A 57,156-nucleotide genomic window follows, 5' to 3' on the forward strand; every position below is an offset into this window, starting at 1 on the left:
CAAAGCTCGAACGATCTCGACAATGCTTTCTACGTTCTGGGTGTCGAGGCAGACCGGCCAGGCGTCGACGCCGGCGAACTGCTTGAACAGCGCCGCCTTGCCCTCCATGACGGGGAGCGCGGCGGCCGGGCCGATGTTGCCCAGCCCGAGCACGGCCGACCCGTCGGTGACAACGGCGACGGTGTTGCGCTTGATGGTGAGCCGGCGGGCGTCCTCGGGGTTCTCGGCGATCGCCAGGCACACCCGGGCGACGCCGGGCGTGTAGGCGCGGGAGAGGTCGTCGCGGTGCTTGAGCGGGACCTTCGGGTTGACCTCCAGCTTGCCGCCGAGGTGGATGAGGAACGTCCGGTCGCTCACCTTCCGGACGGTGACGCCGGCGACCTGCGTCAGCGCCTTGGTGATCGACTCGGCATGGTCGGAGTCGACGGCGTCGCAGGTGACGTCGACGACCAGGCGGTCGGCGAAGGACTCGACGACGTCGAGGGCGGTCAGCGCGCCCCCGGCCGTGCTGACGGCGGCGGCCAGGCCGCTGGTGGCCGTCGACGAGGACGGCGCCTCGACTCGGACGGTGATCGCGTATCCCGGGCTGGGCGTTGCCATGCTCTGATCTCCGTATTCGTATGGCGGACGTTAGTATCTGCTTTGTGGAAAACGACGCGTCGAGGGCTCGCTCGGGTGGCGTGCAGTCGGTCGAGCGCGCGTTCGGCCTGCTCGAGACCATGGCCGACCACGGCGGCAGCATGGGGTTGTCCCAGCTGGCCACGGCCTCGCAACTGCCACTGCCGACCATCCACCGCATCGTCCGTACCCTCGTCGACCTCGGCTACCTGCGTCAGGAGCCGTCGCGTCGCTACGCCCTCGGCCCGCGCCTGATCAGGCTCGGCGAGAGCTCCTCGACCATGCTCAGCACCTGGGCACGGCCGCAGCTCACCCATCTGGTCGACGAGCTGGGCGAGTCGGCGAACCTCGCGATGCTCGACGGTGACCAGATCGTATACGTGGCGCAGGTGCCCTCGCGCCATTCCATGCGGATGTTCACCGAGGTCGGCCGCCGGGTCTGGCCGCACTGCACCGCCGTCGGCAAGGCCGTGCTGGCCACCCTGCCGGCGCGGACGGTGCACGAGATGCTGCAGCGCACCGGCATGCCGCAGCAGACCGAGCACACCATCACCGACCCGGCCGAGTTCGGCCGCGAGCTCGCCCGCACGGCGGACCGCGGCTACGCCGTCGACGACGGCGAGCAGGAGATCGGCGTGCGGTGCGTCGCCGTCGCGGTGCCGGACGCGCCGTCGAAGCTGGGGCTGTCCATCTCCGGGCCGACGTCGCGGGTCACCGACGACCTCGTCGCCCGCGCCGTCCCGTTGCTGACCCGCGCCGCCCGCGACCTCTCCGAAGAGCTGAGCGGGCAGGCCCGGGCCTGACGCCGTCATCGTCGCGCCTTCTCCAGCGGGACACCGCGGATGGAGGCGTCGAGGATCTCGATCGGGTGCACGAGCGGGATGTCCGCGCTCAGGAACCGGCGCACCTGCAGCAGGCAGCCGGCGTTGGCGGTGGCGATGACGTCGGGCGTGGTGGACTCGATGTTCGCGGCCTTGCGCCGGCCGAGCTCCTCGGCGGTGCCGGGCTGGACCAGGTTGTAGATGCCGGCCGACCCGCAGCAGATGTCGGCCTCCGGGATGTCGGTGAGCTCGACGCCGGGGACGGAGCGCAGCAGGTCGCGCGGCTGCCGGCGGATCCGCTGGGCGTTCGCCAGGTGGCAGGCGTCGTGGTACGCGACCTTGGCCGCGATGAGGTGCCGGGGCGCCCGGGGTTCCAGCTCGGCGAGCAGCTCGTTGACGTCGCGGACGGACGCGGCGAACCGGGCGGCCCGCTCGGCGTACGCGGGGTCGTCGCGCAGGAGTAGCCCATACTCCTTCATGGACGAGCCGCAGCCCGCGACGTTGACGACGACGGCGTCGGCGTTCGCCTGCTCGAACGTGTCGATGAGCTTCCGTGCGCGGGCGGCGGCGTCGTCCTCCAGACCGGCGTGCAGGTTCAGCGCGCCGCAACACTGCTGGCCCTGCGGCACGACGACCTCGCAGCCCTCGGCCGCCAGCACCCGCATCGTCGCGGCGTTGACGTCGCCGAACAGCACCCGCTGCGCGCACCCCTCGAGCATCGCCACCCGCAGCCGCCGCTCTCCGACCGCCGCCGCGCCACGGTCCAGCCGGCGGAACAGCGACCGCACCGGCACCGGCGGCAGCAGGTCCTCGGCGGCGCGCAGCTGGGCCGGCATCCGGTTCATGATGCCGAGCCGGTGCGTCAGCCAGCGCAGCCCGAGCCGCCGGTAGAGCACGCCGAGCGCCGCGGCGGCCCGCATGCGCGCCGGGTACGGGAACACCGCGAAGATCGCCTTGCGGACCAGCCGGTCCAGGCGCGTGCGCGGGACGTGCCGCTCCAGTTGCGGGCGGGTCGCCTCGAGCAGCAGGTCGTACTGCACGCCCGATGGGCACGCCGTCACGCAGGCCAGGCATCCCAGGCACGAGTCGATGTGCCCGGCCATCGTGCGGTCGAGCGGGATCTCGCCGCGCTGGGCCAGGTCCATGAGGTAGATGCGGCCGCGCGGGGAGTCCATCTCCTCGCCGTCGACGAGGTACGTGGGGCAGGTCGGCAGGCAGAACCCGCAGTGCACGCAGTCGTCCAGCAGGTCACGCCGCGGCGGGTGGTGCGCGTCGAACGAGCCGGTGTCGCCCGGGGTCAGAACCATGGCGCGAATCTCCCCTTGCCGAGCCGATCGTTGGGATCGAAGGCGCGTTTGACCGCACGCAGGACGGCGACCGCCGGCGGCGGCTCGCCCCATGCGGGCAGCTGGTCGCGCAGGCCGGGTGTCCAGCGGCAGACGGTGGCCGCCGGCGCCGCGGCACGCAGGGCGGTCACGACGGCGGCATGCTGACTCGCTGTGCCACCGCGGAGCCGGACGGTGTGCGCGCCGGCGAACGGGCTGCTGGTCATCGCGGCGTCGACGTCGTGCGCGGCGGCCTCGCGGGCGACCAGGGCGGCCAGCGACGGGGTGCGGTCCGGCGCGGTGCCGAGGCGGACGACGGTGTCGCCCTCGGCGCCGCGGACGAGGTCGGCGACGGCCGCCCAGTGCGCGGCCGCCCGCTCGTCGTCGCCGGGCAGCCACTCCGCGCCGTCGCCGGCCAGCGCCATCGCGCGGCGGCCGCGGTCCTCGACGCCACCCGCGGTGCCGTCGAACCGGGCGAGCAGGACTCGCCCGCACCACTCCACCGCCACCGGCTCCAGCGAGCCGTGGATCAGCCGGCCGCCGAGGTCGAACGCCGCGGCCGCGTGGCACGGCACCGCCAGCGTCGCCGTCGCCGACGGACGTGGGTGCAGCCGGAGTACCACCTCGGCCAGCACGCCCAACGTGCCGAGCGAGCCGTGGAACAGCTTCGCGAGGTCGTAGCCGGCGACGTTCTTGATGACGTGGCCGCCCGAGCGTGCCACGGTCGCGTCGGCCAGCACCACCGTCACGCCGATGACGCTGTCGCGCGACGCGCCGAACGTGTGCCGCACCGGGCCGGCGTCGGCCGTGGCCACGAGCCCGCCAACGGTGGCGCCGGCGGCCGCGAGGGCCGGGTCGAGCGCCACCCACTGAGCGTTCCCGGCCAGCGTCTCCTGCAACGAACGCAACGGCATGCCGGCCTGCACGGCCACCGTCATGTCGGTGGGGTTGTAGCTGATCAGGCCGCTCATCGCGGTGGTGTCGAGGACGGCGTCGTGCTCGGGCGCGCCGCCCCACTCCACGGCGGTCCCGGCGCCGGCGACGGCCAGCCGCTCGCCGGCCCGGGCGCTCTCGGCCATCGCGTCGCGCAGGTCGGCGAGGGTGCTCGGCCGGTACGTGGTCACGGTGCTCATAGCCGCTCGATCACCCCGGCCTCCTCCAGCGGGTGCGGCCGGTAAGGGCCGGGCCGCTCGCCGCACAGCCGCGGCGTCGGGAACACCTTGCCGGGGTTGCACAGGCCGTCGGGGTCGAACGCCGAGCGCAGCCGGAGCATCGTCGCGAGGTCGTCCTGGCCGAACATCCGTGGCATCGAGCAGGCCTTGTCCGCACCGATGCCGTGCTCGCCCGACAGCGACCCGCCGAGCTCGACGCACAGCTCGGCGATCTGGGTCGACAGGTGCTCGGCACGGTCGTGCTGGCCCTCGCCCTCGCTGTAGAGGACCAGCGGGTGCAGGTTGCCGTCGCCGGCGTGGAAGACGTTCGCGACCCGGATGCCGGCGTCGTCGGCCATGGCGGCGATGCGGCCGAGCACCTCGGCCAGCCGGCCGCGCGGCACCACGCCGTCCTGCACGAAGTAGTTCGGGCTGATCCGCCCGACCGCGGCGAACGCCGCCTTGCGGCCCCTCCAGATCAGCGCGCGGTGCTCGGCGTCGGCGGCCACCATGATCTTCGTGCTGCCGTTCCGGCGGCAGATCTCCTGGACCTCGTCGAACTGCTCGGCGACGTCGTCGGGCGGGCCGTCCAGCTCGACGACCAGCGCGGCGGCGGTGTCCGGGGTGTAGACGCTCTCGGTGGACGCGGCGACCGCCTGGATCGCCAGGTTGTCGAGCATCTCGACGGCCGCCGGCACGATGCCCGCCGCGATGATCCCGGTGACCGCGTCGCCGGCGCCGGCCACAGTCGCGAAGTCGGCCACCATGGTGCGTATGGCGGCCGGCTTGGCCAGCAGCCGCACGGTGACCTGGGTGACGATGCCGAGCGTGCCCTCGGAGCCGATGAACGCGCCGAGCAGGTCGTAACCGGGCAGCTGCGGCGACTCGCCGCCCAGCCGGGTGACCGTGCCGTCGGCCAGCACGACCTCCGCGGCCAGCACGTGGTTGACCGTGAAGCCGTACTTCAGGCAGTGCGCGCCCCCGGAGTTCTCCGCGACGTTGCCGCCGATGGTGCAGACCTGCTGGCTGGATGGGTCCGGCGCGTAGTAGAGCCCGTACGGCGCGGCGGCCTTGCTGATGTCGAGGTTCGTGACGCCAGGCTCGACGACGGCACGCAGGTTGACCGGATCGACCTCCATGATGCGGCGCAGCCGCTGCAGCGAGATGACGATGCCGTCGGCCACCGGCAGCGCGCCGCCGGACAGCCCGGTGCCGGCGCCGCGGGCGACGAACGGGACACCGTGCCGAGCGCAGACCCGCACGGCGGCGGCGACCTCCCCGGCGGACCGGGGCAGCACCACCATCGCCGGCTGGACGCGATAGCCGGTGAGGCCGTCGCACTCATAGGTACGCAACCGGGCCGGATCGGTGATGACGTTCTCGCGACCCAGCGCCTCTACCAGCTCGGCAGACCAGCTCATATTCCACGATCCGGAATACAACACCTCGCCATACGGATACCTTAGGACCGCCCGATGGGCCGGTCAACCGGATCCATCGGGGCATCGTTCCGCCGCCGCCGCCGCTCGTGGCACAACCTATAGGATCACCGCCGCGTTTCTGTTGTGTTGCCTCGCCGTAAATCCGCTGGAACGGCACCTGATCTGCGTTGTTGTCCGTGCACGCGACTCGGAGTAGAGCGGTTGATCAGATAGGATCTCGCTGTTCGCGCGGAGGGAGTTGCATCGTGTCCACGGGCGCCGTGACCACCGGCATCGCCGGCCTCGCACCGCTGAATCGCATGCAACGCGCCGGACGCACCGCGCCGCACGTCCGCGACCTCCTGGAAGAGGCGATTCTGCAGGGTGTGCTGCTGCCCGGCGCCCACCTCAACGCCGACGGCCTGGCCAAGCAGCTCGGTATCAGCCACATCCCGGTCCGTGAGGCGCTGCGCGCCCTCGGCGTCGACGGGTGGATCGAGTTCCGGCCGCACCAGGGCGCGTTCGTCCGCGGCCGCAGCGAGCAGGAGCTGGCCGACCTGTTCGAGAGCCGAACCTTCCTCGAGGCGCAGGCCGCCGCCCTGGCCGCTGAGCGGCGCACCGGCGAGCAACTCGCCATCCTCGACGACATCCTCGCCCGGCAGCGGCAGTCCACCGACCCGATCGAGCTGGCCCGCATCAACGCGGAGTTCCACAGCGCCATGGCCGACTGCTCGCAGAACAACCTCCTGGCCGGGTTCGTGCGCATGCTGAGCATGCGGGCGCGGTTCTACTTCTCGACGGTCCCGCCGCAACGGCAGGACACCTCTCGGCGCCAGCACGAGGCTTTGGTCGACGCGATCCGGCGGCGCGACAGCGCGGCGGCCGGCCAGCTGGCCCGCGACCACGTCGCCGCCACCCGCCGCGACGTGCGGGCGGAGCTGCTCGCTCCCTGAGCCCGGGCCCGACTGCGTCCCCCGGTGTGAACACGGCCAGAATGGGTCGCACCAGCACCGAGGAGAATCCACGATGGCCAAGTACCTGCTGCTCAAGCACTACCGCGGCGCACCGGCGGCGGTCAACGACGTGCCGATGGACCAGTGGACGCCGGAGGAGATCTCCGCCCACGTGCAGTACATGCGCGACTTCGCCGCCCGGCTCGAGGAGACCGGTGAGTTCGTCGACCACCTGGCGCTTTCGCCGGAGGGCACCTTCGTCCGCTACGACGGCGAGGGCCGCCCGCCGGTCACCGATGGCCCGTTCGCCGAGACCAAGGACCTCATCGCCGGCTGGACGGTCATCGACGTCGACAGCTACGAGCGGGCGCTCGAGCTGGCCGGCGAGCTGTCGGCCGCCCCCGGCGCGGGCGGGAAGCCGATCCACGAGTGGCTGGAGGTGCGTCCGTTCCTGGCCGTGCCGCCCACCATCGCCGAGTGACCACGCCGGTGGACGAGGTCCTGCTGCGCAGCCTCACGCCGAACGTGCTGGCGATCCTCGTTCGCCGCGGAGCCGACTTCGCGACGGCCGAGGACGCCGTACAGGAGGCGCTGGTCGAGGCTGTGCGCGTCTGGCCGGACGGCCCGCCGCGGGACCCGAAGGGCTGGCTGGTCACCGTCGCCTGGCGCAAGTTCCTCGACGCGACCAGGGCGGCGGCGGCCCGCCGCCGGCGCGAGGACCTCGTCCAGGAGGAGCCGGCTCCCGGGCCCGCGCCCGCGGTGGACGACACCCTCCAGCTCTACTTCCTGTGCGCCCACCCCTCGCTGACGCCGTCGTCCGCGGTCGCGCTCACGCTGCGCGCCGTCGGCGGGCTGACCACCCGCCAGATCGCCGCTGCCTACCTGGTGCCCGAGGCGACCATGGCGCAGCGCATCAGCCGGGCCAAACGCACAGTGTCGGGCGTGCGGTTCGACCAGCCCGGCGACGTCGCCACCGTCCTGCGCGTCCTGTACCTGGTCTTCAACGAGGGCTACTCCGGCGACGTCGACCTCGCCGCCGAGGCCATCCGGCTCACCCGTCAGCTGGCGGCGGCGATCGACCATCCCGAGGTGTCCGGGCTGCTCGCCCTCATGCTGCTGCACCACGCCCGGCGTGCCGCCCGGACCGCGCCGGACGGCAGCCTGGTCCCGCTCGCCGAACAGGACCGCGGCCGGTGGGACACCGAGTCGATCGCCGAGGGCGTCCAGATCCTGCAGGCGGCCCTCGCGCGCGACCGGCTGGGCGAGTTCCAGGCCCAGGCCGCCATCGCGGCACTCCACGCCGACGCGCCCACCGCCGAGGAGACCGACTGGGTGCAGATCGTCGAGTGGTACGACGAGCTCGCGCGCCTGACCGACAGCCCGGTCGTCCGGCTCAACCGCGCGGTGGCCGTCGGCGAGGCGGACGGACCGCGCGCCGGCCTCGCGGCGCTCGCGGAGCTGGACGACTCGCTCCCCCGGCACGCCGCGGTGGCGGCGTACCTCCACGAGCGCGACGGGGACCTGGCGACGGCGGCACGGCTGTACGCCGAGGCGGCGCAGAAGGCGCCCAACCTCGCCGAGCGCGCCCACCTGACCCGTCAGGCCGCCCGGCTCAACGCCCGCCCGAGTTCTTGACGGCCCGGAGACGACGACGCGCCGCCGCGAACCCGGCGGGGGTCGCGGCGGCGCGCCTCGTGTCTGGTGCGGGCCGTCAGTCGCGGCGGCGGTAACCCGACGGGCGGCCGCGTCCGGCGCCGCCGCCCTTGTACGGACGACCGGAGCGGTTCGGGCGGCTGCCGTTGCCCGACGACCGCGGCCGCTCGCGCTCCTGCGCCATCGCCGGAGCGTCGGCGAGCGCCGTCGGCGTGATGGGTCCCTCGACGGCGCGGGCGTCGACGTTCTTGGCGGTGACGCCCGCGCGGCGGAGCAGGTCGCCCAGCCCGCGCACCTGCCGCGGGGTCGCGACGGTGACGACGGCGCCCGTGGCGCCCGCGCGGGCCGTACGGCCCGAACGGTGCAGGTATGACTTGGGCTCGCCGGCCGGGTCGAAGTGCACGACCATGCCGACGCCGTCGACGTGGATGCCGCGGGCGGCGACGTCGGTGGCGACGACCACCTTCGCCCGGCCGGACTTGAACCGGTCGAGGTTGCGCTCGCGGACCCGCTGCGACAGGTCGCCGTGCAGGTCGACCGCCGCGACGCCGGCGTCCTCGAGGTCCTCGGCCAGCCGGGTGGCGCCGTCCTTGGTGCGGGTGAAGACGATGCTGCGCGGGTTCGCCCGCATCAGCTCGGTCATGACGTCGAGCTTGTTGTGCGGGCCGACCACGAGCACGTGGTGGTCCATCGTCGTGACGGAGTTGGCGTCGGGGTCGATCTCGTGCTTGGCCGGGGCGTTGAGGTGCCGCCGGACCAGCTTGTCGACGTCGCCGTCGAGCGTGGCCGACAGCAGCATCCGCTGGCCGCCTGCGGGCGTGGCGGCGAGCAGCTCGTCGACGACCGGGAAGAACCCGAGGTCGCACAGGTGGTCGGCCTCGTCGAGCGCGACGACCTCGACGTCGTCGAGCTTGCACACGCCCTTCTCGATGAGGTCGCTGAGCCGGCCCGGGGTGGCGACGACGACGTCCGCGCCGCGGTCGAGCCGGCGGATCTGCCGGTCGTACGGCGCGCCGCCGTAGACGGTGACCATGCGCAGCCGCAGCGCCTCGGCCAGCGGCTCGAGCGCCGTGGTGACCTGGCCGGCCAGCTCGCGGGTCGGCACGACGATGAGCGCCCGCGGGCGGTTGGGCTCGCTGCGCGCGCCGTCGAGCCGGGCGAGGATCGGCAGGCCGAATGCCAGCGTCTTGCCGGAGCCCGTGCGGGCCCGGCCGAGCACGTCGCGGCCGGCGATGGCGTCGGGCATGACCGCCGCCTGGACGGGGGTCGGCTCGACGATGCCGTCGACGCCGAGGATCTTCACGACGCGGTCGGGCACCCCCATGCCGGAGAACGCCGAGCCGGCCGGGTCGAACGCCTCGATGGCGGCCCGGCGGGCGGGGTCGAAGGAGCGGCGGTCGTTGGGGCGGCCGCCCTGGCGGCGGTCGCCGCGGAACGGCCGGCGGCCGTCGCCGTCGCGGCGGAAGCCACCCTCACGGCGGAACCCGCCGTCGCGGCGGAAGCCACCCTCACGCCGGTGGCCGCCGTCTTCGCGCGGACCACCGCTGCGGTCGGATCGCGGGCGGTAGCCGGAGGAGGAACGGGAATCGGTGCCGGTAGAACTGCCGGCAGGGTCGTACGAAGTCACTGTGCTCCGAATCGGTAGAGCGCGGGGCGCGCACCCCAGCGCGTCCGCAAGCGGGCGGACGCACGGTGGGCCTTCGAGGGGCGCGGGGTACCCGACTTTCCCTCGACGTTCCACCGTCACAGAATTCGGGCACGAATCAGGCCCCGTAGATACACGAGGCCTTGGCTTGGTGTCAGTCTACCGGTTCGCGACCCGTCAGACACCTCGGACGACGGAGATGCTCATCACTCGCCGCAGGAATGCGACCGGCGGTGAGGTGCGTTGGTCGCGGACATGAGCGACGACTCCCTCCGCAAGCTCCTCGCCGCGCACCGCCTGGGCGTGCTGGCGACCGTGAAGCGCGACGGCCGGCCGCAGGTGTCGGTGGTGACCTACGTGTACGACCTCGGCCCGGACCTGATCCGCGTCTCGATCCGCGACCCGCTGGCCAAGACCCGCAACCTGCGTCGCGACTCGCGGGCGACGCTGCAGGTGACGGCGCCGGGCGGCGGCTCGTGGGTGGCGGCGGAAGGGCTGGCGGAGCTCACGCCGGTGGCCCGCGATCCGCACGACGACACCGTCGAGGCGCTGGTGGAGCACTACCGCGACGCTCGCGGCGAGCACCCGGACTGGGACGACTTCCGCGCCGCGATGGTTCGCGACGAGCGGGTGCTGCTGCGGCTGCCGGTCGATCATGTCTACGGCCGGGCCTGAGCCTCCACCGGCGCCGGGTCCGCGGCCGGAGCCGCCGCCGGCGCCGTCGACCGAAAGGCCGTGAGCAGCCCTGGCACCGCGCGGTCGGCGAGGTCGACCGCCTCGGCGGAGTCGACGTCGATGGCCTCGTAGGCGCCGTATCCGGCCGCCGTCGTCACCTGGACGGTGGCCAGGCCGAGCCGTCGCTGCAGCAGCGACTGCCTGAACGTGACGCCGACGACGGCGCGGCTCTGCAGCGCCGCGGTGCTGCGGCTCCAGGCGCCGGACCGCGTGACCAGGTAGCCGTCGGCGACGGTGTGCCCGAGCGACCGGTACGCCACCACGGCCAGCGCCAGCGTGATCGGCAGCAGCCCGAGCCCGGCCAGCCAGACGCCGTCCGGCATGGCGTCGATCAGCGTGGTGAGCCAGGCCAGCAGACCGGTGACGATCGCCGTCGCGATGAGCGCCCAGCCGACGCGGCGGCGCAGCGCCCGGCGCGGGTGCGGCCGCAGCGAGCGGTCGAGCGGGCTCTGGCCGGTCTCGAGCACCCGGGCGGCCACCCGGCGGGCGACGGAGACCGGCCCGCGCGGCAGAATCTGTGCCGACGGCGTCAGGCTCCAGATGCTGAGGCCGGTGGAGATCACCGTGGTGTCGGCCATGCCCATCCACCGCCAGAGCAGTGGCTCGTCGATCTGCACGCCGCGCAGGCGGTTGTCGTCGCGGTTGACCTCGCGCGTCTTGAACAGGCCCTGGGTCGTGCGCAGGACGGTGCCACGGTCGCCGGGGACCCGGGCCAGCACGAACCGCCAGTTCTCGGTGAAGAAGTTGATCGCCAGTCCGACGACCCCGATGACGCCCACCGTCGCCACCGCGACGACCACCGTCGACGCCGTGCCGATGGCGTCCCAGTCGGCCAGGCCGCGGACGAACCCGGCCGGGTCCAGGCCGAACAGCTGCAGCGCCCAGTAGGTGCCCCATAGCAGGCCGGCCGCCATGAGGAACGCCCAGAAGCTGAACATGTTGTAGACGACCCAGGACCGCTCCAGCCGGGCGAACACCTGCTCGTCGCGCGGCACCGGCGCCGCCTCGGCGACCACCTCGGGTTCCGCCGACCGCTCCGCCGGCCCGCCGGGGAGCAGCTCCTGCCGCAGCCTCTGCGCCGTCTCGACCCGGACTGCGTCGAGGGTAAGCGCCGCCTCGCCGGCGGCACTGTGCTGGCCGGCGCCGACCGTGATGACGCGCAGCCCGGTCAGCCGATGCCGGAACTTCGCCGACGTGTCGACGCTGCGGATGCGGTCGCGCCGGATCGATCGGTGCTGCCGGACCAGCAGCCCGGTGCGCCGTTCGACGTACTCGTCGGTGATGCGGTAGCGCGTCTTGACCCAGCGCAGCAGGTCGGCCAGCCCACCGAGCACGCCGACGCCCGTCGCGACGAGGATCGGGCCCATGGTGCCCCAGCTGATCTCGGCGTCGAAGAACGCGATGGCGACGCCGGCCGGGACCATCGACAGCACCGTCTTGGCGGAGTCGACCCAGACGACCCGGGTGTCCAGGCGCTGCCACGGCACCTCGTCGAGGGGCTCGGTGCTCATGTCGCGTCGCCTGGGGTGCGCTGGGTGATCCTGGCCAGCTCCGCGGCCACCTGAGCGGCGACCCTCGCGTCCATGCCGGGCACCTTGATCGGCCCGCGCGACGACGCCGTGGTCACCTCGAGCGTGGCAAGCTTCAGTGCCTGCTCGAGCGGGCCGCGGATGGTGTCGACGGTCTGGATGCGGGAGATCGGCGCCACCCGCCACTCGCGGACGACCCAGCCGGTGACGGCGTAGACGGCGTCCTCGGTGACCTCCCACCGGTGGACGGCGTAGCGCCACAGCGGCATGACCAGGGTGACGACGGCGCCCCAGATCGCGCCGACGAGGAGGATCGGGCCCAGCCACGACCGGGCCGAGTCGAAGATCAGGTACGCCCCCGCGAGCAGGCCGGCGAGGATGCCGAAGCCGAGTGCCGACTGCAGCGCCCACAGGCCGACGGCCCGGCGCTCGACCCGGTGCTCGGGCGGCCGCAGGGCGATCGGCTGCTCAGCCACGGCCGATCCGGCTCAGCCGGGACCGGCGCACGGCCAGGTCGTACGTCATGGACAGCTCCTTCGCGTACGCGTCGACGTCGGTCTCAGGATGGGCGAACAGCTCGCTCGGGATCGCCTCCAGGCTGCCGAGCAGCGTGACCGCCATGAACCGCGGCGAGAAGTCGCGGAACTCGCCGTGCTCCTGGCCCTCGCGCAGCAGCTGCTCGATCTGGCCGACGGAGGTCTCGCGCTGCGACCGGACCAGCTCGCGGTTCTCCTGCCCGCCCACGCCGGCGAGCACCTGGCCCAGCGCGAGCACGTGCCGGCGGTGCGTGTCGCAGAACGTCACGAACCCCTCGATCAGCCGCCGCAACGCCTCGCGGTAACTGGCGGCGTCACCGATGCGCTCGGTGAGCCAGGCGTCCATCAGCGCGTTGATGTCGGCCACGACCTGCTGGAAGAGCTCGGCCTTGTGGTCGAAGTGGTACGAGATGAGCCCAGCGCTGATGCCGGCCTGCTCGGCGATGCGTGCGAACGACGTCTTGGCATAACCGACGTCGGCCAGTGTCTCGATGGCCGCGGCGACGATCTGGTCGCGGCGGGCGGCCTCGATGAAGGACCGGCTCCTCTGGTCGGTCGCCTCATTTCTTGGTCGCATGACCAAAATTCTAGCGACACCTTCAGAAGTCGGCTAAGCGGCGAGCCACAGATGAGGCTCTTCGCCGGGGACGCAAGCGTTGGCGGGAGTCCACGTGGTGAGATCTGCCGGTGATTCGGGGGCCATCACCAGGACTTCTCCCGCATCACGAGGCCTGCATGCCTGGTGAAGCGGGAGAAGTCCTAGTGAGGTACGCGATCGCCCCGTCCCCTTGAACCGACGCGACCGGCCCACGGATCGGATCGAAGAGCCGAAAATGAGCACGTGAAGTAGGGGTGCACCCGCTCCACCAGGCATGCATTCCTCGGGAAGCGGGAGCACGCCTTTCCCGCGACGCTCGGAGACACGCTCGTCTCAGCCGGACAACACGAGCTCGATACGGCTGGTGCCGCCCTCGGCCAGGCGGACCGGGATGCCCCAGTCCTGCTGGTGGATGTGGCAGGCGGCGTTCTCGCCACCGTCGTCGCAGGACGCGGCCATGGCTGCGACGTGTAGCACGCCGGCGCCGGCGACGTCCGCCGCGATCGTCAGCCGGCGGGTGAGGGCTGTGTCCCGGCCCGCGCCGTCGGCCAGCAGCGGCGCCGGCGTCGACGACACCGTCAGCCGGGTGGCCGGGCCGTACCGCTCGTCCAGCTTCTGCCCCGGCGGCGGCTCGAACACGACGACCAGTTCGACCTCGCCCGGCGCGATGTCGAGGGCCGGCCGCTGGGTCCGGTGCGCCGAGCCGGACGCCGTCGCCGCCGCTCCCAGTGGGATGCGGGTGAGCCGGTGCGCGCCGGACTCGACCACCACCAGGTGCTGACCGTCGACGACCGCGCCGCTGGGCTCGCGCAGGCCGGTGGCGAGCGTGCTCACCGCGCCGGTCGCGGGGTCGTAGCGGCGGACGGCGTTGTTGTAGGTGTCGCTGATCGCGACCGAGCCGTCGGGCAGCGCCGTCACGCCGAGCGGGTGCTGCAGCAGTGCCTGCCCGGCCGGGCCATCGCGGAAGCCGAAGTCGAACAGCCCGGTGCCGACGGCCGTCTCGACGACGCCGTCGCGGATCGCCCGCAGGGCCGACGTCTCGGAGTCGGCCAGCCAGAGCGTGCGGTCCGCCGTCACCGTCAGCCCGGAGGTCTGCGCGAACCAGGCGTCCCGCAGCTTGCCGTCGACCAGCCCCTCGTTCGTGGTGCCGGCGAGCAGCCGGATGGACGGCTCGTTCGGGTCGAACGCCCAGAGCTGGTGGATGCCCGCCATCGCGACGACGACGGTCAGCAGCTCGGGCGACCAGACGACGTCCCATGGCGACGACATCGGGATCGCGCGCGGGTCGCCGCTGACGTCGTCGCCGTTGGGGTCGCCCTGCATCCACGGCGTGCCGGTGCCGGCGACGGTGGTGACGTGGCCGTCGGCCAGGCGGACCCCCCGCAGCACGTGGTTGACGCTGTCGGCGACCACCACGTCGTAGCCGACGTGCGGGCGCAGCTCCAGCGGCAGCAGCGTCAGGCCCTGCGGCTCGTTGAAGCGAGCCTCGCCCGGGCCGCCGTCGGCCAGACCGCGCTCGCCGGTGCCGATGCGTCGCACCACCGTCTCGAGGTCGTCGGCCAGCTCGACCAGGCTGTGGTTGCCGCTGTCGCTGACCAGGAACGTGCCGCCGGGCAGCGCGATCGCCTTGCCGGGGAATCGCAGCGTGGTGGGCTCCGGCTCCGGCGGGACGTAAGGCCCGTCGCCGCGGCGCAGCGTGCCCTTGGCCTCGTGCACCGGTATCAGCTCGTCGAGGATCGCGGTGAGTGCGTGCGCGTGCCCCTCGCCGGAGAACTGCGCCGCGATGTACCCCTCCGGATCCACCAGCGTCAGCGTCGGCCAGGCTCGGACGGCGTAGTTCTGCCACGTCGTCAGCTCGGGGTCGTCGAGGACCGGGTGGTGCACGCCGTAGCGCTCCACCGCCGCGACGACCGCCTCGTGGTCGGCCTCGTGCACGAACTTCGGCGAGTGCACCCCGACCACCGTCAGCACATCGCCGTAGCGCTCTTCGAGCGGCCGCAGCTCGTCGAGGACGTGCAGGCAGTTGATGCAGCAGAAGGTCCAGAAGTCGAGCAGCACGAAGCGGCCACGCAGCTCGGCGAGCGTCGGCGAGTTGTCGCCGGTGTTGAGCCAGCCGCCGCGTCCCACCAGCTCGGGGGCGCGGACCCGGGCCCGTCCAGTCGATGCCATGGGTCAATTCTGCGCGCTGAGGGTTGCGGGCCGGGTGAGAGCCTTGGCACACAACAGAGCCCCGGCCCCGTCGTGCGTCGCGGACGTCTTCACAGGAGCGTCGGGCGGGCGTCACCGGACGGCCCCTTGCCGCACACCTTGCCTCCCGAGAGTGGGTGGTTCACCCCCACCCATCAGGGAGCACCCCATGCCCAGCACCTGGAGGACGACGGCGGTCACAACGGCCGCCGTCGCGCTGACGGTGGCCGGCTTCGTCCGCACGGACGACCAAGCACCGCCGCCGAGCACTCCCGAGCAGACCGCCGCCCAGCCGCGCGACCCCGTCCGCGGGATCGACGCGATCCACGAGATGTACCTCGACCACGGGCCGGACGCCGGCGTCATGGTCATCGCGCACCGCGGCTACTGGCGCGGCGCGCCGGAGAACTCGATCGCCGCCATCGAGCAGGGCATCGAGCGCGGCGCGCACGTCGTCGAGATCGACGTGCAGCGGACGGCGGACGGCCACCTCGTGCTCATGCACGACACCACCGTGGACCGCACCACGAACGGCACCGGCGCGGTGTCGTCGCTCACCCTCGACCAGATCAAGGCGCTGCGGCTGAAGGAGCACCTCGGCGGCGCGCAGGCAGCCCTCACCGACCACCAGGTGCCGACCCTGGAGGAAGCGCTCGCGGTCGTGAAGGACCGGGCGATGGTGAACCTCGACAAGGGCTGGCCGTTCCGTGACCAGGAGTACGAGCTGCTGGTCGAGACCGGCACGCTGCGCAACGCGATCTTCAAGAGCAGCGCCCCGGTCGCCGAGGTCGAGCAGTTCCTGGCCCGTGACCCGGAGATCCTGTACACGCATGTCGTCAACGACGGCAACGCGTCATCGATCGGCGCGTTCACGGACGACGACGACCGGCCGCAGGCCTACGAGCTGGTCTTCGACCGGCTGACCGATCCGCAGATCCAGCCGGCCACGGTCGCGAACATCCGCGAGGACGCCCGGGTGTGGGTCAACACCATGTGGTACGGCCTGGCCGCCGGGTACACCGACGAGCGGTCGCTGCTCGACCCGGCCGGCGGCTGGCAGTCGGTCGTCGACCGGCACGGCGCCTCGATGATCCAGACCGACGACCAGGACGAGCTGGTCGACTGGCTGGCCGCGCGCGACGCCGGGCGCGACTGGCCGGTGTTTCCCCGCGACGTGCTGCGCGTCGAGGCCGAGGACTACTCGATCGACGGGCTCGGCGTCGGCTACTCCGACCAGGACGTCGAGAACCGCGGCGGCGCCGACCGCGAGTACGAGGGCGTCGACGTCTGCGACAACGGCGGCGCGATCGTCGTCTGCTGGATCCGCGGCGGCGAGTGGATCCGCTACTCCGTCGACGTGCGGGTGCCGGGCCGGTACGCCGTCACCGCGCGGGTGTCGTCGCCGTACCGCCCGGCCGGCCGGTTCACGCTCGAGTTCGGCGACGGCGACCGCCTGGGCCCGGTGGACGTGCGGACGACGACCGGCCACAACATCTTCATGACCCAGCCGGTCGGCGAGGTCGTGCTCGACCGAGGCACGCACCACTTCACGTTCCGGGTCGACCCGAACGCCTACCAGAACTTCAACCTCGACCGGATCGACGTCGAGCGAATCGGGAGCCGCTGATGCGCCGTCACACCGTCCTCACCGCGGCCGCCGCCGCCCTCGTCCTGGCGGGGTCGGCCGCGCCGGCCGCGACCGCGGACCATGCCGCTGCGGACACCGTCCCCGTCCAGTTGCTGTCGATCACCGACCTGCACGGCTACTTCGGCGAGTACACCGCGACCATCAGCGGCGCGCACGCCGGCGACCCGGCCCAGCGGGTCGGCGGCGGTGCATACCTCGCGACGCACCTGAAGCAGCTGGCCGCGGGCCAGCCGAACTCGATCCTGTTCTCCGCCGGCGACGACTTCTCCGGCTGGCCGGACGAGACCGAGTTCTTCTGGAACGAGCCGACCATCGAGTACCTCGACGCCATCGGGCTGGAGTTCAGCACCGTCGGCAACCACGAGATGGACCGCGGGTTCGCGTTCCTCGACCACATGATGAACGGCACCTGCGAGGGCCGCCCGGACGACGACCTGTGCTTCACCGACTCGACCGGGCGGGTCTTCGACGGCGCGGAGTTCGACTACTACTCGGCGAACCTCGTCGATCTCGCCACCGGCGAGCCCGCGCTGTCGCCGTCGCACATCGAGTACGTCGACGACGGCGCCGGCGGCACGCTGCCGATCGGGTTCGTGCACGCGACGACCTCGCTGACGTCGAGCGAGCAGATGTCGTACACCCCGGCGGGCTACGACTACGCGCCTGAGGTCGCCGCGATCAACGCCGCGACGGCGGAGCTGCGGGATCATGGCGTCGAGGCGATCGTCGTCGTGCTGCACGAGGGGTTCTCGCAGCAGGCGGGCACCGGCTACAACGACTGCGTCGCGCCGTTCGGCCCGGCCGTCGACTTCAACCGGGAGATCGACGGAGAGGTCGACGCGATCGTGACCGGGCACTGGCACGGCATGGTCAACTGCTTCCTGCCCGGTCCCGACGGCGTGCCGCGGCCGATCGTCCAGGGCGGCAACCACGGCCACCTGATCAGCGAGATCGGCCTCCAGCTGGACCCGGCCACCGGCGACGTCGTCCGCGACCGCACCACCTCGGTCCTGCACCCGAACACGCAGGACGTCGCGCCGGACCCGGAGGCGGCCCGGATCGCCGCCTACTGGCGGGCCGAGGTGGCCGAGCGCAACGCCACCGAGGTCGCCACCGTCTCTGGCGACATCCGGCGGGCGCCCGGCGACGCCGCCGAGTCGCCGGCCTACAACCTCGCCGCCGACGCGTTCCTGTGGGCGGCCAACCGGGACGGTCAGGCCGACCTCGCGGTGGCGATGCCCGGCATCCTGCGGGCCGACCTGAGCTACGCGCCGAACGCCGCGTTGACGGGTGACGCGCCCGGCCGGGTGCTGTTCCCGGAGCTCGCGGTCGGCCTCGTCTACGACTCCGGCATCGGCATCGGGCTCGTCCGCGGCACGGTCACTGGGCAGGACGTGCTCGACCTGCTGGAGAGCCAGTGGCAGGCGGGCCCGAACGGGACGGTCACGTTCCGGTCGATGGCGGTGTCGGGCAACGTGACGTACGCCTACGACACGGACCGGCCGGTCGGCCGGCGGATCGTGCCGGGCAGCGTCCGGATCGACGGCAGGCCGCTGCGGCCCGGCAGGGACTATCGGGTGGCGACGCTGGCGAACAACTTCTTCGCCAAGAACGCCACCCCCGGCTTCACCGCCCTGTTCGACGCCCGCGACCAGGACCGCAGCCTCTACAACGGCGGCGACGCGCTCTGGCGGTACGTCGAAGCGCACTCGCCGCTCGCCCCGCCCGCGGTAGGCAGGGCGAGCGCACGATGACGAACGGGGACGCCGGCGGTCAGACCAGGATCGCCGGCGTCTCCCAGTCCTTGCCGAGCACGTTGTGCGCCAGGAACGCGAACACCGTCTGGTACCAGACCTTCGCGTGCTGCGGGGTGAGGATCCAGTGGTTCTCGTCAGGGAAGTAGAGGAACTTGTGCGGGATCTCGCCGTCCTCGGCCTCGGCCCGGGAGGCGATCTCGAACCAGAGCCGCAGCGCCTCGCCGATGGGCACCCGGTAGTCGCGGTCGCCGTGGATGACCAGCATCGGCGTGGTGATGGAGTCGACGTGGTTGTGCGGCGAGTTGGCCGCCGCCATCTCGGCCGACATCTCCTTGACCCAGTAGAACGCGGCGTCGGTGGTCGGGCCGAACTGGTCCAGTGCCCAGAGGCTGGCGTGGGTGACGATGGCGCCGAAGCGGTCGGTGTTGCCGGCCACCCAGTTCGCCATGTAGCCGCCGAACGAGCCGCCCATGGCCGCGGTGCGGGTCTCGTCGATGTCGTCGCGGGCGACGGCGGCGTCGGTGATCGCCATGAGGTCGGTGAACGGCGCCTTGCCCCACGCGCCCCAGCCGCGGCGGATGAAGTCGAGGCCGTAGCCGGTCGACAGCGCCGGGTCGGGCAGCAGGACGGCGTAGCCCTGCGCGACCGCGAGCCACGGGTTCCACCGCCACGACCACGCGTTCCAGGAGCCGAGCGGGCCGCCGTGGATCCACAGCAGCAGCGGCGCCGGGCTGGTGGCCGACGCGCCGTCCGGCAGCGCGAGCCAGGCCCGCACGCGGACGCCGTCGGCCGCCGTCGTGTCGAGCTCGGTGAGGGTGCCGGGCAGGTTGGGCACCGGCGCCGGCGCCGGCAGCGGCTGCGACTCCTGCCGGGCGGTGATCGCGGACAGCCGGACCGGCCGAGGCGGCTCGAGGTACGACGTGCGCAGTGCGTAGACGGTCTGGCCGTCGGGCGAGACGACGAGGTCGGAGTAGGCGTAGTCGTCGGCGGTGAGCCGGGTGATCTCGCCGCTGGCGAGGTCGGCCCGGAAGACCGGGGAGCGGCCGTCGTCGTCGGCGGCGAAGAGGACCGCCGAGCCGTCCGGCGTCCACACCGGCGACCCCGGCCAGCGGTCCCAGTCGGCGGTGAGCGACCGGGTGGCGCCGTCGGCCACTGAGATGACCACCAGCTCCTGGTCGATCGGCTCGGTCGGCGTGGACCGCCGGCCCTTGATGGCCGCGACGCTGGCGCCGTCGGGGGCGAACTTCGGCGCCTCGAACTCGTAGTCAGGGTCGTCGGCCAGCACGCGCCGCTCGCCGGTGGCGACGTCGACCAGCATCAGCGACTGGCGGAATCCGCCGCGCTCGGGCAGGTTCCACACCGCGACGACGGCCGAGCCGTCGGGGCTGACGTCGAACGAGGTGGAGTCCAGCGAGCGGCCGGCGTCAGGGGTGAGGTCGCGCAGCTCGACCGCGGGGTCGTCGAGCGGCGACTCACCGTCCTGCAGCGCGCCGGCGAACAGCCGCGGCGCGTCGGGACCGAGGTCGTGGTCCCAGTACCGCACCGGGTAGCGCTCGTGCAGGATCGCGGCGACCTTGCGCTCCTTGCGCTCCTTGCGCTTCTTCTCCTCGGACTCCAGATCGGTCGACGAGGGGAAGGTGCTGGAGGCGACCACGATGGTCCCGGACTCGCGTGCGACGACCACGCCGCCCACGCCGCCGGGCCGCTTGGCGACGACGCGGGCCTCACCGCCCTCGGCCGGGAGCAGCCAGAGCAGCGGGACCTCGTCGTCCTCCTTCGCGGCCGGGTCGGGGCGGGCCGAGCCGAACAGCAGCGAGCCGTCGGGCAGGAACGCGGCGCCGCTCTCGCCCTTGGCGCTGCGGGTCAGCCGGCGGGCCGGACGCTGGCCGGCGGGGTCGACCTCCCAGAGCGCGGTGACGTACTTGGTGCTGTCGGGGCTCAGCGTGGACACGGCGGTCACCAGGCGGGTGCCGTCAGGTGACAGCGTCAACCCGCCGGTGCGCGGCAGTGCCACGTAGGCGTCCAGGTCGTGGAACGGAGTGGGTGGAATGTCCGGCGTCTCCGGCGTGGTGTCTGTCACGGTTTCTTACCTATCACGCGAACCAGACGACCGACGCTCAGCGGGGCGGTGCGGTACTGGTCCGGGCGATCAGCTCGGTCGGGACGGTGGTGATCGACGGCTCGGTGTCGATGCCGGAGCGCAGCCGCTCGACCAGGGCCATCGCCGCGAGGCGGCCCTCTTCGCGGACGTCCTGGGCGACGGTGCTGAGGCCGAACAGCCAGGACATGTCGTGGTCGTCGACGCCGATGACGGAGAGGTCCTCGGGCACCCGGACGCCGCGCTGCCGGGCCGCGTACATGACGCCCATGGCGACCTCGTCGGAGACCGCGAACAACGCCGTCGGCCGGACGTCGCGGGAGGCCAGCTCCTCGTATGCGGCGATGCCCGCCTCGACGGTGAACTTGGCCGGCACCGTGAGCCGCGGGTCGGGCTCGACGCCGGCCTCGCGGAGCACCTCGGCGTACCCGAGCCGGCGGTCCGGCGAGACCGGGAAGCCGAGGTGGTCGTCGGGGTCGCCGCCGGCGAAGGCGACGCTGCGGTGGCCCAGCTCGACGAGGTGCCGGGTCGCCTGCCGGCCCACCTCGACGTCGTCGACGCGGATGGTGGGGATGCCCGGCACGATCGGCCCGACCACCATGACCGGACGGTGCATGGCGTGCAGCGCCGCGACCTCGTCGGCGTCCAGCGGCAGGCTCATGATGAGCAGGCCGTCGGCCCGCTTGCGCAGCAGCTGGGTGTCGAAGACCTTGCGCCGGTTGGTCTCGACCTCGGACAGGTCGTATCGCAGGACGTCGTACCCGTGCTGCGCCAGCACCTCCTGCGCGCCCTCGAGCACCGCGGTGAAGTACCAGCCGCGGGCGATCGGCGACACGACGGCGACGGCGCCGGTGCGGCCGGTGGGCAGGCCGGCCGCGCTGGGCGACGCGACGTAGCCGAGCTCGGCCGCGATGTCCTGCACGAGCTGCCGGGTGGCGGCGGACACCCCCGGCAGCCCGCGCAGCGCCCGCGACACGGTCGCCACCGAGACCCCGGCCCGGGCGGCGACATCGACGATTCCGGTCATCGGACGCATCTCTTCGTCGGCGGTCCCGGGCGTCACCCCTTGACGCTGCCTGCGAGCAATCCGCGGACGAAGTAGCGCTGCAGGAACAAGAACACGATCACCGGGACCACGATCGACACGAACGCACCGGCGGACAGCAGGTGCCACGTGCTGCCACGGCTGCCGGACAGCTCGGCCAGCCGAGCCGTGAGCGGCTGGACGTCCTGGGCACCGGGCGTCATCGAGATGGCGACCAGCAGGTCGTTCCAGACCCAGAGGAACTGGAAGATCGTGAACGCGGCGATCGCCGGAGTGACCAGTGGCAGCATGATCCGCAGGAAGATCGTCACGTGGCCGGCGCCGTCGACCCGCGCCGCCTCCATCAGCTCGCCGGGAACCTCCTTGAAGAAGTTGTGCAGCAGGAAGATCGCCAGCGGCAGCGCGAAGATCGTGTGCGAGATCCACAGCGGCCAGAACGTCCCAGCGAGGTCCGCGTCGACGAACATCCGCAGCAGCGGTAACAGCGCCACCTGCAGCGGCACGATCTGCAGCGCGAACACCGCGACGAACAGCGTGTCGCGGAACGGGAACTTCATCCACGCGAACGCGTACGACGCCAGGCACGCGATGGACACCGGGATGACCACGGACGGAACCGTGATCACCAGCGAGTTGACGAAGTACGTGGACAACGACGTGCCGCCGTACAGCACCTCGTCGTAGTTGGCCAGCGTCAGCTCGGGGTCGCTGAACCAGTTCCACCAGCCGGAGGTCCGGATGTCCAGCTCGGGGCGGAACGACGTCAGCAGCAGGCCGAACGTCGGCAGCGTCCACAGCACGGCGATGATCAGCGCGATGAGTGACGCCCAGCGCGACGTGAGCCGCTTGCGGGTCCGGCCGGTGATGGTGGCCGGGGTGACGGTCGCCAGCTCCTCCTGGAGCGCGGGGGTGGGAATCGCGGCGGTCATCGCAGTTCCGCCTTTCGCAGCTGTCGGATGTTGTAGGCCACGATCGGGATCACCAGGATGAACAGGAGCACCGCGAGCGCGGACGCCAGACCCGTGTCACCCAGCTGGAAGCCCTGGGTGTAGAACTCGTTCGCGACGACGCTGGTGTCGAAGTTGCCGCCGGTCATGGTCCGGACGATGTCGAACACCTTGAGCGTGCCGATCGAGATGGTCGTCAGCACCACCACGAGCGCCGGCCTGATGCTCGGCACCGTGATGTAGCGGAACATCCGCACGCCGGTGAGGCCGTCGAGCTGGGCCGCCTCGGTGATGTCGGACGGGATGGCCTTGATGGCCGCCGCGAGCACGGTCATGGCGAACCCGGCCTGCACCCAGACCATGATGACGATGAGGAACAGCGTGTTCAGCGGCGAGTCGACGAGGAAGTGCCGCGGCTCCAGACCGATCCACACCAGCACCTGGTTCAACAGGCCCACCTGCTCGATGTTCTGCTGGTCCGGCCGGTACTCGTAGACGTAGCGCCAGATGATCGATGCGCCGACCAGCGAGATGGCCATCGGCATGAAGATGACCGCCTTGGCGAATGCCTCAACACGGGAGCGGTCGACCAGCACCGCGTACACCAGCCCGATGAACGTCGCCACCACCGGCGTCAGGATCACCCAGATCGCGGTGTTGCGCAGCACCGTCAGCATGTCGGAGTTCGTGAAGATCTCGGTGAAGTTGTCGATGCCGACGAACTCGTCGCTCGTGCGGTCGAAGAACGATAGGTACATCGTCCGGATGGCGGGATAGATCAGCCCGACGGCCAGCAGGAGCAACGCCGGCAGGACGAACGCGAGCGACTGCCACAGGTCGGCGCGCCGCCGGGCCCGGCCCACCACCAGCAGGATCGCGCCCATGACGCCGACGAACAGCGCCACGGCCAGCGCCATCTGCCCGAACTTCTCGAAAGTGTCCACGTCTCACCACCTAGGAGAGCGGAGCAGGGTGAGGTGGGGATGGCCGGAGGTCCCGATCATCCCCACCGTCTGCCCTACTGCGGCCAGGCCGCCTCGATCGCGTCGACGGTCTCCTGTGTCTCCGCACCGGTGACCCAGTCGACCATCCCCGTCCAGAACGCGACGGTCCCGACCTCGGCCGGCATCAGGTCCGACGCGTCGAACCGGAACACCGCCTCGGGGTCCTGAATGATCTCCGCCGAGAGCTGGTTGACCGGGCTCTCGTAGGCGTCGATCGGGACGGTCCGGTTGGCCGACACGAAGTTGCCGTGGCTGGCCCTCTCGGCGTGCCAGTGGTCGCTCGACAGGTACGTCTGGAAGGCCTGGACCTCCGGACGCTCGGCGAACGCGGCCACGAACTCGCCACCGCCGAGGACCGGGTTGCCGTGCTCCTCCTCGATGCCGGGGAGGTAGAACGCGAACACGTCGCCGTCCTCCGCGACCTCGACGCCCTCGCCCCAGTTGGCCTGGTAGAACGACGCCTGGTGGTGCATCCAGCAGTTGCCGTCGAGGATCGGCAGGCCGGCGTCCTCGAACCGCGTGGTGGCGATGCTGGCGACGTCGCCGAGGCCACCGTTGACGTACTCGTCGTTCTTCAGAATCTCGCCGACCGTGTCGAACGCCTCGACCACCTGTGGGTCGTTGAACGGGATCTCGTGCGAGAACCACTGGTCGTAGACGTCGGGACCGGCGGTGCGGAGCATGACCTCCTCGACCCAGTCGGTGCCCGGCCAGCCGGTGGCGTCACCGGAGCCGAAGCCGGCGCACCACGGGATGCTGCCGTCCTCGACGATCTGGTCCGAGAGCGCGATGAGGTCGTCCCACGTCTCCGGCACCTCGTAGCCGGCGCCCTCGAACGCCGACGGCGAGTACCAGACGAACGACTTCACGTTCGCGCCGAAGGGTGTGCCGTAATAGGTGCCGTCGACAGTGCCGTACTCGATCCACGACGGGTCGAAGGACGCCTCGACGTTGGCCCGGGCCTCGTCGGGCACCGGGATGACCGCGTCGTGGTCGCGCACCAGCGTGGCCAGCAGACCGGGCTGCGGGATGATCGCGAGGTCGGGCGGCGAACCCGCCTGGATGCGGATGGGCAGCTGGGCCTCGAACTCGTCGGAACCCTCGTAGTCCACCGTGACTCCGGTGCACTCCTCGAACTTGTCGAATGAGGCCTCCAGAGGTGCGTCCTCCGGCGGCACGATCGTGCTGTAGGCCGTCACCGTGCTGCCGCTGAGATCGCCGTAATCGGCTGCGAACTCGCAGTCGGTGTCGCCGCCCCCAGTCTCGCCGCCCCCCGCGGTCTCGTCGTCGCCGTCATCGCCACCGCATGCGGCAAGGACGAGCGACACGCTGGCAGCGAGGCCGACAGCTGCCCAGCCCCTGCGGGCGCTGCTCTTCGCCATGTGTCTGTCTCCCTCCCAGAAGGGATCGGTCCGAGCACCTGCCGCTCGAATCCCAGTGCATGAACGAAAACGTTTACGCTCGAAAATTGCAAGAGCCCATCGGCAACTTCGCCGTAACGATTGCGTCACGCCGTTCGGCGCATGTGAGATGTCACACGGGACCGGCTCAGGTGTGCCTCCGTGCGGCCACCACCCGGAACCGCGAAGCCACGAACGCGGCGTCGGTGAGGCACGCGTTCGCGGCCGGGTTGGCGCCGCTGCCGTGGAAGTCAGAGAACGCCGCCGACTGGTTGACGAAGACCCCGCCGGTCAGGTTGATCGACAGCGGGACGCCGGCCTCGACAGCGGCCTGCTCGGCGGCGTCCAGCACGGCCGGATCAGTGGAGTAGACCGACGCCGTCATGCCGCCGTGCTCGCGGACGGACGACGCGAACCGGTCCAGCGCCTGCGCGGTCGAGTCGGCGGCGATGAGGAACGACACCGGGCCGAAGCACTCGGCCGAGTAGCGGTCCTCGTCGGCGATGTCGACGGCGACGACGGCGGGCGTGCGGATGGTCGCGTCCGGCCAGGCCGGGTGCCGGATCGTGCGCGCGGCGAGGACGGTGCCGCCGTCGCCGGCGAGCGCGTCGACGCGGTCGCGGACGCCGTCGTTGACCACGGCGCCCAGGATCTCGACCGCCCGGGCGTCGTCGCCGAGCAGCTTGTCGATGGCGCCCGCGAGCGCCGCGCCGAACTCGTCGAACGTCACCCTGCCCTGGTCGGTGAGCACGCCGTCGCGCGGGACGAACACGTTCTGCGGCGCCGTGCACATCTGGCCGGTGTAGAGGCTGAGCGAGAACGCGAGGTTGTTCACCAGGCCCTGCAGGTCGTCGGTGGAGTCGACGACGACGGTGTTCAGCCCGGACTTCTCGGTGAACACGACGGCCTGGCGCGCGTGCTCCTCGAGCCAGGAGCCGAACGCCGTCGAGCCGGTGAAGTCGACGATGCGCACCTCGGGGCGGACGGCCAGCACGGCGGCCAGCCCGTCGGCCGGGTCCTCGGCCGCGAGCGTGACGAGGTCGGGGTCGAAGCCGTACTCGCCGAGCACCTCGCGGATCGTCTGCACGGTCATGGCCAGCGGCAGGACGGCCTTCGGGTGCGGCTTGACGACGACGGCGTTGCCGGTGGACAGCGACGCGAACAGACCCGGCCAGGAGTTCCAGGTCGGGAACGTGTTGCAGCCGACGACCAGCGCGACGCCGCAGGGCACCACGTGGAACGTCTTCGTCATGCGCAGTGGCGCGCCCTTTGCCGGCTTCTCCCACAGCACCTCGCCGGGGATCCGGGCCTGCTCGGCGTGCGCGTACGCGACCGCCTCGAGCGCGCGGTCCAGCGCGTGCGCGCCGCCGGCCTGGAAGGCCATGACGAACGCCTGGCCGGAGGTGTGCATGACCGCCTGAGCCAGCTCGAAGATGCGCCCGTGCAGCCGCGCCAGGACCTCGAGGCAGACCGCGGCGCGGCCGTCGGCACCGGCGTCGCGCCAGGCCGGGATGGCCGCCTGGGCCGCGGCCAGCAGGGCCGTGACCGCCTCGTCGGTGGCCGGCACCCGCGGGTAGCGAACGCCGAGCTCGGGCCCGAACGGGCTGGTCTCGGTGGCGACGGTGCCGTCGGCGCCGGGCGTCTCGAGGGGGAAGTCCGCGCCGAGGTGCGCCTCGTACGCGGCCTGGCCCTCGGCGGCGGCCGTGTCGCCGTAGACGCGCGGGCTGGGTGACTCCGGGTAGGCGGAGAAGTAGGTCCGCTCGCCGATGGCCGCCTCGGCCCGGCCGAGAAGGTCGCGGTGCCGATCGATCAGACTGCCCAGCGCCATCGCGGGACCTCCACTGGTCTTCTTTCCCTTGTGGGCTCGCCGCCGCTTGGGACCTCGCGGTCGGCCGCGGCAGGTGTATGACACACTAGCGCACAGTTGGCTCCACTCTGTCACAATGACCCGCCGCCCGTCCATGAGGGGAGGGACCAGCCCCACGCCGACCGCGAGGTCCCAGCCGCGGCGAGTCCCGGAAGCGAGAGGAAAATCGGACCATGGAGGCGATCGCTCGTTCGGTGCCGGTCGGCGTTGTCGGCGCCGGGACCATGGGCGCCGGCATCGCCCAGGTCGCCGCGGCCGCCGGGCACGAGGTGCGGGTGTACGACGCGGCCGATGGCGCCGCCGCGGCCGCCGTCGAGGCGATCTACCAGCGGCTGGCCCGCGCGGTCGACAAGGGCCGGCTGCTCGCGGAGGAGGCCGAGGACGCCGCCACCCGGCTGCACGCCGTCGCCGCGCTCGAGGACCTGGCCGGCTGCGGTCTGGTGATCGAGGCCGTCGTCGAGGACCTGGAGGTCAAGCGGGCGCTGTTCGCCGGGCTGGAGGCGGTCTGCGGTCCCGACGCGGTGCTCGCCACCAACACGTCGTCGCTGTCCGTCGACGCGATCGCCGGCGAGCTCGCGCAGGCGGGCCGGGTCGCGGGCCTGCACTTCTTCAACCCGGCGCCGGTGCTGCCGCTGGTCGAGGTGGTCAGCGGCGCACACACCGACGCCGCGGTCGCCGACCTGCTGGTGGCGACGGCTGCGGCCTGGGGCAAGACCCCGGTCCGCGCGGCGTCGACGCCCGGCTTCATCGTCAACCGGGTGGCCCGGCCGTTCTACGGCGAGGCGTTCCGGCTGCTGGAGTCCGGCCGGGTCGACGCCGCCACCGTCGACGCGCTGCTGTGCGAGTCCGGCGGGTTCCGCATGGGCGCGTTCGAACTGGCCGACCTCATCGGCCACGACGTCAACCTCGCGGTGAGCCGGTCGGTGTGGGAGGCGTTCGGCCGCGACCCGCGGTTCACACCGTCGGTGCTGCAGGAACGGCTGGTCGCCGACGGCCGGCTGGGCCGCAAGAGCGGCGGCGGCATCTACGCCGCGGACGCGCCCCGCCCGGAGCCGGCGACGGCCGACCCGACCGAGGCCAACCTGGGCCACTGGCTCGGCAGCGGCGACGGCGACGGCCCGCTGACGCGGGCGGGAGCGGCCGGGCGACCGTCCGGCACGGTGCACTGGCGGATCGACTCCGACGAGGTCTCGCTGCGGCCGACCGACGGCCGGACGGCGGCCCAGCACACCGGCGGCGGGCCGCGGACCGTCGTGCTGGTCGACCTCGCGCTGGACTATGCCAGCGCGACCCGGGTCGGCATCGCGGCGCCGGAGCACGCCCCGAAGGAGCACGTCGAAGCGGCGGTCGGGTTCCTGCAGGGGCTCGGGTACGTGGTGACGGTGCTGCCGGACCTCCCCGGCCTGGTGGTGGCCCGGACGGTGGCGACGCTCGCCGCAACGGCCGCCGACGCCGTCGACTCCGGCGTCGCGACGGCCGACGACGTCGACACCGCGATGCGCCTCGGCACGAGCTACCCGCGCGGCCCGTACGAGTGGGGAGCGGCGCTGGGCTGGAACTGGGTGACCGGCGTGCTCGACGCGCTGGCCGCCGCCGAGGACGCCGGCCGCTACCGGGTCTCGCGGCAGCTCCGGGAGCGTGCCGAGACCGACGACGGGTGGCGCGAGGACGACGAGGTGGCCGATCGCGACGACCTGGCCCGCCGTGCGTCCGAGGCGATGTGGGCGGCGGATACCGCGTCGCGGGCCCTCGGCATGACGATCGAGCAGGTCTCACCCGGCACCGCGGTGGTGAGCATGCGGGTCCGGCCTGACATGGTGAACGGTCACGGCGTGTGCCACGGCGGCCTGGTCTTCGCCCTGGCCGACAGCGCGTTCGCCGTCGCGGGCAACACCCACAACCGGCGCACGGTCGCGCAGGGCGCGGACATCACCTTCGTCGCGCCGGCCCGCGAGGGTGACCGGCTGCTCGCCGTCGCCCACGAGAAGTTCCGTGGCGGCCGGTCGGGCATCTGCGACGTCACCGTGTACCGCGACGACGACCGGGCCGGGCGCGCGACCATCGCGTTGTTCCGCGGCCGGTCGCGGGAGATCCCCGGCACTCTGGTGCCGGACGAGGAGGAGACATGAGCGAGGCGTTCCTGGTCGGCGGTGTGCGGACGCCGATCGGGCGGTACGGCGGCGTGCTGTCGGCCATGCGGCCCGATGACCTCGCCGCGCACGTGCTGCGCGAACTGCTGGTCCGCCATCCGCAGGTGCCGGCCGACGCCGTCGAGGAGGTCGTGCTGGGGTGCGCCAACCAGGCCGGCGAGGACAACCGCGACGTCGCCCGGATGGCCGTCCTGCTGGCCGGCTACCCGGCGTCGGTGCCGGGGGTGACGGTGAACCGGCTGTGCGGCTCCGGGCTGGACGCGCTGGCGTACGGCGCCCGGGCGGTGCGCACCGGCGAGGCCGACGTCGTCGTCGCGGGCGGGGTCGAGTCGATGTCGCGGGCGCCGCTGGTCATGCCGAAGGCGCAGACCGCGTTCGACCGCGGGCAGGCGCAGGTGTACGACTCCACCATCGGCTGGCGGTTCGTGAACCCGGCGCTGGCGGCGGCGTACGGCACCGACTCGATGCCGGAGACGGCGGAGAACGTCGCCGCTGAGCACGGGGTCAGCCGGGCCGACCAGGACGCGTTCGCACTGCGCAGCCAGCAGCGGGCGGCCGCCCGGCACAAGGAACTGGCGGCGGAGATCGTCCCCGCCACCGTGCCCCGTGAGCGGGGCGAGCCCGACGTCGTCGACACCGACGAACACCCCCGCGAGACCTCGCTCGAGGCGCTGGCGAGGCTACGGCCGATCGTCCGGCCGGACGGCACCGTCACTGCCGGCAATGCGTCCGGCGTCAACGACGGCGCCGCCGCGCTGCTGGTGATGAGCGCGGCCGCCGTCGACCGGTACGGCGTCGAGCCACTGGCCCGGGTCACCGGCGCGGCCACCGCCGGCGTCGAACCACGGGTCATGGGCCTCGGGCCGGTGCCGGCGACGCGCAAGCTGCTCACCCGGACCGGCGTCGCGCTGGCCGACGTCGGGAACGTCGAGCTCAACGAGGCGTTCGCCGCCCAGGCACTGGCGTGCCTGCGGCTGCTCGGCCTGCCCGACGACGCCGAGCACGTGAATCCGTGCGGCGGCGCGATCGCGCTCGGCCATCCGCTGGGCATGAGCGGCGCCCGGCTGGCGCTGTCGGCCGCGCTGGAGCTGCAGCGACGCGGGTCGCGGCACGCGCTGGCCACCATGTGCATCGGAGTGGGCCAGGGAATCGCGGTGCTGCTCTCGCGCCCGTAGCCGTGCTCGGGTCCCCGACCACAGGTATCCACAAGCGGCGCCCAGCAGGTCAACCCCAGACCAGGGCGTTGCCCGGGTCCTCGAGCAGCGCCGCGAGGTCGGCGAGGAACCGCGACCCCTGCTCGCCGTCGACCAGCCGGTGGTCGAACGACAGCGCCAGCGTGGTGACCCAGCGCGGCTTCACCTTGCCCTTGTGCACCCACGGCTGCCGGCGCACGGCGCCGAACGCGACGATCGCCGCCTCGCCGGGCGGCAGGATCGGCGTGCCGGTGTCGACGCCGAAGACGCCGACGTTGGTGATGGAGATGGTGCCGCCGAGCATGTCCTCGGGCGGCGTCTTCCCCTCGCGCGCCGTCGCGGCCAGCCGGTTGATCGCGACCGCCAGCTCGCGCAGCGGCAGCCGGTCGGCGTCCTTGACGTTCGGCACGACCAGCCCGCGCGGGGTGGCCGCGGCGATGCCGAGGTTCACGTAGCGCTGCACGACGATCTCGCCGGCGGCGTCGTCCCAGCGGGCGTTGACATCGGGCGTGCGACGGGCTGCGATGCAGACCGCCTTCGCCAGCACGGCCAGCGGCGACAGCTTGACGTCGCGGAACTCGCGGGAGTCGCGCAGCCGGTCGACCAGCTTCATCGTGCGGGTGACGTCGACGGTGACGAACTCGGTGACGTGCGGCGCGGTGAACGCCGACTTGGTCACCGCCTGTGCCGTGGCCTTCCGGACCGACCGGATCGCGACGCGCTCCTGCCGCGGCAGGCCGTCCCAGCCGGTGCCGGTCGGCGTCGCGGCGGGCGCCGCGGGCACGGCGGCGGGCGCGGCGGCCGCTGCCTGGACGTCGTCGCGGGTGATGGTGCCGTTGGGGCCGGTCGGGGTGACGGTGGCGAGGTCGACGCCGAGGTCCTTGGCGAGCTTGCGCACCGGGGGCTTGGCGAGCACCGACACCCGGGCGAGGGGTGCCTCGACGGCCGGCTCCGCGACCGGCGGAGCCGGCTCCGCGGCGACCTTGCGCTGCCGGCGCTTCGCCGCTGTCGTCCGCGGGCCGTACCCGACGAGAACGGCCTGCCGCTCCGCCTCGGGCACGGCCGCCGGAGCCGGCGGTGTGGGCACCATGTCCTCCGTCGGGCCACCGACCACTCCGGCCGACCCGGGAGCCGGCGACGACGGCGCGGCGGTGCCCTCCCCCGTCCGCACCGCGATGATCGGGGTGCCGACGTCGACCGTCTGACCCTCCTCGACCAGCAGCGTCTCGACCACGCCGGCGAACGGGCAGGGCAGCTCGACCAGGGACTTGGCCGTCTCGATCTCGACGATGACGTCGTTGACCTTCACGGCGTCACCGGGCTTGACCTTCCACGACACGATCTCCGCCTCGGTCAGCCCTTCGCCGACGTCGGGGAGGTTGAACTGCGACACGCTCATGCAGACCCTCCTCAGTAGGCGAACGTGCGGTCGACGGCGTCGAGCACGCGGTCGAGGTCGGGCAGGTACTCCTCCTCGACCCGGGCCGGCGGGTACGGGGTGTCGTAACCGGTGACCCGCTGGACCGGCGCCTCCAGCGAGTAGAAGCACTCCTCGGTGACCCGCGCGGCCACCTCGGCGCCGACGCCGAGCGTGCGGTGCGCCTCGTGGACGACGACCAGCCGGCCGGTGCGCCGGACGGAGTCGTAGACCGCGCGCAGGTCCAGCGGCGACAGCGAGCGCAGGTCGATGACCTCGAGCGACCGGCCGTCGTCGGAAGCGGCCGCGGCGGCGTCGAGGCAGGTCTTCACCATGGGGCCGTACGCCGCGACCGTCGCGTCGGTGCCCGGCAACGCCACCCTGGCCGACTCCAGCGGCAGGTCCGGCTCGCCGTCGACGTCGACCTCGGCCTTCTCGTAGTAGCGGCGCTTGGGCTCGAAGAACACCACCGGGTCGTCGAGCTGGATGGCCTGCTGGATCATCCAGTACGCGTCGAGCGGGTTGGAACAGGTGACCACCTTGAGGCCCGGGATGTGGGCGAAGGTCGCCTCCGGGCTCTCGCTGTGGTGCTCGACGGCGCCGATGCTGCCGCCGTAGGGGATGCGAATGACGATCGGCAAACGCAGCCGGCCGCCGGAGCGGAAGTGCATCTTCGCGACCTGGTTCACGATCTGGTCGTAGCCGGGGAAGACGAACCCGTCGAACTGGATCTCGCACACCGGGCGGTAGCCGCGCAGCGCCAGGCCGACGGCGGTGCCGATGATGCCCGACTCGGCCAGCGGGGTGTCGATGACGCGGTCCTCGCCGAAGTCCTTCTGCAGGCCGTCGGTGACCCGGAAGACGCCGCCGAGCTTGCCGACGTCCTCGCCCATGACCAGCACCTTGGCGTCGCTTTCCATGGACCGCCGCAGCCCGGCGTTGATCGCCTTGGTGATGTTGAGCGCCGTCATCGGGCCACCTCCTCGGCGAAGCTGTCGAGGTACGTCGTCATCGCCTCGCGCTGGGCGACGAGGTCCGGCGTCGGTTCGACGTAGACGTGGTCGAAGATCGACGTCGGCGCGGGGTCGGGCAGCGCGCGGCAGGCCGCCCGCAGGTTCACGGCCAGCTCCTCGGCATCCTGCTCGACGCTGTCGAAGAACGCCTGGTCGGCGAGGTCGCTGCGGACCATATGGGCCTTCACCCGCTCGATCGGGTCCTTGAGCTTCCAGTGCTCCAGTTCCGCGTTGAGGCGGTATCGGGTGGGGTCGTCGGTGGTGGTGTGCGCGCCCATGCGGTAGGTGAACGCCTCGACCAGCGTGGGCCCCTCGCCGTCACGGGCCCGTTGCAGCGCCTCGCGGCTGACGGCCAGGCAGGCGAGCACGTCGTTGCCGTCGACGCGGACGCCGGGGAAGCCGAATCCGGCGGCGCGGCGGTACAGCGGCACGCGGGTCTGCCGCTCCAGCGGCTCGGAGATGGCCCACTGGTTGTTCTGGCAGAAGAACACGACCGGGGCGTTGACGACGCTGGCCCAGATGAACGCCTCGTTGACGTCGCCCTGGCTGGTGGCACCGTCGCCGAAGTAGGCGATGACGGCGGTGTCGCGGTCGGGGTCGCCGGTGCCGATGGCGCCGTCGCGCTGGACGCCCATCGCGTAGCCGGTGGCGTGCAAGGTCTGTGCGCCGATGACGATCGTGTAGAGGTGGAACCGGGTCTCGTCGGGGTCCCAGCTGCCCTGGTCGACGCCGCGGAACAGCGCCAGCAGCTTCACCGGGTCGACGCCGCGGCACAGCGCGACCGCGTGCTCGCGGTAGGTCGGGAAGACGTGGTCCTGGGCGCGCAGCGCGCGGGCGGAACCGACCTGGGCGGCCTCCTGGCCCAGCAGGCTCGCCCACAGACCCAGCTCGCCCTGCCGCTGCAGCGCGACGGCCTCGCCGTCGACGCGCCGGCCCAGCACCAGGTCGCGGTACATGGCGCGGATGTCGTCGCCGGTGACGTCGGCGATGAGGGAGTCGTAGTGCTCGTGTGGAACCCGCTCGCCCTCGGGCGTGAGCAGCTGGACGAGCTCGGGTTCGGGCGGAGTCGCCTCGGCCGCCGTCTCGACAGTCATGTGTCTCCTTCACGTCGTCGGCTCCGCAGGATTGCCGCGGGAGCTTGCTCCTCGTGACCACCGGCGGCGTGGGGAGGACTATGGGTGGGTCCTCGCCCTCGCCGCGGTGCATGACCGTGACCGGAGTCACGACCTCGCTACCGCCACGGTACCCAGATCCGGGGTCGGACGGGTGCACCGAGGCGGCAGGTGGGGCTTCATCCTGCAGCACCTGGTGTCAGCCTGCCCGCTGGGGATCCCCCGAAGGGTCGTCGTTCCGGACAAACTTCCTCGCCGGGACGCTGCACTGACCACACAATTCCTCTGTCGTCCGACTAACCGCCGTCGCGGGCCAGGAACGACGCGAAGCCACGCGGTGCGCCCGTCCGGACGCTCCGCGCGGCTTCGGGTGTGGCCGCCCTACTCGGCGGCTCCGGCGAACCGGCGGCGCAGCAGGAACGCGGCCGCGGCCACCAGGCCCAGGCCGACCGCCAGCAGCAGCGTCGGCGAGGCGCCGGTGTCCGGCAGCTCCTCGTCCGGCGTCTCACTCGGCGACGGCGTCGGGCTCTCGCTCGGCGTCTCCGACGGGGTGTCGGACGGCGTCGGCGTGGGCGTCTCGGACGGGGTGTCGCTCGGTGTCGGCGTGGGCGACTCCGACGGCGTCTCGCTCGGCGTCGGGGTGGGCGTCTCGGCCGGCTCGGCGGTCCAGTCGACTGTGCCCTCGACGGATACCTCGACCTCATCGGAGTGGGCCAGGATCAGTGACTGCGACTTGTGCTTGTCGTAGTCGGCGGCGATGAACAGCCGGCCCGCGCTCAGGGACGCCTCGGCGGTCAGCTCGAACGAGCCGCCGCCGGCCGCCGCGTCGGCCGGCACGTCAACGCTGAACGTCGAGCCGTCGGTGATCTGGGCCGGCAGCGTCGTGCCCTCGGAGTCGACCAGCTCGACGCCCTCGGGCAGGTCGGCCGTCACGTCGACGACGTCCGCCGTGGTGGACACCTCGAAAGGCCCGATGACCGTGCCCGCCTCACCCGAGAGCGACGCCGGGGTCAGGCTCAGCTCCGGCTCGGGCTGGTCGCCGATGCCGACGTTCGCCTCGCCGGTGAGGTAGGTGTAGAGGGCCGCGGCGTCCTGCTCGGACTCGCTCCCCGCTTCCATGTATGCCACGTTCAGCGGCAGCTCGTCGCTCAGCAGCCAGATGGCCGCCTGAGTCCCGCCGATCGCCTCCTCGACGGACAGGCCGTCGTTGAACTCCCCGCCGGCGGCCGTCTCGACCTCGTTCAGGTCGAGCACGGGGTACGAGTTCTGCAGGATCCAGTGGATCTCGTCGCGGTTCTCGTGGAACGGCGAGTCAGGATCCGGGTACTCGTTCCACGGCACCTCGACCATCTGGGGCTCGTCGTAGTTGAGCGGCTCGAAGAACTGGACACAGTAGGCCCACAGGGCGGCGCCGTCGTCCTCGAGCCCGACCAGCCGGGTCTCGGTGCCGCTCGGAGGGACGTCCCGCTCGAGCATGACGTCGAGGCCGTCGACGTCGTTGGCCTGGTTCAGCTCGGCCCGCGGCGACACCGGCACGCCGGCCAGCGCGAACGCCGTCGCTGGGCCGAGCACCAGCAGGCCGGCCGCCAGCGCGCCGGCACCGAGACGGCGCCGGGTCGGATGAATGGACATGGATCTCCTTAGAGAATGTCAATGCTCACAGATGAGCGCGCCGATACGACAGCGCGAAATAGTCTCGAATCCACAAAAGCCCCCCAACGCGGGCATCCTAGTGGAAACGCCCATTCATCGGGAAGCTCGGACAATCACGACCTGCCGCCCCCTGTCGGTGCCAGGCGGAGTCGCATAGGGTCTTGACCCGTGCCTGACTTCGACGAAGCGTCGGCAACGCGCCGGGTGTCCCCCGGGCGGCACGAGGTCGACATCGACGGAACCTGGTCGGTCGGCGAGGTGCCGAACGGGGGCTACCTGCTGGCCCTGGTGCTGCGCGCCGTGCTGGCCGAGTCGACCCACCCGCATCCGGTGAGCACCGACGCGCACTTCGTGACCCCGCCCACCAGCGGCCCGGCGCACGTACAGGTCGATGTCGTGCGCACCGGGCGGACCATCGAGACGCTGCGGGCCACGCTGGTCCAGGAGGACGAGCCGAGGGTCGAGGCGACGGTCACCACCAGCAAACTGTCGCGTACCTCGCCGGTGGAGTGGGTCGGGCCGCCGCCGGAGCCGGTGGCGCCGGTCGACGAGTGCATCCGCGCGGTGGTCGACCTCCCCGACGGCACCCACGTCGGCCTGCTCGAACACGTCGATCTACGGCTGGATCCGCAGACCCTGGGCTGGTTTTCCGGCCGACCGGCCGGACAGCTGTCCATGCGCGGGCACGTGCGGCTGGCCGACGGCACCCAGCCCGACCCGGTCGTGCTGGCGCTGGCGGTCGACTCCCTGCCGCCGACGGTGTTCGGTCTGGGCCGGCTCGGCTGGGCGCCCACCGTCCAGCTGACAGTGCTGACGCGCAGCCTGCCCGCGCCGGGCTGGCTGACGGTGCACCTGCGCGGCCGGCTGGTCCGCGACGGCTGGTTCGACGAGGAGGCCGAGGTCTACGACGCCGACGGCGCCCTGGTCGCGCAGTCGCGGCAGCTGGCCCGGGTCCGGGTGACCTGAGCGGCGGGTACCGTCCCGTGAGCGCCATTGACTCCGCCGGCTCCGACCGACGGCTGCGCCGGGCCCGCTGGGTGGTGCTGCTGTTCGCGCTGGGCGCGGCCGTGGCGACGGCGTTCGTCGGCGGCGGCGTCGGGGTGCTGAGGGAGGACGACCCGGCCCGCGCCGTGCTGGGCGCACTCGGCGTTGCGCTGTTCTGCGCGACGCAGGCCGGCGCCCTGCACGCGGTGCTGACACCGTCGGTCGGCGAGCCGGCCCGGCGACGCTGGCTGGTCGCGTTTCTGCTCGCGGCGGCCGCGTCGGTGCCGCTGGCCGGGCCGGCCGACGGCGCCGAGTGGGAGACGTGGGCGTGGCTCGGCGGGCCGCTGGCCGGGGCGGCGCCGCTGCTGCTCGGCCGGGTCCCCGGCGTCGCGCTGGCCGCCCTCGCGGTCGGCGTCTCCGTGCTGGTCGGCTGGTGGGCCGGCGGATCGGTGCCGACGTACCTGCTGCTCACACTGATCAACGCGGTCATGGTCGCGTTGCTGTGCGGCGTGCCGATGTGGCTGTGGGACCTGCTGGTCGAGGCGCGGGAGGGCCGGCTTGCGCAAGCCCGGCTGGCCGCTACGGAGGAGCGGCTGCGGTTCGCCCGGGACGTGCACGACCTGCTCGGACACAACCTCTCGGTGATCGCGCTGAAGACCGAGTTGGCCGCCCGGCTGGCGACGGTGGACGGCGAGCGGGCCGGCCGCGAGGCGGAGGAGGCGCGCGCTCTCGCCGCGTCGGCGCTGACCGAGATGCGCCAGGTGGTGCACGGCTACCGGACGGTCGACCTCGCCGGCCAGCTGGACGCGGTCCGGCGGGTGCTGGAGTCGTCCGGCGTCCGCTGCGCAGTCACCGGACCGGCCGCGCCGCTGCCCGAGCAGGCGAGCGCGCTGCTGATCCCCGTCCTGCGCGAGGCGAGCACGAACGTGCTGCGGCACAGCCGGGCCCGATGGTGCACCATCGACATCGGGCGGGAGGGCGACAAGGTGCGCATGACAGTGGTCAACGACGGCGCGACGGGCGACGGCCCCGACGCGCACAGCTCCGGCCTGCGCGGCCTCGCCGACCGGCTGGCCGAGGCGGGCGGCACGCTGCGCTCGGGCCGCGACGGCGACACGTTCACCCTCGCGGTCACGCTGGCGGTGCGGCCGTGATCCGGGTGCTGCTGGCCGACGACGAGGAGCTGATCCGCACCGCCGTCGCCGCACTGCTGGACCTCGAGCCCGACCTCGAGGTGGTCGCGCAGGCGCCGGACGGCCGGGCCGCCGTCGACGCCGCCCTGGCGCACCGTCCCGACGTCGTCGTCGCCGACCTCGAGATGCCCGAGCTGACCGGCATGGAGCTGGCGGCCGAGCTGGCCACGGCGCTGCCGTCGTGCGTCGTCGTCATCCTCACCGGCCACGGCCGCCCGCCGCACCTGCAGCGCGCGCTGACGGCGGGCGCGAAGGGCTTCCTCCCGAAGGGGTCGCCGGGCGGGGCGCTGGCCGACGTCATCCGGCGCGTACATCGCGGCGAGCGGTACGTCGACCCGGCGCTTGCCGCCGACGCGCTGACCGCCCCGGTCAACCCGCTGACGCCGCGCGAGCTGGAGGTGCTGCGGCTGGCCGGCTACGACACCCCGGTGGCCGTCATCGCCCGGCGCACCCACCTGTCACCCGGAACCGTCCGCAACTACGTGGCCGCGGCCATCGCCAAGCTGGGCGCGTCGAGCCGGGCCGACGCCGTACGGATCGCCGACGAGAACGGCTGGCTCTGAGCGCTACCCCATGATGGTCAGCGTCAGCAGCGCGACGTTGAGGCTGACGACCACGACGCTGACCAGCACCGCGAGGGTCGTGGTCAGCCGCGAGTTGGCCCACCGGCCCATGATCGACGACTTCGCCGTGACGGCGACCAGCGGGATGATCGCGAACGGGATACCGAACGACAGCACCACCTGCGAGAGCACCAGCAGCCACGTCGGCTCCGCACCCGTCGTCAGGATCGCGACCGCCGGCACCAGCGTGACCAGCCGCCGGACCAGCAGCGGGATCCGCCGCAGCAGCAGGCCCTCCATGATCACCGCGCCCGCGTAGCAGCCCACCGACGTCGACGCCAGGCCGGACACCAGCAGGCCGACCGCGAACAGCGCACCGATCGCCGTCCCCAGTCCGGACTCGACGGCGGCGTGCGCTCCGGCGATGGTGTCGGTGCCGTCGACACCGCGCAGCGCGGCCGCCGCGACCAGCAGTAGCGCGATGTTCACGCTGCCGGCCACCAGCATCGCGACACCGACGTCGGCCCGGGTCGCGCGGAGCAGCCGGCCGACCAGGCCGGGCTCCGGCGTCGCACCGAACCGGTCGCGGGCGAGCGCCGAGTGCAGGTAGACCACGTGCGGCATGACCGTGGCGCCGAACATGCCGGCCGCCAGCAGCACCGTTTCCGTCCCGTCGAACCGCGGCACCAGCCCGTCGGCGATGCCGGCCGGGGACGGCGGCTGCACGAACAGCCCGGCGACGAACCCGACCGCGATGACCAGCAGCGCCGTCGTGACCACCCGCTCGAAGGCCCGCTGCCCGCGGCCGTTCTGCACCGTCAGCAGCGCCATCGACGCGACGCCGGTGATGATGCCGCCGAGCCACAGCGGGAGGCCGAACAGCAGGTTCAGCGCGATGGCGCCGCCGACCACCTCGGCGATGTCGGTGGCCATCGCGACCACCTCGGCCTGCAGCCAGTACGCCAGGCGGCCGCCGCGAGGCAGCCGGTCGCGCAGCACCTCGGGCAGCGACGAGCCGGTCACCACGCCCAACTTCGCCGACAGGTACTGCACCAGTCCGGCCATCGCCGTCGCCATGACCAGCACCCACACCAGCAGGTAGCCGTAGCCGGCGCCGGCCGAAAGGTTCGTGGCGACGTTGCCGGGGTCGACGTACGCCACGGCCGCGACGAACGCCGGACCCAGCAGGCCGAGACCGGCCCCGGGCAGCCGAGGCGCCGGCCCGTCCAGTCGCTCGGGACGGCGCCGGCGCACCCGTACGTACATCCGCTGCTCTCCTACCCGCCGCCGGCTCGGGCGTCGACCTCGTAGCTGGTGTTGATGGACTCGAAGAAGTTCACCAGTTGCAGGGTGTCATTGGCAGTCGCCATCCACTTCGCGGGATTCGCCACACGATAGTGCGGCTCGAAGCCGAGCTCCTCCAGGCGCCGGTCGGCCAGGTACTTCACGTACTGGTTGATGTAGTCGGCGTTCATGCCCAGGATGCCGGTGGGCAGCAGGTCGCGGTTGTACTGCTCCTCCATAGCGACGCCGTCGATGATCATCTGCTCGATCTCGGCGGCGAACTCCGGCGTCTGCAGCTCCGGGTTCTCGTCCAGTACGGTGAGTACGAGGTTGATGCCGAACTTCAGGTGCAGGCTCTCGTCGCGCACGATCCAGTCGATCAGCGACGCGAAGTTGCGCAGCAGGTTCCGCTGCCGGAAGCTCAGCGCCACCATGAACCCGCTGTAGAACCAGATGCCCTCCAGCACGATGTTGTAGGCGACCAGGTTCCGGACGAAGTCCTGCTTGCCCTCGACGGTGGTGACGTCCAGCGTCTGCTCGGTCATCCGCTTGATGTAGCGGACCTCGAACTCCTCCTTCGCCACCATCGACGGGACGGTGACGTGGGCGGCGTAGGCCTGCCCGCGGTCGATGGGGAACGTCTCGAGGACGTACTCGAAGGCCATCACGTGGTTGGCCTCCTCCCACATCTGCTTGGCGAGGTACAGATGCGCCTCGGCCGCGCTCAGGTACGGGTACACGCCGAACGCCAGCGCCTTGTTCACCAGCAGCTCGTTCGGGTTGAAGTAGCTCATCAGGAACGTCAGCGCGTGCCGCTCCTCGTCGGACATCTTCTTGAAGTCGGCCATGTCCTCGCCGAGTTGCACCTCGTGCGGGAACCAGGTGTTCGCGACGGCCTGGTTGTACAGCTCGTAGGCCCAGGGGTAGCGGACCGGCTTGAGCAGCAGGCCCTCCTGGATGCCGGTGCCGAGAATGCCCATCGAGGTTCGCTCCTCTCCGGTCACTGGCAGGACTCGCACTGCAGCCGCTCCTGGGGATCGACGGGGCAGGCGACCGTCTCCTCACCGGTGTCGACCACGTCGAGTTCGACGACGGCCACGGGAGCCGGCTCGGTCGCCGGTGCCGGAGCCGGGGCCGGCTTGACGCCCGCCCGGGCCGCGCCGAAGCCGCGCCGCGGGCCGCCGCTCGCCGAGGCCCCGGAGCCTGCCAGCGACTCGGCCTTGTTCACCCGGACGGTGCTCTGCTCGGCGGTGTGCCGCGGCTTGACGTGCAAGTAGTAGGTGGTCTTGACGCCCTTCGACCAGGCCGCCGAGTAGACGTCGACCATGTCGTCGATGTCGCGCGTCTCGAGGTACATGTTGCGACTGATCGCCTGGTCGATCCACTTCTGCGCCCGTGCCGCGACCTCGATGAACGCGTACGGCGAGAGCTGGAACGAGGTCTTGTAGATCGCCTTGAGGTCGGCCGGGACGGTGTCCAGCGCGGACACGTCGCCCTGCGCGCGCAGCAGGTCGTCGCGGACCTGCTCCCACAGCCTGCGCTCCTTGAGGTCGCTCACCAGGTTGCGGTTGACCTCGAGGAACTTGCCGGAGCTGGTAGCCCGGCTGAACAGCTGGGAGAACTGCGGGTCCAGGCCCGGCGTGGTGCCCGCGACCAGGCCGATGGACGCCGTCGGGGCGATGGCCATCAGGGTGGCGTTGCGCATGCCGCCCCGGACCTTGTCGCGCAGCACGTCCCAGTCCAGGCGGCTGGCCCGCGAGACGGTGATCGGCACGCCGCGGTCGCGCTCCGCGCGGTCGACGGTGTCGATCGGGACCAGGCCGCGGCTCCAGCCGGAGCCCTCGAAGTTGGGGTAGGCGCCGCGGTCGCGGGCGAGGTCGGCGCTCTGGTCGATGGCGTGGTAGCTGATGAACTCCATCAGCCGGTCGATGAGGTCGTAGGCCTGCTCGCTCTCGTACGACCAGCCCAGCCGCTCGACCACGTCCGTGAAGCCCATGACGCCGAGGCCGACGGCGCGGTTGAGCTCGTTGGACCGCTCGGACGCCGGCACCGACGAGACGGTGATGTCGATGAGGTTGTCGAGCTGGCGGACCGCGAGCCGGACGCTCTCGCGCAGCCGGTCCCACTCGATCCGGCCATCGACCAGGTGCGCGGACAGGTTGATCGACGCGAGGTTGCAGACGGCGATGTTGTCGCGGTCCTGCGGCAGCGTGATCTCGGTGCACAGGTTGGACAGGTGGATGGTGCCGGTGTTGTCGTTCAGCGCCCGGTTGTTGATGGTGTCCTTCCACGTCAGCCAGGGGTGTGACGTGGTCTGCAGGGCGACCAGGATGGCCCGGAACTGCTCCCGCGCCTTGATCCTGGTGAACGTCCGCAGCTCGCCGGCCTCGGCCGCGGCCACGTACTGCGCGTACCGCCGGCTGAACGCGGCGCCGTACAGCTCGGGCAGGTCGGGGACCTCGAGCGGGTCGAACAGGTACCAGTCGTCGTCGTTCGCGACCCGGGTCATGAACTCGTCGGAGATCCAGACCGCGGTGTTGGCGGTGCGCACCCGGCGGTACGGGTCGCCGGCGTTCTGCTTGAGGTCGAGGAACTGCGGGAAGTCGAGGTGCCAGTTCTCGATGTAGAAGGCCAGGGCGCCGAACTTCTTGCCGCCGCGCGACACCGCCCGCAGCGTCGAGTCGATCGTGTGCATGAACGGGATCGGGCCGGTCGAGACGGTGTTGTTGCTGCGGATCGGCGAGCCCTCGGCGCGCAGCTTCGTCACCGACAGCCCGATGCCGCCGGTCCCCTTGGTCAGCCACATGACATCGCGCACGCTCTTGGCGATGTGCTCGATGTCGTCCTGCATCTCCATGACGAAGCAGTTCGACAGCTGGGAGTACGCCGTTCCCGCGTTGACCAGGGTCGATCCGGCGGCCAGGTAGTCCAGTCTGGACATCTTGTCGTAGAACCCGATCGCCGCCGACGTCGGGTCGGCCTCGTTCAGCGACAGGCCCATCGAGACGCGCATCCAGAAGAACTGCGGCACCTCCAACCGGTGACCGTCGCGGTCGTTGATCATGTACCGGTTGCTCATGGTGACCGCGCCGATGTACCGCAGCAGGTCGTCGCGCGACGGGTCCAGCGCCCGCGCCAGCCGGTCGAGGTCGAAGTGGGTCGCGAGCCGTTCGTCGAGAAGCCCGGCGGCCACGCCCTCCGCCACGTAGCCGGGGAACCTCTCGCGATGCAGCTCGGCCAGCTGGTCCGGGGTCTCGTAGTCACCCAGCACCCGCTTGTACACCGTCTTCAGTAGCACCCGCGCCGCGACGGTGTCGAACGCGGGATCGTCGCGGACGTTCTGCAGGGCCACCTGGATGACAGCCTCGTCGAGCTGCTGGCTGGTGATGCCGTCGAACAAGGTGATCTCGAGTTCGGACTGCAGCTGCGTGACCCGGGCGACCTGGTTGTCCAGGCCCACGCTGGCGGCCTCGATGGCCCGGGCGATCTTGTAGCCGTCGTAGGGCTCCACCGACCCGTCGCGCTTGACGACGTTGACGCTCATGCTCTCTCCTCGCGAGCTCGGCTGGCTCGGCCCGCGGCACTGAGGTGGAGGCAAGGAGAGATGCGTCGCCGGCACCGCGCCGGTGGTACGCCCTGGTCGCGGCGGTGAGTACGTCGCCGTATCGTCCCCTGGCCCCTCCCTCGGGAGCCGCGGACCACCGCACGCGTAGGGCGTGCGGTGCGCTGGCAGGTCTTCGGACTCACGGGCGCGGAAGGCCACCTGGCTGGTGGCGTTCCATCTACTGGCCGTCGCTTCCCAGGCCTTCTCGCGGAAGGCCCAGTGCTTCGTTGACGGCGGTCGTTCCCGTTCACCGCTGCGGGGCAGTCCCGGACTCACACCGGGTTCCCTGTTGCCTCCACCGGTCTGGCTGACCGGTGGAACCAGCTGCATGAGCCACACTATCTGGTAGTTACAAAGATGCAAGTCATCTACATCTAGTGTCTCGCCAGTCGGTCGTCCACACCGGGACATATGCCCGCGCCGGCCTTGTCGCGATATCGCAGCGACCTGGCCGAAAGTCGCTGTCGCTCGTTGCCGGCGATCCGCCACAATGGGGCCCGTCAGTACTGATAGAGGGAGACACTCGTGACCCACGCTCCTGCGCGGCCGGCGATGATCTGGGCCGCGCTGATCGTCGTCTACGTGGTGTGGGGCTCGACGTATCTGGCCATCCGGGTGGTGGTCGAGGCCGACATCCCGCCGTTCCTCGGCATGGGGCTGCGCTTCCTGGTCGCCGGACTGCTCCTGCTCGGCTTCCTGCGGCTGCGGCACGGCCGCGAGCGGATCCGGGTGGGACGGCGGGAGCTGCGCGGCGCGGCGGTCATGGGGCTGCTGCTGCTGGTGCTCGGCAACGGAATGGTCGCGGTCGCGGAGCAGACGGTCCCCAGCGGCCTGGCCGCGCTGATCGTCGGCGCGATCTCACTGTGGTTCGTGCTCCTGCAGGTGGCCGGCGGAATCCGGCCGCCCGCGCTGACATGGGCCGGCGTCCTGATCGGCCTGGCCGGCGTCGCCGTCATCAGTCTGCCCCGCGGCGGCATCGAGGGCGTCGAGGCGTGGGGTGTGGGGATCCTGCTGCTCGCCACCATCTCGTGGGCGTTCGGGTCCTATTTCTCCCCGCGGCTGGGGCTGCCACGCAACGCGCTTGTGGCGTCGGCATACGAGATGCTGGCCGGCGGCGTGATGCTGCTGGTCATCTCCGCGGCGAGCGGGGAGCTCGGCCACGTCGACCCGGCGGCGGTGCCGGCCAGGGGCTGGCTGGCGCTGGCGTACCTCATCCTGCTGGGCTCGCTGCTGGGGTACACGGCGTACGGGTACCTGCTGGCGAACGCGCCTCTGTCGTTGATCGGGACCTACGCCTACGTGAACCCGGTGGTCGCGGTGATCCTCGGCTGGGCGATTCTCTCCGAGCCGGTGACCTCGATCATGATGATCGGTGGTGCGCTGGTCGTCGGCGGTGTCGTGCTGGTGGTCAACGGCGAACGCACGAGCGCGAAGAAGGAGCGCACCGAGGACTCCGCCGACCTCGCCCCGGACGAAGCCCTGGCCGGATGACTCCAAGACCATCACTCAGTCGCGCCGCGATGGGCGCGTGCGGCGGCCGACCCTGGACATCGCGAAGGCGTGAGCGGCGACGTTGCCGCTCACGCCTTCGCGACGTGCGCGAGTGCGTCAGGCGCCGGCCAGGGCCGAGCCGTTGGCGTTGATGCTGTCGCCGAGCATCTCGTCGACCAGGCCGACGCTGGCGCGCGGGACGACGCGGACCGAGCGGAGCGCGTTGTCGTACGCGTCGAGCGCCTCGTTGGTGCGGCCGAGGTCGCGGTAGAGGTCGGCCAGCTCGCGCCAGGCCGCCGCGGCGACCCGGGAGGCGCCCATGGACTCCAGCGCGGACGCGGCCAGCGCGGCCTCGCGGATGCTCTGGTCGAGGTCGCCCTGCGCTCGCAGGATGCGGGCCAGCGTGAGCCGGGCGTCGGCGCCACCGACGCGCGGCTGGTCGCCGACGTGGCGCAGAGCCTCCTGGACGGCGGCATGCGCGTCGTCGAGCCGGCCGAGCCGCAGCAGGGCCTGGGCCCGCTTGTTGTGGAAGCTCGCGATGTCGGTGGCGCTGCCGTGCTGGTTGATGGCGGCCTCGACGCCGTCGAGGATGTCCAGCGCCTCCTGCGCCCGGGGCTCGCTGCCCTGCAGCAGCAGCCAGGCATGCGCCAGCCTCAGCCGGGCGAGGTTGCGGAGGTCGTCGCCCTCGCCGAACATCGCCAGCGCGCGGTCGACCAGGTTCAGCGCCAGCGCCAGCTCGCCGCGGGACTCCGCGATGAGTGAGGCGTTCCAGTACGCCGCGCCGCGGGTGTGCGGCGTGCCGATGCGGTCGGCGGCGGCCACCAGCTCCCCCGCGAGCGCCTTGGACCGGACCATGTCGCCGCGGCCGGAGTAGGCGCCGAGCACCGTGCAGCCGAGGCGGATGTACTCGTCGGTGCTCTCCAGGCCGAGGTCGAAGGCCGCACGACGGGCCTCCTCGCCGATCTGGATGGCCATGTCGAAGTCGCCGGCGCGGTCGTAGCACCGGGTCAGCGCGATGGCGACGTCGAGCCAGGACTGCACCGCGGGCGTCTGCCGCGCCTCGTCGGCCAGCTCGCTGAGGATCTCGATGGCGCCCTCGAGGTCGCCCGTGCGCTCGCGCGCCAGCGCCCGGCCCAGCCGGGCAGCGCGGCTCTGCTCGTCGTTCAGACCAGGGTCCCCGACCAGCTCGGTGAACTGCTGGTACGCCTCTTCAGCCCGGCCCTCGCGCAGCGCCATCTCGGCGCGGCCCAGGGCGAGGCGAGCCTTGGTGCGGACGGACGCGTCGACGCCGTCGCGCAGATACTCGACGTCGATGCGCAGCCGCTCGGCGATGTGCGCGAGCGCCGAGGCGGCCGGCTGCCGGCGACCGCTCTCGACGAGCGAGACGTAGCTGGGGGACAGCATGCCCTCTGCGATCTCGGCCTGAGAGAGGCCGAGCTCCAACCGGCGGGATCGGATACGCTGCCCGACGGGCGTCGGAAGCGGCGCCTCGTCCACTGTTGCTGGCTGGTCTTCTGTCATGACAGTATTGGACTACAGTCAGTCACATTTTGCCAGTCCAAATGCCGACTTTAGGAGTTCGATCTAGATGGGGCGTGCCAAGCGAGTTGTGATCGCGGTTGTCGCATCGTTCGCACTCATGTTCACGGTGAGCACACCCGCGGTTGCCGCTTTCGCGCCGACTGCGAGCCCTGGAGATTTCTGCTGCTGACGCAGTAGCCATAGACCGCACGGACGGCGTCCGGCGTCTCGCCCCCCGAACGCAGGACGCCGTCCGTGCTTGTTCCCCAGCAACCGGGGATTCGTGCGCTGAGGCGGGCGTCAGCCTGCTCTCCATTCGCCGGCCAGTCGAATCAGCCTGTCGTTGGCCTCCGGCTCGGCGATCGTGACCCTGCAGCCCTCGCCGGCGAAAGGCCGCACGACCAGCCCCGCGGTCTCGCAGAAGCCGGCGAAGTCGAGAGTCCGCTCGCCCAGCGCGAGCCACACGAAGTTCGCCTCCGTGTGAGGAATCTCCCATCCCTGCGCCACCAGCGCGTCATATACTCGCGCCCGCTCGCCCACCAGGGCCTCGACCCGCTCGAGCAGCTCCGCCTCGCGGGCCAACGACTCGACAGCGGCCCTCTGGGCGACGCCGGAGACGCCGAAGGGCACCGCGGTCTTGCGCAGGGCGTCGGCCACTTCGTCGTGCGCGATCGCGAAGCCGACCCGCAGTCCGGCCAGGCCGTACGCCTTCGAGAACGTCCGCAGCACGCACACGTTGCGGTGCCGGCGGTAGAAGTCGATGCCCTCAACGGCCTCCGGGTCGCGGACGAACTCGCGGTACGCCTCGTCGACGACCACCAGGACGTCCTCGGGCACCCGGCGCAGGAACGCGGCCAGTTCGTCGCGCCGCACGACCGCGCCGGTCGGGTTGTTCGGCGTGCACACGAACACCAGGCGGGTGCGGTCGGTGATCGCCTCGGCCATGGCGGGCAGGTCGTGCCGCGCGCCGGGCGCCAGCGGCACCTGAACCGCCGTCGCACCGGAGATGCCCACCACGATGGGGTAGGCCTCGAACGACCGCCACGCGTAGACCACCTCGTCGCCCTCGGCGGCGGTGGCCTGAACGATCTGCTGCAGCACGCCGACGCTGCCGGTGCCGGTGGCCACGTGCGCCGGCGGGACGTCGAAGCGGTCGGCCAGGGCCGCCACGAGGCCGGTGGCGAACATGTCCGGGTAACGGTTCATCGTCCCCGCGGTCGCCGTGACGGCCTCGAGCACGCCGGGCAGCGGCGGGTAGGGGTTCTCGTTCGAGGAGATCTTGAACGCCTGCTCCGCACCCGGCGCCGGCGCGGCCGGACGGCCCGGGCGGTAGGACGGCAGGCCGTCCAGGGCCTTGCGGATGCGCACCGGGCCGCCTTCGGCCGCGGGCGTCCGATCACCACTCCGACTCTGCTCCGTCGCGCTCATGTTCGCACCTTCTCCTCGGAGACTGACGTCAGGCCACGCGGCCGGCTACCACGCTAGCCGCTCCCGCGGAGGGCCCTCGATGTGTACGCTCGGCAGCCGTGACGTCCTTCATCGTTCGGCTGCTCGTCAACGGTTTCGCCCTGTGGGTGGCGACCCGGATCGTCGACGGCGTGACCATCAGCTCTGACAGCACGTCAAGCGAGATCCTGACCTTGCTTGTCGTCGCCCTGATCTTCGGTCTCGTCAACGCGTTCATCAAACCAGTGGTCCAGTTGTTGTCGCTGCCGCTGCTGATCTTGACGCTCGGCCTGTTCACCTTGATCGTCAACGCGCTGATGTTCTGGCTGACCTCGTGGATCGCCGACGGACTGGACGTGCCCTTCCACGTCGACTCGTTCTTCTGGGCGGCGGTGCTCGGCGCGCTGGTGGTCTCGTTCGTCAGCTGGGTTTTGAATCTGTTGTTGCCGAACTGACGAACGGCGTAGTGACGGTCGTCCATCCGTCGTCGCGGCGTGGGCCCAAAGGCCACCTTGATCCGGCCTTCTTCCGCTGAGCCGATGTTTGACGTACCTTTGGCCTAGCATCCTCTGCACGACGGATAGGTGCCGTTTCCGGCGGCGCCACGGGGGTTCGTTGTGCCCTGAACTCAGTGTGGGCATGGTGAACATATGACGATCGGCTACGGCCCCGTCGGTTCGGTTCTGACCGAGCAACCTCCTTCGGGCCATCAGCGCGCCCGGCACCCGGAACGCGGCACGTCTCCGTCGCGGCCGGTACCTCTCGCGGTCACCACACCGCCCGGGTACCCGGAACCCGACACCAACCGGCACGCGCTGGTGGGCTCGATGGTCTACGAGGTCGTCTACGACGATCCGAACGGCAATCCGATGCTCGCCTTCGCCGACGGCCAGTGGTTCGACGTCACGTCCTTCGCGCCGCGCCCCGTGTCGGTCCGGCACGCGCTGCGCCGCGACCCTGCTTGGTCCGGTGCCGTCGTGCAGACCATCTGCCTGTGGATGCGCAGCAACCCCAACCACGAGCGGTCCTTCGATCTGGCCACCGAGCTCGCGTTGGCCGTCGGGGAGCTCGCGCGCCAGCGCCGCTGAGGCGCGCGAGCCGTGACCGACCCGAGCACCCCGTACCGCGTCTGCGTCGTCTGCGCCGGGAACATCTGCCGGTCGCCCATCGCCGAGTTCGTGCTGCGCCGGCGCCTCGAGGAGGCCGGCCTCGATGAGCTGGTCACCGTCGACTCCGCGGGCACCGGCGGCTGGCACGCCGGCCAGCAGGCCGACCCGCGCGCGCTCACCGCGCTGCTCGACCACGGCTACGACGGCAGCAGCCACCTGGCCCGGCAGTTCCGTCGCGAGTGGTTCGACGACGTCGACCTGGTGCTGGCCCTCGACCGCGAGAACTTCGCCGACCTCAGCATGCTGGCACCCGACGACGAAGCCCGCGCCAAGGTGCAGCTGCTGCGCAGCTACGACGCCGAGGCCGTGGCCGGCGACGACACCGATGTGCCCGACCCCTACTACGGCGACGGCGCGTCGTTCGAGCAGGTGCTGCTCATGATCGAGCGGGCCGCCGACGGCTTCGTCGCGGCGGTGCGCGAGGAGATCGAGCTGGACGTGCCGGGCGGTGAGCCCAGTCGACAGTGAGCATCTGCACACGCTGCTGGGTACCGCCGTCGAATCGTTCACCCCGGTCGGCGGCGGTTCCATCTGCGAGGCGCGCCGGGCGAGGCTCGACGACGGCCGCACCGTCTTCGTCAAGACCCGCGCCGGAGCGCCGCCCGGCTTCTTCCGAGCCGAGGCGATCGGCCTGGAACGGCTGGCGGCGGCCGGCGACGGCGTCCCAGTCCCGCAGGTGCTCGCGCACGACGAGCGCTGCCTGGTCCTCGAGTGGGTCACGACGGGCGTCCCGTCGGCGGCGGCCGCCGAGCGGTTCGGCCGGGCCCTCGCCGCCACGCACCGCGAGGGCGCCGACGTGTTCGGCTCGGCCGACGGCCCCGGCTGGATCGGCAGCCTCGACCTGCCGCAGGGGCCGTGGGAGCACTGGCCGGACCTGTGGGCGTACGGACGGCTGGAGCCGTACCTGCGCGCGGCCCGCAAGGCCGGCACCGTCGACAAGCGCACCGTCGCCGACGTCGAGAAGGTCATCGCCGAGCTGCCCCGGCTGGCCGGCCCGGCCGAGCCGCCCGCGCTGATCCACGGCGACCTCTGGGCCGGCAACGTGCTCTGGACCGAGACCGGCGCCTACCTCGTCGATCCCGCCGCGCACGGCGGGCACCGCGAGACCGACCTCGCCATGCTCACCCTGTTCGGGCTGCCGCACCTCGACCGCGTGCTCGCCGCGTACGACGAGGCCTGGCCGCTCGCGCCGGGCTGGCGCGAGCGGCTGCCGCTGCACCAGCTGCACCCGGTGCTCGTCCACGCAGTGCTGTTCGGCGGCTCGTACGGCGCCCAGGCCGGCCAGCTGGCCCGCCAGGCGCTGCGGCTGGCGTGAGCCGAGCCGGTTTGCCCTACTTGCCCTCCTCCTGAGGTCGGACACGCACGTTCGGCACCGCGAATGAGCTGGTCCCGGACCGCGACCCGATAGGTTCGCAGCGACCGACCACCCGGGAGAAGCATGATCACGGCTCGAGGGCTCTACAAGCGATACGGCGCGAAGGTCGCCGTCGACCATCTGTCGTTCGAGGTGCGGCCGGGCATGGTGACCGGCTTCCTCGGACCCAACGGCGCCGGCAAGTCCACCACGATGCGGCTGATGCTCGACCTGGACAACGGCGGCGGCGAGACGCTGTTCGACGGGCGCAAGTTCGGCACCATCCACCACCCGATGCGCGAGATCGGCGCGGTGCTGGAGGCCAAGGCGTTCCACCCGACCCGCACCGCGCGCAACCACCTGCGCATGCTGGCCGCCGGCAGCGGCATCCCGTTCTCCCGCGCCGACGAGGTGCTCGAGTTCGTGGGCCTGTCCGAGGTGAAGACCAAGAAGCCGAAGAGCTTCTCCCTCGGCATGGCGCAGCGACTCGGCCTGGCCCAGGCGCTGCTCGGCGACCCGACGACGCTGATCCTCGACGAGCCCGCCAACGGCCTGGACCCGCACGGCATCCACTGGCTGCGCGACGTGCTCAAGTCGCTGGCCCGCGAGGGCCGCACCATCTTCGTCTCCAGCCACCTGCTGTCGGAGATGTCGCTGATGGCCGACCAGCTGGTGGTCATCGGCCGCGGCACGATGATCTACAACGGCGACGTCGACGGCTTCGTCCAGCGGTTCACCCAGTCGAGCGTGCTGGTGCGCAGCCCGCAGGCCGCCCAGCTGGCCGAGGTGCTGCGCCGGGTCGACGGCGTCGCCGTCAGCCAGGCGCCGCAGGACGGGGCGCTGCAGGTCTCCGGCATCGCGACCGCCACGGTCGGCGAGCTCGCGTTCCAGCACAACGTCATGCTGCACGAGCTGGCCACCCAGACAGCGTCGCTCGAGGCTGCGTTCATGTCCGCCACCGGCGAGTCCGAGGAGTACGTCGCCCGCGAGCTGCTCGGCCCGCCCGGCGGCGAGCCCGCCCTCCAGCCCGGTGCGCCCGCCGAGCCCTCGGCCGGACCACCGGCGGCGCCACCCGTCCCGCCGTCCCAGCCCGGCGACACCACCCCCGGAGGTGCCGAATGAGCAGCGCCCTGCGCTTCGAGTGGGTGCGCCTGCGCACCCTGCGGTCGACCTACTGGCTGATCGGCCTCGGCCTGTTGCTCACGGCGGCCATCGCGTTCGGCGTGTCGTTCGCCACCCGCAACGACATCGTCACCGCCGAGGATGCCGGCATCATCGTCACCGGCGGTGCCGAGCTGGCGCCGTTCCTGGCGATCTTCCTGGCCATCATCGGGATCTTCGCCACCGGCCACGAGTACCGGCACGGCACCATCCAGCCGACGCTCACGGCCATCCCGCAGCGCAGCCAGCTGCTGCTGGCGAAGGTGCTCATGGTGGCGCTGACCGCGGCGGTCATCGCCGTCGTCTCGATGGCCATCAACATCGGCATCGGCAGCCTGTACTGGGGGTCGGGGCCCGACCTGGGCGCGGAGCCGCTGAACGAGGTGCTGCCCGGCTACGTCGTCTTCGTGGTGCTGTACGCCGTGCTGGGCGCCGCCCTCGGCCAGCTCTTCCGTGGCGTCCCGTCGGCGCTGGTCATCCTTCTGGTCACGCCGCTGATCGTCGAGACGCTGATCGCCGCGCTGTCGCTGTGGTCGGCCCTCGACTGGCTGCAGCCCGCGCTGAAGTTCCTGCCGTTCAGCGCCGGTGGACGGCTCATCGCCACCACGCCGTACGAGGCCAGCGGCGGCCCCGAGTTCGACTTCTTCGACCGCTGGGCCTCCGGCGGGGTGTTCGCGGCGTTCGTCGCGATCATCCTGGTCGTCGCCTGGTCGCTGTTCAAGAAGCGCGACGCCTGATCGGCGCGGTGGTCAGGCGGCGGTGAAGTCGGCGGTGACGGTCGCCGTCACCTCGATCTGCTCCGGGCGCATCGAGACGACGGGGCCGCCGCCGGAGAGGTCGACCGAGGCCGGGCGAGCGAACCGGACCACTCCGCCGCCCTCGAAGCCCTGCTCGTGCCGCCGCAGCCCGGGCTCGTACAGCGCGGTGACGGTGACGCCGGACAGGCCGAGGGCGGCGGCGTAGACGGCCGCGCGGTCCTGGGCGTCGCGCACGGCCTCGGCCCGCACCTCCCGCTCGACCTCGCGACGGTGCGCCTCGGTGAGCTCCCACTCGACGCCGTCGACGACCACGCCGTCGATGGTGCCCACCTCGGTGACCCAGGCCGACAGGGCGCCGAAGTCGGAGAACCGCACGGCCACGCCGGCCGCCGCCACCTGGAACGTCTCGCTGACGTCGGAGTCGCGCACGTACCGCTGGACGGTGGACACATACAGCTGGTCGGCCGACCACCGAGTGGCCGCTCCCGCCGTCACGTGCCGTTCGGCGTCGGCGGACAGCCGCGCGTGCAGCTCGGCGACCAGCGGGACGACGTCGGCGGACCGGCGCGCCTCGCGAGCGGCCCGCAGGTGGACGGTGCCGCGTTCGGCGGGCAGGAACCGCTGCGCCGTCCCGGCGACGGTGATGGTGACCATGGGGCTCAGACCGTGACCTCTCCGTGGTCGGTACGGAAGCGCACCGACCGCACGCCCGGGCCGCCGTTGGGCGGCAGCCAGCGCACGTCGACATCGTCGAGCGGGTGGTCCTCGGGCTCGCCCAGCCAGGCGGTGACGAAGTGCGGGTCGCCGGCGATGTCGAGGCTGAGCAACACGACGTCGTGGCCGCCCTTTGACGGGTGCTCGGCGGGGTTGGACTCCCAGTGGACGAAGAACGGCAACTGCGGGTCGTTCATCAGGCCCATGACGCCGATCTGCTTCCACACGAGGTCGAAGCCGTCGGGCCGCAGCCGGTGACCGTCGACGGCGGGGCGGCCCAGCCGCTCCTCGATGGGCGCGAGGTCGTCGACGGCGACCACCCAGCCGAGCCAGCCGCCGCCGGCCGCGGACCGGGCCTTGACCGCCTGCCCGAACGGCACCTTGTCGGCGGCGGGATGGTCCAGTGCCGCCACCACCTCGAGGTAGTGCCCACCGGCCAGCGGGAGCACCCGGTTGCGGGTGCCGAACCGTGGATGGATCCCTCCGTCGACGAGCTCCACTCCGAGCTCTGCGGCCAGCCGCTCCGCAGTGGCGTCGAGTCCGTCCGGTCCTGCGGCGTACGAGACGTGGTCCAGGCGCATTCGTGCATCGTGGCAGCCTCCGGACCGGTTTGGCGAGCTGAGCCCGTTCGGCCCGGCCGGCGGTGCGTTACGGTTGCAGATCGGTGATCACTGCGAATCGGGAAGATCGGCACGAAGGGTCACCGGCACCGGTAGAAATGATCAAGCACCATCTGTGGCATCGATCCAGCACCCCTGGAGGCGACTGCGCGTGAGCATCGAGATCACCAGGACCGCCCGCAGCTACGCCGCCTACCTGGACGGAATCCGGGTCGGCGAACTCATCTACACCCGCCGCGACCGCGAGATCGTGGCCCTGCACACCGTGGTCGAAGAGGCGGCCGAGGGCAAGGGGGTCGGCGGCGCGCTGGCTCGTGCCCTGCTCGACGACGCCCGCGAAGGCGGCCTGAAGGTCGTCGCACAGTGCCCGTTCGTGGCCGGCTTCCTCGACCGGCACCCCGAGTACGCAGACCTGCGGGCCGGCTGATCTCCCCTCCCTCGTGGGACTCACCGCCGCCTGGGACCTCGCGGTCGGCGTTGGGCTGAGCTAGTCCCCCAGCGCCGCCCTCAGACGGCGGGCGGCGCGCTGCGGGTCGGCCGCGGCGGTGATGGCCCGGACGACGACCACCCGGCGGGCGCCCGCGTCGACCACCTCGGCGACGGTGCGCTCGTCGATGCCGCCGATGGCGAACCACGGCGTGGCCGGCGCGGCCTCGGCGACCGCCCGGACGGTGTGGACGCCGACCGCCGGCCGGCCCTGCTTGGTGGGGGTCGGCCAGACCGGCCCGACGCAGAAGTAGTCGACGTCGGGGTCGGCCTCGGCGACCGCGGCCTGCTCGACGGAGTGCGTCGACCGTCCGAGCAGCACGTCCGGGCCGAGCAGCCGCCGGCTTGCCGCGACCGGGAGGTCCTCCTGGCCGGTGTGCAGGATCGCCGAGCCGGCCAGCTCCGCGAGATCGGCGCGGTCGTTGACGGCCACCAGGGCGCCGTAGTCCGCCGCGACCTTCGCCATGAGCGGCTGCAGCTCCAGCTCGGTCCGCGCGTCCAGCGTCTTGTCACGCAGTTGGACGATGTCGACGCCGCCGGACAGCGCCGCGTGCAGGAACCGCTCCAGGTCGCCGCGGTCGCGCCGGGCGTCTGTGCACAGGTACAGCCGGGCGTCGGCCAGCCGCCGGCGCCGCCGCGCCGCCGTCGTCGCATCGGGTGCCGTGGTCACAGCCGGAGTCTGCCACGGCCCGCTCAAGGTCGAGGAGTACGGTGGAGGGTGCACGGGAGCCCTGGCGGCAGGGCTGAGAGGGCCAGCAGGCCGACCGTAGAACCTGAACTGGGTCATGCCAGCGGAGGGAGCGCATCGTGAGTGTGGACGTGGCCGTGGTCGGCTGCGGCATCATCGGCGCCGCGGTCGCCTGGCGCCTGTCGCAGCTCGGCCTGACGGTCGTGTGTCTCGACCCGGCGCCGGGCGACGGCGCCACGTACGCGGCCGCGGGCATGCTGGCCGACGTCACCGAGGCGGAGTTCGGCGAAGACCACCTGACGGCGCTGAACGTTGCCTCGGCGCGGGCCTGGCCGGGCTTCGCCGCCGAGCTGAGCCTCGCCTCGGGCATGGACCTGGCGTTCCGCCGCACCGGCACGCTGACCGTCGCCTACGACTCCGGCGACCGGCAGCAGCTGCGCCGGCTGCTCGAGCTGCGCCGCGGCCTCGGGCTGCCGATCGAGGAGATCACGGTCGACGACGCCCGCGGGCTGGAGCCGCTGCTCGGCCCGCGGATCGCCGCCGCCACATGGACGCCGGACGAGCACCAGACCGACCCGCGCCGGGTGCACGCGGCGCTGCTGTCCGTCCTGGCGGACCGGGGCGTGGCGGTGGCCCACCGGCGGGTCGCCGAGCTGAGCCTCACCCCGTCGGGCACCGTCGACGGGGTGGTGGACGATCACGGCACCCGGCACCGCACCGGGTCGGTGGTGCTGGCGGCCGGCTGGGCCAGCCGCGAGCTGGCCCGCGCGCTGCCGGGCCTCGGCGGGGCCCCGACCCGGCCGGTCAAGGGGCAGGTGCTGCGGCTGGACGCGTCCGGACAACCGGGGTTCAGCCTGGGCCGGGTGGTCCGCGGCTTCGTGCAGGCCCGGCCGGTCTATCTCGTGCCGCGGCCGGACGGCGAGGTCGTCGTCGGCGCCACCAGCGAGGAGCAGCCCGACGACCGGCGGGTCACCGCGGGCGGGACGTTCGCGATCCTGCGCGACGCGCGGGCGCTGATCCCCGGCATCGACGAGCTGCCACTGACCGAGCTGACCGCGCGGGCCCGGCCGGGCAGCCCGGACAACCTGCCGCTGATCGGCGATTCCGGCATTCCGGGCCTGCTGCTGGCCACCGGCCACTACCGCAACGGCATCCTGCTCGCGCCGCTCACCGCGTCTGCGCTCGCCGCTCGGTACGGTGCGGGAACGGTGCCCGAGTGGGCGGCGGCCGCCGACCCACGCCGGTTCGCCGCGACTGTGACGGGAGGACCCACATGACCACGGTGGTGACGATCAACGGCGACGTCGTCGCGTTCGACACCGGCGCGACGCTGGGCGACGTCGTGCTGCGCACCATGACCAAACCCGACGGCACGTACAGCGACAGCGGCATCGCCGTCGCCGTCAACCAGATCGTCGTGCCCCGCTCCGACTGGGCAGCCACGCCGCTGCAGCCCGACGACAAGATCGAGATCATCTCCGCCGTCCAAGGAGGCTGACGTGTCCACCGACGACCCCCTCGTCATCGCCGGCGTCGAGCTGTCGTCGCGGCTGATCATGGGCACCGGTGGCGCGCCCAGCCTGCTCGGGCTGGAGGCCGCGCTGTTGGAGTCCGGGACGGAGCTGACGACGGTCGCGCTGCGGCGGGTGCAGGCCGGCGGCGAGGGGTCGGTCTGGGAGCTGCTGCGGCGCAACGGCATCCGCGCGCTGCCGAACACGGCCGGCTGCTTCTCCGCCGCCGAGGCGGTGCTGACGGCGAAGCTGGGCCGCGAGGCGTGCGAGACCGACTGGGTGAAGCTCGAGGTCATCGCCGACGACGTCACGCTGCTGCCGGACCCGGTCGAGCTGGTGTCGGCCGCACGGCAGCTGGTCGACGACGGTTTCACCGTGCTGCCGTACACCAACGACGACCCGATCCTCGCGCGCAAGCTGGCCGACGCAGGCTGCGCCGCGGTGATGCCGCTGGGCGCGCCGATCGGCACCGGTCTGGGGATCCTCAACCCGCGCAACATCGCCGCGATCGTCGCCGACGCGTCGGTGCCGGTGATCCTGGACGCCGGCATCGGCACCGCGTCCGACGCGGCACAGGCGATGGAGCTGGGCTGCGACGGCGTGCTGCTCGCCACGGCGGTCACCCGGGCCGCCGACCCGGTCCGGATGGCGCGGGCGATGCGGCTGGCGGTCGAGGCCGGGCGCGACGCCTACCGCGCCGGCCGGATCCCGCGCCGCGAGGACGCGCTGGCGTCGTCGCCGGTAGATGGCCGGGCCAACCTGGATCTGGCGATCTGACCGTCCCGGGGGTCGGAGTCCGGCTGTCGCCGGATGATCGTTCCTGGCACGATTCGTCCTCATGGGTCTGATCGACGTGCTCCTGCTCGACCTCGACGGCGTGGTACGCCACTACGAGCCCGCGGCGACGGAGGCGATCGAGAGGCGCTGCGGACTGCCACCGGGGAAACTGCACGAGACGGCGTTCGAGCCGCGGTTGCTCCAGTCGGTCGTCACCGGCGGCTTCACCCGCGCGCAGTGGGTCGACCGCGTCGCCCAGACCGTCGGCCCGGTCGCCGCCACCGCCTGGGCGACGCAGCGCCCGTCCGTCGACCGCGAGGTGCTCGGCCTCGTGCGCAGGCTGCGGGTGGCGGGCG

Annotated in this window: 51 protein-coding genes and 2 riboswitches (2 of these 53 only partly in view); of the genes, 24 read left to right on the forward strand and 27 right to left on the reverse strand. The window is 72.1% G+C overall.

Translation table 11 applies throughout. The annotated features are described in order from the left end of the window. On the reverse strand, window positions 1-600 hold the 5' portion of the coding sequence (locus E1262_RS10175) for an NAD-dependent malic enzyme (RefSeq protein WP_132103019.1). Its footprint begins 786 nt before the window's first position; 600 of the gene's 1,386 nt are visible here — the first part of the coding sequence; it begins with the start codon at window positions 598-600; the stop codon falls past the left edge of the window. A gap of 20 nt (window positions 601-620) precedes the next feature. Here E1262_RS10175 and E1262_RS10180 point away from each other — a divergent pair, with 20 nt between their 5' ends. Further along, window positions 621-1,421 (forward strand): IclR family transcriptional regulator, encoded by an 801-nt coding sequence (locus E1262_RS10180; protein ID WP_132103020.1) that lies wholly within the window; start codon window positions 621-623, stop codon window positions 1,419-1,421. A gap of 5 nt (window positions 1,422-1,426) precedes the next feature. Here E1262_RS10180 and E1262_RS10185 read toward each other — a convergent pair whose 3' ends face one another. Genes E1262_RS10185 through E1262_RS10195 form a run of 3 tightly spaced genes read right to left on the reverse strand, consistent with a single transcriptional unit; the run spans window position 1,427 to window position 5,336 of the window. Continuing rightward, complete coding sequence (locus tag E1262_RS10185; protein WP_132103021.1) at window positions 1,427-2,746, reverse strand: heterodisulfide reductase-related iron-sulfur binding cluster; 1,320 nt, start codon at window positions 2,744-2,746, stop codon at window positions 1,427-1,429. Beyond that, window positions 2,737-3,897 (reverse strand): FAD-binding oxidoreductase, encoded by a 1,161-nt coding sequence (locus tag E1262_RS10190; RefSeq protein ID WP_132103022.1) that lies wholly within the window; start codon window positions 3,895-3,897, stop codon window positions 2,737-2,739. The genes E1262_RS10185 and E1262_RS10190 overlap by 10 nt, the downstream gene beginning before the upstream one ends. Then, window positions 3,894-5,336, reverse strand: coding sequence for an FAD-binding oxidoreductase (locus tag E1262_RS10195; protein ID WP_132103023.1), 1,443 nt, complete (start codon window positions 5,334-5,336; stop codon window positions 3,894-3,896). The genes E1262_RS10190 and E1262_RS10195 overlap by 4 nt, the downstream gene beginning before the upstream one ends. A gap of 266 nt (window positions 5,337-5,602) precedes the next feature. On the opposite strand from E1262_RS10195, the gene E1262_RS10200 reads away from it, so the two are divergent. The 3 genes from E1262_RS10200 to E1262_RS10210 all read left to right on the forward strand — a co-directional run bounded on the left by E1262_RS10200 (window position 5,603) and on the right by E1262_RS10210 (window position 7,924). Continuing rightward, a complete protein-coding gene (locus E1262_RS10200; protein WP_132103024.1) occupies window positions 5,603-6,289 on the forward strand; it encodes a GntR family transcriptional regulator in 687 nt (228 codons plus the stop codon). Between the two features lie 73 nt (window positions 6,290-6,362). Continuing rightward, entirely contained in the window at window positions 6,363-6,770 is a 408-nt protein-coding gene (locus tag E1262_RS10205) for a YciI family protein (protein ID WP_132103025.1), read from the forward strand. An 8-nt stretch (window positions 6,771-6,778) separates the two neighbouring features. Then, window positions 6,779-7,924, forward strand: coding sequence for an RNA polymerase sigma factor (locus E1262_RS10210; protein WP_132103095.1), 1,146 nt, complete (start codon window positions 6,779-6,781; stop codon window positions 7,922-7,924). 76 nt (window positions 7,925-8,000) lie between these two features. Here the strand turns inward: E1262_RS10210 and E1262_RS10215 are convergent, their stop codons facing one another. Beyond that, window positions 8,001-9,569 (reverse strand): DEAD/DEAH box helicase, encoded by a 1,569-nt coding sequence (locus E1262_RS10215; protein WP_132103026.1) that lies wholly within the window; start codon window positions 9,567-9,569, stop codon window positions 8,001-8,003. Between the two features lie 273 nt (window positions 9,570-9,842). Between E1262_RS10215 and E1262_RS10220 the strand changes: the two genes are divergently transcribed. Continuing rightward, window positions 9,843-10,262, forward strand: coding sequence for a PPOX class F420-dependent oxidoreductase (locus E1262_RS10220; protein WP_132103027.1), 420 nt, complete (start codon window positions 9,843-9,845; stop codon window positions 10,260-10,262). Here the strand turns inward: E1262_RS10220 and E1262_RS10225 are convergent. The 4 genes from E1262_RS10225 to E1262_RS10240 all read right to left on the reverse strand — a co-directional run bounded on the left by E1262_RS10225 (window position 10,247) and on the right by E1262_RS10240 (window position 15,154). Further along, window positions 10,247-11,833, reverse strand: coding sequence for a PH domain-containing protein (locus E1262_RS10225; protein WP_132103028.1), 1,587 nt, complete (start codon window positions 11,831-11,833; stop codon window positions 10,247-10,249). The genes E1262_RS10220 and E1262_RS10225 overlap by 16 nt on opposite strands. Further along, entirely contained in the window at window positions 11,830-12,327 is a 498-nt protein-coding gene (locus E1262_RS10230; protein ID WP_132103029.1) for a PH domain-containing protein, read from the reverse strand. The genes E1262_RS10225 and E1262_RS10230 overlap by 4 nt, the downstream gene beginning before the upstream one ends. Next, window positions 12,320-12,964, reverse strand: a complete 645-nt coding sequence (locus tag E1262_RS10235) for a TetR/AcrR family transcriptional regulator (RefSeq protein ID WP_132103030.1) — start codon at window positions 12,962-12,964, stop codon at window positions 12,320-12,322. The genes E1262_RS10230 and E1262_RS10235 overlap by 8 nt, the downstream gene beginning before the upstream one ends. Window positions 12,965-13,318: 354 nt before the next feature. Continuing rightward, complete coding sequence (locus E1262_RS10240; protein ID WP_132103031.1) at window positions 13,319-15,154, reverse strand: NHL domain-containing thioredoxin family protein; 1,836 nt, start codon at window positions 15,152-15,154, stop codon at window positions 13,319-13,321. A gap of 187 nt (window positions 15,155-15,341) precedes the next feature. Here E1262_RS10240 and E1262_RS10245 point away from each other — a divergent pair, with 187 nt between their 5' ends. Beyond that, entirely contained in the window at window positions 15,342-16,799 is a 1,458-nt protein-coding gene (locus E1262_RS10245; RefSeq protein ID WP_132103032.1) for a glycerophosphodiester phosphodiesterase family protein, read from the forward strand. Further along, on the forward strand, window positions 16,799-18,574 hold the full coding sequence (locus E1262_RS10250; protein ID WP_132103033.1) for a bifunctional metallophosphatase/5'-nucleotidase: 1,776 nt from the start codon (window positions 16,799-16,801) through the stop codon (window positions 18,572-18,574). The genes E1262_RS10245 and E1262_RS10250 overlap by 1 nt, the downstream gene beginning before the upstream one ends. A gap of 19 nt (window positions 18,575-18,593) precedes the next feature. Here the strand turns inward: E1262_RS10250 and E1262_RS10255 are convergent, their stop codons facing one another. The 6 genes from E1262_RS10255 to paaN form a co-directional block, all read right to left on the reverse strand. Then, window positions 18,594-20,657: a S9 family peptidase gene (locus tag E1262_RS10255; RefSeq protein ID WP_238992891.1), complete on the reverse strand. Its 2,064-nt coding sequence runs from the start codon at window positions 20,655-20,657 to the stop codon at window positions 18,594-18,596. Between the two features lie 37 nt (window positions 20,658-20,694). After that, window positions 20,695-21,702 (reverse strand): LacI family DNA-binding transcriptional regulator, encoded by a 1,008-nt coding sequence (locus tag E1262_RS10260; protein WP_132103034.1) that lies wholly within the window; start codon window positions 21,700-21,702, stop codon window positions 20,695-20,697. Between the two features lie 32 nt (window positions 21,703-21,734). Further along, window positions 21,735-22,649 carry a carbohydrate ABC transporter permease gene (locus tag E1262_RS10265; RefSeq protein WP_132103035.1) on the reverse strand — a complete coding sequence of 305 codons (915 nt, stop codon included), beginning with the start codon at window positions 22,647-22,649 and terminating at the stop codon, window positions 21,735-21,737. Then, a complete protein-coding gene (locus E1262_RS10270; protein ID WP_132103097.1) occupies window positions 22,646-23,584 on the reverse strand; it encodes a carbohydrate ABC transporter permease in 939 nt (312 codons plus the stop codon). The genes E1262_RS10265 and E1262_RS10270 overlap by 4 nt, the downstream gene beginning before the upstream one ends. A gap of 101 nt (window positions 23,585-23,685) precedes the next feature. Further along, window positions 23,686-25,053, reverse strand: a complete 1,368-nt coding sequence (locus E1262_RS10275; protein WP_132103036.1) for an ABC transporter substrate-binding protein — start codon at window positions 25,051-25,053, stop codon at window positions 23,686-23,688. A gap of 166 nt (window positions 25,054-25,219) precedes the next feature. Further along, window positions 25,220-26,899 carry a phenylacetic acid degradation protein PaaN gene (gene paaN / locus E1262_RS10280; RefSeq protein ID WP_132103037.1) on the reverse strand — a complete coding sequence of 560 codons (1,680 nt, stop codon included), beginning with the start codon at window positions 26,897-26,899 and terminating at the stop codon, window positions 25,220-25,222. A gap of 212 nt (window positions 26,900-27,111) precedes the next feature. Between paaN and paaI the strand changes: the two genes are divergently transcribed. Further along, window positions 27,112-29,067: a hydroxyphenylacetyl-CoA thioesterase PaaI gene (paaI, locus tag E1262_RS10285; protein WP_132103038.1), complete on the forward strand. Its 1,956-nt coding sequence runs from the start codon at window positions 27,112-27,114 to the stop codon at window positions 29,065-29,067. Continuing rightward, entirely contained in the window at window positions 29,064-30,263 is a 1,200-nt protein-coding gene (gene pcaF / locus E1262_RS10290) for a 3-oxoadipyl-CoA thiolase (RefSeq protein WP_132103039.1), read from the forward strand. Before paaI ends, pcaF begins: the two co-directional genes overlap by 4 nt. Before the next feature lie 49 nt (window positions 30,264-30,312). On the opposite strand, the gene E1262_RS10295 is transcribed toward pcaF, so the two are convergent. The 4 genes from E1262_RS10295 to E1262_RS10310 form a co-directional block, all read right to left on the reverse strand. Beyond that, complete coding sequence (locus E1262_RS10295; protein WP_132103040.1) at window positions 30,313-31,680, reverse strand: dihydrolipoamide acetyltransferase family protein; 1,368 nt, start codon at window positions 31,678-31,680, stop codon at window positions 30,313-30,315. A gap of 11 nt (window positions 31,681-31,691) precedes the next feature. Beyond that, on the reverse strand, window positions 31,692-32,669 hold the full coding sequence (locus E1262_RS10300) for an alpha-ketoacid dehydrogenase subunit beta (protein ID WP_132103041.1): 978 nt from the start codon (window positions 32,667-32,669) through the stop codon (window positions 31,692-31,694). Continuing rightward, entirely contained in the window at window positions 32,666-33,805 is a 1,140-nt protein-coding gene (gene pdhA, locus E1262_RS10305) for a pyruvate dehydrogenase (acetyl-transferring) E1 component subunit alpha (RefSeq protein ID WP_132103042.1), read from the reverse strand. The genes E1262_RS10300 and pdhA overlap by 4 nt, the downstream gene beginning before the upstream one ends. Before the next feature lie 399 nt (window positions 33,806-34,204). After that, the gene (locus tag E1262_RS10310; protein WP_132103043.1) at window positions 34,205-35,455 is read right to left on the reverse strand and encodes a thioester domain-containing protein; all 1,251 of its coding nucleotides are present in this window, start codon (window positions 35,453-35,455) and stop codon (window positions 34,205-34,207) included. Window positions 35,456-35,644: 189 nt separating this feature from the next. On the opposite strand from E1262_RS10310, the gene E1262_RS10315 reads away from it, so the two are divergent. The 3 genes from E1262_RS10315 to E1262_RS10325 are packed head-to-tail and all read left to right on the forward strand — an operon-like array spanning window position 35,645 to window position 38,216. Next, complete coding sequence (locus E1262_RS10315) at window positions 35,645-36,442, forward strand: thioesterase family protein (protein WP_132103044.1); 798 nt, start codon at window positions 35,645-35,647, stop codon at window positions 36,440-36,442. Between the two features lie 17 nt (window positions 36,443-36,459). Further along, window positions 36,460-37,614 carry a sensor histidine kinase gene (locus E1262_RS10320; protein WP_203453738.1) on the forward strand — a complete coding sequence of 385 codons (1,155 nt, stop codon included), beginning with the start codon at window positions 36,460-36,462 and terminating at the stop codon, window positions 37,612-37,614. After that, window positions 37,611-38,216, forward strand: a complete 606-nt coding sequence (locus tag E1262_RS10325) for a response regulator transcription factor (RefSeq protein ID WP_132103045.1) — start codon at window positions 37,611-37,613, stop codon at window positions 38,214-38,216. Before E1262_RS10320 ends, E1262_RS10325 begins: the two co-directional genes overlap by 4 nt. A gap of 3 nt (window positions 38,217-38,219) precedes the next feature. On the opposite strand, the gene E1262_RS10330 is transcribed toward E1262_RS10325, so the two are convergent. The 3 genes from E1262_RS10330 to E1262_RS10340 are packed head-to-tail and all read right to left on the reverse strand — an operon-like array spanning window position 38,220 to window position 43,044. Continuing rightward, window positions 38,220-39,482: an Nramp family divalent metal transporter gene (locus tag E1262_RS10330; RefSeq protein WP_132103046.1), complete on the reverse strand. Its 1,263-nt coding sequence runs from the start codon at window positions 39,480-39,482 to the stop codon at window positions 38,220-38,222. An 11-nt stretch (window positions 39,483-39,493) separates the two neighbouring features. Then, a complete protein-coding gene (locus E1262_RS10335) occupies window positions 39,494-40,480 on the reverse strand; it encodes a ribonucleotide-diphosphate reductase subunit beta (protein ID WP_132103047.1) in 987 nt (328 codons plus the stop codon). Window positions 40,481-40,500: 20 nt separating this feature from the next. Further along, complete coding sequence (locus E1262_RS10340; RefSeq protein ID WP_132103048.1) at window positions 40,501-43,044, reverse strand: ribonucleoside-diphosphate reductase subunit alpha; 2,544 nt, start codon at window positions 43,042-43,044, stop codon at window positions 40,501-40,503. A 167-nt stretch (window positions 43,045-43,211) separates the two neighbouring features. Beyond that, window positions 43,212-43,444: riboswitch (cobalamin riboswitch) on the reverse strand. Between the two features lie 185 nt (window positions 43,445-43,629). Here E1262_RS10340 and E1262_RS10345 point away from each other — a divergent pair. Continuing rightward, on the forward strand, window positions 43,630-44,595 hold the full coding sequence (locus tag E1262_RS10345; protein WP_203453739.1) for an EamA family transporter: 966 nt from the start codon (window positions 43,630-43,632) through the stop codon (window positions 44,593-44,595). 117 nt (window positions 44,596-44,712) lie between these two features. On the opposite strand, the gene E1262_RS10350 is transcribed toward E1262_RS10345, so the two are convergent. Both E1262_RS10350 and hisC read right to left on the reverse strand, forming a co-directional pair. Further along, the gene (locus tag E1262_RS10350) at window positions 44,713-46,116 is read right to left on the reverse strand and encodes a helix-turn-helix domain-containing protein (RefSeq protein WP_132103049.1); all 1,404 of its coding nucleotides are present in this window, start codon (window positions 46,114-46,116) and stop codon (window positions 44,713-44,715) included. A 300-nt stretch (window positions 46,117-46,416) separates the two neighbouring features. Then, window positions 46,417-47,484, reverse strand: coding sequence for a histidinol-phosphate transaminase (hisC, locus tag E1262_RS10355; RefSeq protein ID WP_238992892.1), 1,068 nt, complete (start codon window positions 47,482-47,484; stop codon window positions 46,417-46,419). Between the two features lie 158 nt (window positions 47,485-47,642). Between hisC and E1262_RS10360 the strand changes: the two genes are divergently transcribed. From E1262_RS10360 to E1262_RS10385, 6 genes are all read left to right on the forward strand, one after another. Next, entirely contained in the window at window positions 47,643-48,017 is a 375-nt protein-coding gene (locus tag E1262_RS10360) for a phage holin family protein (protein ID WP_132103051.1), read from the forward strand. 195 nt (window positions 48,018-48,212) lie between these two features. Further along, a complete protein-coding gene (locus E1262_RS10365) occupies window positions 48,213-48,650 on the forward strand; it encodes a hypothetical protein (RefSeq protein WP_119659106.1) in 438 nt (145 codons plus the stop codon). A gap of 12 nt (window positions 48,651-48,662) precedes the next feature. Next, a complete protein-coding gene (locus E1262_RS10370; RefSeq protein WP_132103052.1) occupies window positions 48,663-49,199 on the forward strand; it encodes a low molecular weight protein-tyrosine-phosphatase in 537 nt (178 codons plus the stop codon). Further along, window positions 49,180-50,046, forward strand: coding sequence for a fructosamine kinase family protein (locus E1262_RS10375; protein WP_203453740.1), 867 nt, complete (start codon window positions 49,180-49,182; stop codon window positions 50,044-50,046). Before E1262_RS10370 ends, E1262_RS10375 begins: the two co-directional genes overlap by 20 nt. 123 nt (window positions 50,047-50,169) lie before the next feature. After that, window positions 50,170-51,207 (forward strand): ATP-binding cassette domain-containing protein, encoded by a 1,038-nt coding sequence (locus E1262_RS10380; protein ID WP_132103053.1) that lies wholly within the window; start codon window positions 50,170-50,172, stop codon window positions 51,205-51,207. Further along, window positions 51,204-51,983, forward strand: a complete 780-nt coding sequence (locus E1262_RS10385; RefSeq protein WP_132103054.1) for an ABC transporter permease — start codon at window positions 51,204-51,206, stop codon at window positions 51,981-51,983. Before E1262_RS10380 ends, E1262_RS10385 begins: the two co-directional genes overlap by 4 nt. Before the next feature lie 12 nt (window positions 51,984-51,995). On the opposite strand, the gene E1262_RS10390 is transcribed toward E1262_RS10385, so the two are convergent. Continuing rightward, window positions 51,996-52,658, reverse strand: a complete 663-nt coding sequence (locus tag E1262_RS10390; protein WP_132103055.1) for an SIMPL domain-containing protein — start codon at window positions 52,656-52,658, stop codon at window positions 51,996-51,998. Between the two features lie 5 nt (window positions 52,659-52,663). Further along, complete coding sequence (locus tag E1262_RS10395; protein WP_132103056.1) at window positions 52,664-53,299, reverse strand: VOC family protein; 636 nt, start codon at window positions 53,297-53,299, stop codon at window positions 52,664-52,666. A 190-nt stretch (window positions 53,300-53,489) separates the two neighbouring features. On the opposite strand from E1262_RS10395, the gene E1262_RS10400 reads away from it, so the two are divergent. Continuing rightward, window positions 53,490-53,765, forward strand: a complete 276-nt coding sequence (locus tag E1262_RS10400) for a GNAT family N-acetyltransferase (RefSeq protein WP_203453741.1) — start codon at window positions 53,490-53,492, stop codon at window positions 53,763-53,765. Between the two features lie 60 nt (window positions 53,766-53,825). On the opposite strand, the gene thiE is transcribed toward E1262_RS10400, so the two are convergent. Then, complete coding sequence (thiE, locus tag E1262_RS10405; RefSeq protein WP_132103057.1) at window positions 53,826-54,494, reverse strand: thiamine phosphate synthase; 669 nt, start codon at window positions 54,492-54,494, stop codon at window positions 53,826-53,828. Between the two features lie 42 nt (window positions 54,495-54,536). Beyond that, window positions 54,537-54,641, forward strand: a riboswitch (TPP riboswitch). Between thiE and thiO the strand changes: the two genes are divergently transcribed. From thiO to E1262_RS10425, 4 genes are all read left to right on the forward strand, one after another. Then, window positions 54,632-55,789, forward strand: coding sequence for a glycine oxidase ThiO (thiO, locus tag E1262_RS10410; RefSeq protein WP_132103058.1), 1,158 nt, complete (start codon window positions 54,632-54,634; stop codon window positions 55,787-55,789). (Overlaps the previous riboswitch by 10 nt.) Then, complete coding sequence (thiS, locus tag E1262_RS10415) at window positions 55,786-56,010, forward strand: sulfur carrier protein ThiS (protein ID WP_132103059.1); 225 nt, start codon at window positions 55,786-55,788, stop codon at window positions 56,008-56,010. Before thiO ends, thiS begins: the two co-directional genes overlap by 4 nt. A 1-nt stretch (window position 56,011) precedes the next feature. Continuing rightward, window positions 56,012-56,800 (forward strand): thiazole synthase, encoded by a 789-nt coding sequence (locus E1262_RS10420; RefSeq protein ID WP_132103060.1) that lies wholly within the window; start codon window positions 56,012-56,014, stop codon window positions 56,798-56,800. Window positions 56,801-56,861: 61 nt separating this feature from the next. Further along, on the forward strand, window positions 56,862-57,156 hold the 5' portion of the coding sequence (locus E1262_RS10425; RefSeq protein WP_132103061.1) for an HAD-IA family hydrolase. Its footprint extends 296 nt past the window's final position; 295 of the gene's 591 nt are visible here — the first part of the coding sequence; it begins with the start codon at window positions 56,862-56,864; its stop codon lies off the right edge, out of view.

The sequence above is a fragment of the Jiangella aurantiaca genome (assembly GCF_004349105.1).
GTDB classification, from domain to species: Bacteria; Actinomycetota; Actinomycetes; order Jiangellales; family Jiangellaceae; genus Jiangella; species Jiangella aurantiaca.

Bases quoted from the DNA above. Each gene is read 5' to 3' on its own strand.
- E1262_RS10180 (WP_132103020.1), top strand. From the start codon at position 621: ATGGCGGACGTTAGTATCTGCTTTGTGGAAAACGACGCGTCGAGGGCT.
- E1262_RS10185 (WP_132103021.1), bottom strand. From the start codon at position 2,746: ATGGTTCTGACCCCGGGCGACACCGGCTCGTTCGACGCGCACCACCCG.
- E1262_RS10190 (WP_132103022.1), bottom strand. From the start codon at position 3,897: ATGAGCACCGTGACCACGTACCGGCCGAGCACCCTCGCCGACCTGCGC.
- E1262_RS10195 (WP_132103023.1), bottom strand. From the start codon at position 5,336: ATGAGCTGGTCTGCCGAGCTGGTAGAGGCGCTGGGTCGCGAGAACGTC.
- E1262_RS10205 (WP_132103025.1), top strand. From the start codon at position 6,363: ATGGCCAAGTACCTGCTGCTCAAGCACTACCGCGGCGCACCGGCGGCG.
- E1262_RS10220 (WP_132103027.1), top strand. From the start codon at position 9,843: ATGAGCGACGACTCCCTCCGCAAGCTCCTCGCCGCGCACCGCCTGGGC.
- E1262_RS10225 (WP_132103028.1), bottom strand. From the start codon at position 11,833: ATGAGCACCGAGCCCCTCGACGAGGTGCCGTGGCAGCGCCTGGACACC.
- E1262_RS10235 (WP_132103030.1), bottom strand. From the start codon at position 12,964: ATGCGACCAAGAAATGAGGCGACCGACCAGAGGAGCCGGTCCTTCATC.
- E1262_RS10240 (WP_132103031.1), bottom strand. From the start codon at position 15,154: ATGGCATCGACTGGACGGGCCCGGGTCCGCGCCCCCGAGCTGGTGGGA.
- E1262_RS10245 (WP_132103032.1), top strand. From the start codon at position 15,342: ATGCCCAGCACCTGGAGGACGACGGCGGTCACAACGGCCGCCGTCGCG.
- E1262_RS10250 (WP_132103033.1), top strand. From the start codon at position 16,799: ATGCGCCGTCACACCGTCCTCACCGCGGCCGCCGCCGCCCTCGTCCTG.
- E1262_RS10260 (WP_132103034.1), bottom strand. From the start codon at position 21,702: ATGACCGGAATCGTCGATGTCGCCGCCCGGGCCGGGGTCTCGGTGGCG.
- E1262_RS10265 (WP_132103035.1), bottom strand. From the start codon at position 22,649: ATGACCGCCGCGATTCCCACCCCCGCGCTCCAGGAGGAGCTGGCGACC.
- E1262_RS10270 (WP_132103097.1), bottom strand. From the start codon at position 23,584: ATGGCGCTGGCCGTGGCGCTGTTCGTCGGCGTCATGGGCGCGATCCTG.
- E1262_RS10275 (WP_132103036.1), bottom strand. From the start codon at position 25,053: ATGGCGAAGAGCAGCGCCCGCAGGGGCTGGGCAGCTGTCGGCCTCGCT.
- paaN (WP_132103037.1), bottom strand. From the start codon at position 26,899: ATGGCGCTGGGCAGTCTGATCGATCGGCACCGCGACCTTCTCGGCCGG.
- paaI (WP_132103038.1), top strand. From the start codon at position 27,112: ATGGAGGCGATCGCTCGTTCGGTGCCGGTCGGCGTTGTCGGCGCCGGG.
- pcaF (WP_132103039.1), top strand. From the start codon at position 29,064: ATGAGCGAGGCGTTCCTGGTCGGCGGTGTGCGGACGCCGATCGGGCGG.
- E1262_RS10295 (WP_132103040.1), bottom strand. From the start codon at position 31,680: ATGAGCGTGTCGCAGTTCAACCTCCCCGACGTCGGCGAAGGGCTGACC.
- E1262_RS10300 (WP_132103041.1), bottom strand. From the start codon at position 32,669: ATGACGGCGCTCAACATCACCAAGGCGATCAACGCCGGGCTGCGGCGG.
- pdhA (WP_132103042.1), bottom strand. From the start codon at position 33,805: ATGACTGTCGAGACGGCGGCCGAGGCGACTCCGCCCGAACCCGAGCTC.
- E1262_RS10310 (WP_132103043.1), bottom strand. From the start codon at position 35,455: ATGTCCATTCATCCGACCCGGCGCCGTCTCGGTGCCGGCGCGCTGGCG.
- E1262_RS10330 (WP_132103046.1), bottom strand. From the start codon at position 39,482: ATGTACGTACGGGTGCGCCGGCGCCGTCCCGAGCGACTGGACGGGCCG.
- E1262_RS10335 (WP_132103047.1), bottom strand. From the start codon at position 40,480: ATGGGCATTCTCGGCACCGGCATCCAGGAGGGCCTGCTGCTCAAGCCG.
- E1262_RS10340 (WP_132103048.1), bottom strand. From the start codon at position 43,044: ATGAGCGTCAACGTCGTCAAGCGCGACGGGTCGGTGGAGCCCTACGAC.
- E1262_RS10350 (WP_132103049.1), bottom strand. From the start codon at position 46,116: ATGACAGAAGACCAGCCAGCAACAGTGGACGAGGCGCCGCTTCCGACG.
- E1262_RS10365 (WP_119659106.1), top strand. From the start codon at position 48,213: ATGACGATCGGCTACGGCCCCGTCGGTTCGGTTCTGACCGAGCAACCT.
- E1262_RS10380 (WP_132103053.1), top strand. From the start codon at position 50,170: ATGATCACGGCTCGAGGGCTCTACAAGCGATACGGCGCGAAGGTCGCC.
- E1262_RS10385 (WP_132103054.1), top strand. From the start codon at position 51,204: ATGAGCAGCGCCCTGCGCTTCGAGTGGGTGCGCCTGCGCACCCTGCGG.
- E1262_RS10390 (WP_132103055.1), bottom strand. From the start codon at position 52,658: ATGGTCACCATCACCGTCGCCGGGACGGCGCAGCGGTTCCTGCCCGCC.
- E1262_RS10395 (WP_132103056.1), bottom strand. From the start codon at position 53,299: ATGCGCCTGGACCACGTCTCGTACGCCGCAGGACCGGACGGACTCGAC.
- thiS (WP_132103059.1), top strand. From the start codon at position 55,786: ATGACCACGGTGGTGACGATCAACGGCGACGTCGTCGCGTTCGACACC.